Source organism: Roseomonas mucosa ATCC BAA-692 (assembly GCF_000622225.1).
Taxonomy (GTDB): Bacteria; Pseudomonadota; Alphaproteobacteria; order Acetobacterales; family Acetobacteraceae; genus Roseomonas; species Roseomonas mucosa.
Genome location: NZ_JHWD01000007.1, coordinates 168250 through 225920 on the forward strand (window position 1 = coordinate 168250; position 57671 = coordinate 225920).

The following is a 57671-nucleotide window of genomic DNA, read 5'->3' on the forward strand; positions in this document are numbered from 1 at the left end:
AGGGCACGGCCACCGGCTCCATCGCCCATCTGTCGCTGCACGGCATGCGGCTCGGGCTGAAGCTGCCCGTCCCCGGCCGCCACATGGCGCTGAACGCCCTGGCCGCCCTGGGCGCGGCCGAGGCGCTGGGGGCCGATCCGGTGCGCTTCCTGGCCGCGCTGGAGGGCTTCTCCCCCACCGCCGGGCGGGGCCAGCGCCAGGCGATCCCGCTGGAGGAGGGCGGCGAGTTCCTCCTCCTGGACGAAAGCTACAACGCCAACACCGCTTCGGTCGCCGCCGCCCTGGCCGTGCTGGCCGCCCAGCCCACCCCGCCCCCGGGGCGCCGCATCGCCGTGCTCGGCGACATGCTGGAACTCGGAGAACACGGGCCAGACCTGCACAGATCCCTTGCCCCGGCGGCGGCGGCGGCGGCCGACCTCGTGTATTGCTGCGGCCCGCTGATGCGCGGGCTTTTCGAGGCCCTCCCCCCGGGGAAGCGCGGCGCGCATGCCCCGGATTCCGCGAGCCTTGCTCCGGTCCTGGCCAGTGCGGTGCGCGGCGGCGACGCGGTGATGGTGAAAGGTTCGCTCGGCAGCCGCATGGCGACAGTGGTCGCGGCGCTGAAGGGCAGACGGAAGGAAGTTCCTGCGTGATCTACAACCTCGTCACACCCTTCGGCGAGCAGTTCCTCCTGTTCAATCTCATCCGCTACACGACCTTCCGTGCCGGCGCCGCCTGCCTGACGGCGCTGCTGGTCTCCATGGTCTTCGGGCCGGCGGTGATCCGCTGGCTGCGCACCTTCCAGCGTGGCGGCCAGCCGATCCGCACGGACGGCCCGGAGCGCCACCTGGTCGAGAAGAAAGGTACGCCCACCATGGGCGGCGTGCTGATCCTGATGAGCCTGGGCATCGCCACCCTGCTCTGGGCCGACCTGCGCTCGGGCATCGTCTGGGCGGTGCTGCTGATCACCATGGGCTATGGGGCGCTGGGCTTCTGGGACGACTGGCTGAAGGTCACCAAGCGCAACACCAAGGGCGTTTCCGGCCGCATGAAGCTGCTGGTCCAGGGTGGGCTCGGCCTCCTCGCCGCCCTCTGGATCACCTGGCTGATGCCCTACAATCTCCAGGGCGCGCTGGCCGTCCCCTTCCTGAAGGACGTCCTGCTCCAGCTCGGCCTGTTCTTCCCCATCGTCGGGATGCTGGTGATGATGGGCGCCTCCAACGCGGTGAACCTCACCGACGGGCTGGACGGGTTGGCCATCGTGCCGGTGATGATCGCGGCCGGCGTCTTCGCCCTGATCACCTACCTCGTCGGCAACCACATCTTCGCCGACTACCTGCAGCTCAACTTCGTGCCCGGCACCGGGGAGCTCGCGATCTTCCTGGCCGGACTGATCGGCGCCGGGCTTGGCTTCCTCTGGTTCAACGCACCGCCCGCCGCGGTCTTCATGGGCGATACCGGCTCGCTCGCCCTGGGCGGCGCGCTGGGGGGCGTGGCGGTGGCCACCAAGCACGAGATCGTGCTGGCCATCGTCGGCGGCGTCTTCGTGGTGGAGACGGTGAGCGTGATCATCCAGGTCTTCTGGTACAAGCGCACCGGCCGCCGCGTCTTCCTCATGGCGCCCCTGCACCATCATTTCGAGAAGAAGGGCTGGGCCGAGCCTACGATCGTCATCCGCTTCTGGATCGCCGCCATGGTCCTCGCCCTGGTCGGCCTCTCCACCCTGAAGATCCGGTGACAGCCATGGCCCGCGACCTCACCTCGCCCGACATCTCCCGCGGCCGGGAGCCGCCGCGGCGCGCCTCCGACACGCTGCCGGAGGGCTATGACTTCAAGCCCTTCGCCAACCGCCACATCGCGGTGGTCGGGCTGGGCAAGGCCGGCCTGCCCGCCGCCTACCGGCTGCGGGACTGGGGCGCGGAAATCGTGGTCTGGGACGACAGCCAAGCGCAGCGCGAGGCCGCCGAGGCCGCCGGCTTCACCGTGGCGGACGTGACCGCCGCGCCCTTCGCCCAGGACACGCTGCTGCTCTCCCCCGGCATCCCGCACCGGCTGCCGCGCACCCACCCGGCCGCGGCCCGGGCACTGGCGGCGGGGGCGCCGATCCTCTGCGACGCGGAGTTCCTCTTCCTCGCCGCCCGCGCCGCCGGCTCCAAGGCGCAGTTCGTCGGCATCACCGGCACCAACGGCAAGTCCACCACCACCGCCCTGCTGCGCCACATCCTGAAGGGCGCCGGGATGCCGGTGGCCGCCGGCGCCAATCTCGGCCCCGCCGCCACCGCCCTGCCCCTGCTGGCCCGCGGCGCCTATGTGCTGGAAATGTCGTCCTACATGCTGGAGCGGCTGGACGCGCTCCACTTCGACCTGGGGGCGATGCTCAACCTGAGCCCCGACCACCTGGACCGCCATGGCGGCATGCCGGGCTACACCGACGCCAAGGCCCACATCCTCGCCGGCAACCGGGTCTCGGTCCTGGGGATGGACGACGCGGCCTCCCGCGCCCTGGCCCCGCGCATCCGCAACCGGCTGATGCCCATCTCCGGCACCACGCCGCAGCCCGGCGGCGTCTGGGCCGAGGGGCGCCTGCTGCGCGACGATGCTGGCCCGATCCTCGATCTCGGCGAGGCCGCCGCCCTGCCGGGCACGCACAACGCCCAGAACGCCGCCGCCGCCGCCGCCCTGGCGCTCGCCCTCGGCATCACCCGGGCGCAGCTGGCGGAGGGGCTGCGGAGCTATCCCGGCCTGCCGCACCGGCAGGAGCGCGTGGCGGAGCGGGGCGGCGTCCTCTACGTCAACGACAGCAAGGCCACCAATGCCGACAGCACCGCCTGGGCGCTCGGCACCTACCCTCGCGTGGTCTGGATCGCCGGCGGCGTGCCCAAGGAAGGCGGGATCGAACCCCTGGCCTCCCTCTTCCCGCATGTTGCCCATGCCGTGCTGATCGGCCGCTGCGCCGGGGAATTCGCCGCCACCCTCGCCGCCCATGGCGTGCCGCACGAGACCGCCGGCACGCTGGAGGCCGCCCTGCCCGCCGCCCGCGCCGCCGCGCAACGCCTGGGCGCGCCGGTGGTCCTGCTGAGCCCCGCCGCCGCCTCCTTCGACCAGTACAGCGGCTTCGAGGCGCGTGGCGAGCACTTCCGCACCCTGGTGCAATCCCTGGAAAAGGCGGCCTGACGCATGTCCTTCTCGCGCGCGGATTCCTCGGTCCTGGGACGCTGGTGGTGGACGGTGGACCGCTGGACGCTGGCCGCCATCTTCATCCTGGTGGGCTTCGGCTACGTGATGATGCTGGCCGCCTCCCCGGCGGTGGCGGAGCGCATCGGCGCCTCCTCGCGCGACTTCTTCATCTGGCGGCAGGTGGGCTACCTCGCCCTCTCCATCGCTCTGATGATCATGGTTTCCCTGCTCTCGCCCCGGCAGGTGCGGCGACTGGCCATCCTGGGCTTCGGCATCGGCCTCGCGCTCACCGCCGCGACCCTCGTGGTGGGCGTGGAGATCAAGGGTGGCCGCCGCTGGCTGCCGATCCCCGGCCTGTCGCTGCAGCCCTCGGAATTCCTCAAGCCCTGCTTCGCCATCGTCGCCGCCTGGCTGCTGGCGGAGGTGCGCGGCCCCGGCCCCGTTTCCCGCTGGGCCGGCTGGCTGATCGCCGGCGGCTGCTGGGTGATGATCGCCTTCCTGCTCAAGAGCCAGCCGGATATCGGCATGCTGCTGGTGGTGACCTCGGTCTTCTTCACGCAGCTCTTCATCGCCGGCCTGCCGGTGCTGCTGGTCGGCGCGCTGGGCGGGCTCGGCGTGCTGGGCGGCGTCGGCGCCTACCTGACCCTGCCGCATGTGCGCTCCCGCGTGGAACGCTTCCTCGACCCCTCCACCGGCGACAACTACCAGGTGAACGTGGCGCTGGAGGCCTTCGGCAACGGCGGGCTGATGGGCACCGGCCCCGGCGAGGGCCGCATCAAGAACGTGCTGCCCGATGCCCATGCCGACTTCGTCTTCGCCGTGATGGGCGAGGAGTTCGGCATGATCGTCTGTGCCCTGCTGATCGCGGTCTTCATGTTCATCGTGGTGCGCGGGATGCTGCGCCTGCTGGCGGAAACCGACCTCTTCGTCATCCTGGCCGCGACCGGGCTGCTGACCCAGTTCGGGCTGCAGGCCTTCATCAACATGGGCTCCACCCTGCACCTGATCCCGACCAAGGGCATGACCCTGCCCTTCGTCTCCTATGGCGGCTCATCCTCGCTCGCCATCGCGCTGGGGCTGGGCTTCCTGCTGGCGCTCACCCGCCGCCGCAGCGGCCGGGCGATGGAGGAGGCCCTGTGAGGGGTCCGGCCGTCCGCAGCTTCGTCGTCGCCGCCGGGGGCACCGGCGGCCACGTCTTCCCGGCCGAAGCCCTGGCTGCCGAACTGGCCGCGCGCGGCGAGCGCGTGGTGCTGATGACCGATGCCCGCTCCGGCGCGCTGATGGAGAAGGGCGGCACCCGCTTCGAGGGGATGGACCGCTTCATCCTGCCCGGCGCCGGGCTGGCCGGGCGCGGGGCGCGGCGCGCCGCCGCCGGGGCGCTGGCCCTGGCGCGCGGCACGATCCAGGCCCGGCAACTGCTGGCCACGCTGAACCCGGCGGCGGTGGTCGGCTTCGGCGGCTATCCCTCCGTGCCGCCCATCCTGGCCGCCCGGCTGCTGCCCGCCGCCCGCCGCCCCGTGGTGGTGCTGCACGAGCAGAACGCCGTGCTGGGCCGGGCCAACCGTTTCCTGTCGCGCGGCGCGGACCTGCTGGCCCTGGTCTTCGAGGACACCGCCCGCATCCCGGAGGGCGTGGCCACCGAGGTGGTCGGCAACCCTGTCCGCCCGGCCCTGCGCGCCCTGGCCGGGCAGGGCTTCCTGTCCCCCGCCGCCGGCGCGCCTTTCCACCTGCTGGTCCTGGGCGGCAGCCTGGGCGCCCGGGTCTTCGCCGATGTGGTGCCCGAGGCCATCGCCCGCCTCGCACCCGGGCAACGCGCCCGGCTGCGCGTCACGCAGCAATGCCGGGCCGAGGATCTGGAGCGCACCCGCGATGCCTATGCCGCGGCCGGGGTGGCGGCGGAACTCGCGCCCTTCTTCCCCGATGTCGCGGCCCTGTACCGGAACGCGCATCTGGTGATCTCCCGCGCCGGCGCCTCCTCAGTGGCGGAACTGGCCTGTGCCGGCCGCCCCGCCATCCTGGTCCCGCTCCCCGGCGCCATCGACGACCACCAGAGCGCCAATGCCCGCGCCATGGCGGCCTCCGGCGCTGCCGAGGTGATGTTGCAGGCGGGAAACCAGTCCGGGAATCCGGACGGTTTCACGCCCGCGGCGCTCGCTTCGGCGTTGACCGCCCGGCTGGAAGACCCTACCCGCCTCATTCCGGCCGCCGCCGCCGCGGCCGGGCTCGCCCGCCCCGATGCCGCCGCCCTGCTCGCCGACCGCGTGCAGGCCCTGGCGCATTCGCACACGACCCGCTGAGAGGGAGCCCGCCCTATGCGCGCCCTGCCGCTCAATATCGGCCCCATTCATTTCGTCGGCATCGGCGGCATCGGCATGTCGGGCATCGCCCAGGTGCTGCACAACCTCGGATACCACGTCCAGGGCTCCGACGTGGCGGAAGGCTACAACATCGCCCGGCTGCGCGAGGCCGGGATGCAGGTCCATATCGGCCATGACGCCGCCAATCTGGGCGAGGCCGCCGTGGTCGTCGTCTCCTCCGCCATCAAGCGCGACAACCCGGAGCTCCAGGCGGCGCGAGAGCGCATGATCCCGGTCGTCCGCCGGGCCGAGATGCTGGCCGAGCTGATGCGCCTGAAATGGTCCATCGCCATCGGCGGCACGCACGGCAAGACCACCACCACCTCGCTGGTCGCCACGGTGCTGGAGGCCGCGCGCCTCGACCCGACCGTGATCAACGGCGGCATCATCAACGCCTATGGCAACAACACCCGCCTGGGCGAGGGCGACTGGATGGTGGTGGAGGCCGACGAGAGCGACGGCTCCTTCCTCAAGCTGCCCGCCGTGGTCGCCGTGGTCACCAACATGGACCCGGAGCACCTGGACCACTGGGGCACCGCCGAGGCGATGAAGGAAGGCTATGCCCAATTCGTGGGCAACATCCCCTTCTACGGCTTCGCGGTCCTCTGCGCCGACCATCCGGGGGTGCAGGCGATGATCCCGCGTCTGTCCGACCGCCGCATCGTCACCTACGGCTTCTCGCCCCAGGCCGATGTGCGGGCCGAGCGCGTGATCACCGACCGCATGGGCGCCACCTTCGAGGTCGTGGTGCAGGACCGGCTGAACAAGCGGACCCGCCACCTCAAGCCCTTCCGCCTGCCGATGCTGGGCCAGCACAATGTCCAGAACGCGCTCGCCGCCATCGCCGTCGGCGTGGAGATGGAGGTGCCGGAGGAGACGATCCGCACCGCGCTGGTGGGCTTCAAGGGCGTCAAGCGCCGCTTCACCCGCGTCGGCGACGCCGGCGGCATCACCGTCATCGACGACTACGGCCACCACCCGGTGGAGATCGCGGCGGTGCTGAAGGCCGCCCGCCAGGCCGGCGCCCGCGACGTGGTCGCGGTGGTCCAGCCGCACCGCTATTCCCGCCTGCAGATGCTCTTCGAGGAATTCTGCAAGTGCATGAACGACGCCGGCACGGTGATCGTGGCCGACGTCTACGCGGCCGGCGAGGCACCGATCGAGGGCGTGGACAAGGACGCGCTGGTGGAGGGGCTGCGCGCCCATGGCCATCGCAGCGTCGTCCCCCTGCCCGGCCCGGACTCCCTGGCCGAGATGGTGCATGCCATCGCCCGCCCCGGCGACTACGTGGTCTGCCTCGGCGCCGGCAACATCACCGGCTGGGCCCATGCCCTGCCGGAGCAGCTCGCCGAGCTACAGGCCCGCTCCGGCCCGCGCGACGCCTTTGGCGCGCCTTCCCGCCGCGCCATCGCCAGCGCGCCCTGAACCGGCACCCGGACCCGCGATGAGCGCCGCCGCCCCCGCCCCGCCGGAACACGCCGCCCCCCTGCCGGACTGGCTGGCGGGGCTGCGCGGCCGCGTGCAGGCGGGGGCGGTGCTGGGCCCGCAGAGCTGGTTCCGCGTCGGCGGCCCGGCGGAGTTCCTGGTTCGCCCGGCGGATGCGGAGGACCTTCTCGCCCTGCTGCGCGCCAAGCCCGCCGGGGTGCCGCTGGCCGCGATCGGCGCCGCCTCCAACCTGATCCTGCGCGACGGCGGGCTGCGCGGCGTGGTGCTGCGCCTCGCCCGCGGGTTTTCCGAGGTGGTGGTGCAGGCGGACGGGATCGTGGCCGGCGCCGCGGTGCTGGACGTGACCCTGGCGGAACACGCCGCCGCCGCCGGGCTCGCGGGCCTCGAATTCCTTTGCGGCATCCCGGGCAGTGTCGGCGGCGCCGTGGCGATGAATGCCGGCGCCTATGGGGCCGAGGTGAAGGACGTGCTGGACTGGGCAGAGATCGCGACGCCGGAAGGGCTGCGGCGCCTGCCCGCGACGGAACTCGGCTTTCGCTATCGCCGCGCCGCCCTGCCGCCCGGCGCGGTCGTCACGCGCGCACGATTCCACGCCACGCCCGGCGACCGGTCTGCTATTGCCACCCGCATGGGGGAGATCCGCGAGAGCCGCGAGGCCAGCCAGCCCGTGCGCGCCCGCACCGGGGGCAGCACCTTCAAGAACCCGCCGGGGCACAAAGCCTGGGCGCTGATCGATGCGGCCGGCTGCCGCGGCCTGCGCCATGGGGCGGCGCAGGTCAGCGAGAAGCACTGCAATTTCCTGCTGAACCTCGGCGGCGCCACCGCCGCCGAGATCGAGGAACTGGGCGAGATGGTGCGTGCCCGGGTCCTGGCCCATTCCGGCGTGGGGCTGGAATGGGAGATCAAGCGAATGGGGGAGTTCGCTCAATGACACGCGTCGCCGTCCTTCTGGGGGGAATTTCGGCGGAGCGGGAGGTCTCTTTGTCCTCCGGCACGCAATGCGCCGCCGCGCTGGAAAAGGCGGGGCACGAGGTCACCCGCATCGAGGTGGGCCAGGACCCCGCCGCGCTGATCCAGGCGCTGCGGGACGCGAAGCCCGATGTGGTGTTCAACGCCCTGCACGGGCGCTTCGGCGAGGATGGCTGCGTCCAGGGCATCCTGGACTGGCTCGGCATCCCCTACACGCATTCGGGGGTACGCGCCTCGGCGATGGCGATGAACAAGGCCACCGCCAAGGCCGCCTTCACCGCCGCCGGCCTGCCCGTGGCGCCGCACCGGCTGATCGAGGCGGCGGAGCTGGAGGAGGCCGATCCCCTCCCCACGCCCTATGTCATCAAGCCGGTGGAGGAAGGCTCCTCGGTCGGCGTGCACATCATCAAGGGCGGCGACAACCGCCGCGCCGAGATCGCCCGGACCTGGCGCTACGGCACCATCATGGCCGAGCCCTATATCCCCGGCCGCGAGCTGACCGTCGCGGTGATGGGCGACCGCGCGCTGGAAGTCACCGAGATCAACGCCGAGGCCGGCGAGTTTTACGACTACGACTCCAAGTACGCCGATGGCGGCTCCCGCCACACGCTGCCCGCCCCGGTGCCGCCGGCGATCCGCGCCCGGGCGCTGGAGGTGGCGCTGGACGCCCACCGGGCGCTCGGCTGCCGCGGCGTCTCGCGCTCCGACTTCCGCTACGACGACACCGGAGAGGGCGAGGGCCGCCTCGTTCTGCTGGAGGTCAACACTCAGCCCGGCATGACGCCCACCTCGCTAGTGCCGGAACAGGCGGCGCATCTCGGCATCGCCTTCCCCGAGCTCTGCGACTGGATCGTCTCCCAGGCCCGCCACGACGGGATGCCTCCGAGTAGGGTTCCCCCTGGCGGGCTGCGCCATGCCGCGTGAGCCGCAGCGCCCCTCCGGCCTGCGCCTCTGGCTGCGGCGCCGGCGCGGGCTGGTCCGCCCGGCGCTGCGCGCCGGCATCGCCGTGGCGCTGCTCGGCGTGGTGGTGATGGGCGTCTCCGCCTTCGCGCCCGCCGGCGGGCTGCTGCAGTTCGGCAGCGGCTTCACCTCCGCCGCGCGCGACGCGGGGCTGAAGATTACCGAGATCCGGATCGAGGGCGCGGAGAACATGCCCGAGCCGCGCATCCGCGCCGCGCTCGGGGTGAAGACCGGCGACCCGACGCTCGCCTTTTCCCCCGATGCCGCGCGCCAGGCGCTGGAGGCCCTGCCCTGGATCGCACAGGCCGAGGTGGAGCGCCGCCTGCCCGGCACGGTGGTGGTGCGCGTGAGCGAGCGCCGCCCCTTCGCCATCTGGCAGAACCAGGGCCGCTTCTCGGTGGTGGACCGTTCCGGCAAGGTGGTGGCGACGGACCGGCTGGACGCCTTCGGCCCGCTGCCGCTGATCGTCGGCGCCGGCGCGGAGAAATACGCCGCCGCCCTCTATGACCAGCTTCGCGAGGCCCCCGACGTGCTGGCCCGCACCCAGGCGCTGGTGCGCGTCGGCGAGCGGCGCTGGAACCTGCATCTTTCCAACGGCATGGACGTGTTGCTGCCGGAGGGCGAGGAAAAGGCCGCGATCCGCCGCCTCGCGGAACTGCAGAAGCGCAACGCCCTGCTCGACCGCCCGCTCGTCTCGGTGGATATGCGCCTGCCCGACCGGCTGGTGGTGCGCCAAGCGAACGCCCCGGCCCCGCCCGCCGAGGCCAGGCGCGGGAGCGGCAAAGGGTGAACGAACTGACGCGCATCCCGCCCCAGCTCGAACCCGTCGCCCGGCCGCGCCGCCGGCCACGCGCGCGCTCGGGCATCTATGGCGTGCTCGACATCGGCAGCACCAAGACCGCCTGCATGATCGCGCGCGTCGATGCCGACGGCCTGCCGCGCGTGCTGGGCCATGGCTGGAAGCGCGCCGGCGGCATGAAGGGCGGCAACGTCGTCGATCTCGCCGAGGCCGAGCGTGCGGTGCGCGACGCGGTGGCGGCGGCGGAGGAGATGGCCGACCACAAGCTCTCGGGCGTCATCTGCAACCTGTCCTGCGGCCAGCCGGAAAGCCGGGTGCAGAACCTGCACTGGACGATCGGCGGCCGCGCCGTCACCGAGGCCGACCTGCGCGCCCTGCTCTATGACGGCCGCCGCCGCGCCGCGGAGGAAGGGCGCGAGAGCGTGCACGCCATCCCGCTCGGCTTCACCATCGACGCGACGCCCGGCGTGGACGATCCACGCAAGATGACCTGCGACGTGCTGGGTGCGAAGCTGCATCTCGTCAGCGCCTCATCCGCCTCGCTGCGCAACCTCGGCGCCACCCTCGCCGCGCTGGACCTGGAGATCGAGGAGCTGGTTTCCGCCCCCTTCGCCGCCGCGCTGGCCGTGCTGGTGGAGGACGAGAAGGAACTCGGCGCCACGGTGGTGGACATGGGGGGCGGCTGCACCAGCCTCTCGGTGATCCAGGATCACCACCTGCTCTACACCGCGCACGTCCCGGTCGGCGGCTGGCAGGTGACCAACGACCTGGCGCGCGGCCTCGCCACGCCGATCGCTCAGGCGGAACGCATCAAGACCCTGTATGGCGGCGTCACCGCCACCGCCGAGGACGAGAAGGAGATGCTGGTCATCCCGCAGGTGGGCGAGGACGACGACCACATCGCCCGCGTGCCGCGTGCCATGGTGATGAACATCGTGCGCCCGCGCCTGGAGGAGACACTGGAGCTGGTGCGCGACCGCATCGAGGCGGCGGGCCTCGGGCCGGAGACCGGCTCGCGCGTCGTGCTCACCGGCGGCGCCAGCCAGATCGTCGGCGTGCGCGAGCTCGCGGCGCGAATCCTCGACCGGCAGGTGCGTCTCGCGAAGCCGCATCCGGTGCGCGGGCTGCCAGAAAATATGCAAACTCCCGATTTCGCGACAACGCTCGGGCTTCTCTCATGGGGTGCGGGCGAAGGCCGCCCGACGCTCGACCTCGACATGGGCGGAATCGTGCCACGCAGCAAATTTGCGCGCTTCGTGAACTGGCTAAGGGATCGTGTCTGAGGCAAACTGCCGGCGGGGACAGTTCTTTTCCGGATTCACGTCCGGATTCATGCGTTGCCAAGGGGGGCTACGCCGATGACTCTCAACCTGACGATGCCTCGTCAGCAACACACCGATTTCTCGCCGCGGATCACCGTGGTCGGCGTCGGCGGTGCGGGCTGCAATGCCGTCAACAACATGATCGCCATGGGACTCGATGGGGTCGAGTTCCTGGTGACCAACACCGACGCGCAGGCGCTGCTGAACAGCCGTGCGGAGCGGCGCGTGCAGCTGGGTCCGCACCTGACACAGGGCCTGGGCGCAGGCGCCAAGCCCGAGATCGGCCGTGCCGCGGCGGAGGAAGCAACCGAGGATCTCGCGCGCCACCTCGAAGGCGTGCACATGGTCTTCATCACCGCCGGTATGGGCGGTGGCACCGGCACGGGCGCGGCACCGGTGATCGCACGCATGGCGCGTGAGCGCGGCGTGCTGACCGTCGGCGTGGTGACCAAGCCCTTCGACTTCGAGGGGCCCAAGCGCAAGCGCGCCGCGGATATGGGCCTCGACGAGCTGCAGCAGTATGTCGACACGCTGATCGTCATCCCGAACCAGAACCTGTTCAGGAAGGCGAACGAGCGCACCACCTTCGCCGAAGCCTTCAAGATGGCCGACGACGTCCTCTACATGGGCGTGCGCGGCGTGACCGACCTCATGGTCAACCCCGGCCTGGTGAACCTGGACTTCGCCGATATCCGCACCGTGATGGCGGAGATGGGCAAGGCCATGATGGGCACCGGCGAGGCCGAGGGCGACGACCGGGCGGTGAAGGCGGCCGAAGCCGCGATCAGCAACCCGCTGCTGGAGGACACCTCCATGCGCGGCGCCCGCGGCGTGCTGATCAACATCACCGGCGGCTGGGACATGACCCTGTTCGAGGTGGACGAGGCCGCGAACCGCATCCGCAAGGAAGTGGACGAGGAAGCCAACATCATCTTCGGCTCCTCGGTGGACGAGGAGATGAACGGCCGCCTGCGTGTTTCCGTGGTGGCGACGGGCATCGATGCCGAGGTCGAGGAAGCCCTGGCCGAGGCGCCGAAGCTGGTCGCCATCGGCGGCGGTGCGGTGCATGCGGTGGGCGGCGCGAGCCTGCATGGCTCGAACCCGCACGGCGCGCATCCGGCTCCGGGCGCGCCGATGGCGCGGGCCGGCGGCCCCGCCGCGCCCGCCCGCCCCGCGACCACTGCGGGCGCGCCCTCGGGCCACACCGTCGCCCCGGCGCCGGTGTCGATGACGCCGCCCTCGCTGCGCACTGCCGTATCGCCCAGCATGACGCCGGGCCCGCGCCTCGCCGTGAACCGGCAGGCGGAGCCGCAGGCGCCGGTCGCCGAGGCCGCAGCCCATCACGAGGCCGAGCCGGGCCCGCAGCCGACCGCCGAGCCCGTGCTGCGCGGCCCGATGGCCGCCCCGCTGGCTCCGCCGCGCTCGCCAGCCTCCGCCGCCCCGGCCCCCGGTGCCGCGCCGGGCGGGCTGAACCGGCTGTTCCGCCAGGCGACCGGGCTGATGAAGCGCAGCCTGCCGGACGAGGCTCCTGTCCCCGCGCCGCAGCCGCAGCGGACGGAGGAAGCCCACCGGGCCCCGCCGCAGGCCGAGACCGGGCTGGACATCCCCGCCTTCCTGCGCCGTCAGAAGAACAACTGACGGCCGGACCACCCGGCGCCCGGGAACACCCGATTGGCCGCTCCTGCAGGACGGCCGGCGAATCCAGGAAACCCGCCCGAAGATTTCGGGCGGGTTTTTTCATGCGCAATAACTCAAGAAATTCAGCCACTTAACGCGAAATATTGAGAAACAAGGCTTGAATGGCGCTTCCCCGCGCCCGGTGCCAGTTTCCAGATGTGGCGGCAGCAAGGCCGTCGGCAGAAAACAGGTTCCAACACTTCTATGGACGGTTCCCTCCTTTCCGTGACCGGTGCCCGCAAGACCCTCAAGGCCGCTATCGGCTGCGTCGGGACTGGCCTGCACTCCGGTGACCGCGTCAGCCTCACGCTGCGCCCGGCCGAGGCGGGGACGGGGATCCTGTTCCGCCGCACCGACCTGGGCGTGGACATCCCGGCCCGCTACGACCTCGTCACCGACACCCGCCTCTGCACCGCGCTGACCTGCCTCACCCCTGCTGGCGAGGCACGGATCGGCACGGTGGAGCACGTGCTGGCCGCCCTGGCCGGCTGCGGCGTGGATGACTGCGTCATCGAGGTCGATGCCCCCGAGATCCCGATCCTGGACGGCTCGGCCGCGCCCTTCGTCTTCCTGATCGACTGCGCCGGCATCACGGCCTCCGCGCCCTATGCGCCGCGCGACACGATCGAGGTCCTGAAGCCCATCCGTGTCGAGGAAGGCTCCGCCTGGGCCGAGCTGCACCCGAACAGCCGGCGCGGCCTGGAGATCTCCCTCGCCATCGCCTTCGAGGGCACGGCTGTCGGCCGGCAGGACCTCTCGCTGCCCCTGACGCCGGACTCCTTCCGCGAGGTCCTGGCCGATGCCCGCACCTTCACCATGGCGGAGGACGTGGCCCGGCTGCGTGCCGTCGGCCTTGCCCGTGGCGGCTCGCTCGCCAATGCCGTGGTGGTGGACGGCCCGCTGGTGCTGAACCCGGGCGGGCTGCGCCATCCGCAGGAATTCGTGCGGCACAAGATGATGGATGTGGTGGGCGACCTCTTCCTGGCCGGCGCCCCGCTACGGGCCAGCTTCCGCGGCCACAAGTCGGGCCACAGCCTGAACAACCGCCTGCTGCGTGCCCTCTTCGCCGATCCGACCGCCTGGCGCATCGAGTCCCAGGTGTCCGAGAACGCCAGCGCCGCGGCCAATACCCGCCTCCCCATGGCCGCCGCCCCCGCCTGACGCCCGGCCGCCTTTCCGGTCTTTCCCGGTGAGGCGCGCCCGGGCGAGAAGTGGGCGCCCGTTCCTCTCCCCAGCCCGTCGAGTACGGTCCCGAACACCTCTCAGCCCCCCCTTGTCACCGTCTCCGGAACCTCCCCGAGCCCCGGCCTCCGGCAGAAGGAGGCGTTGAAAGGCAGGTGTCGGCACGTCGTCAGGCTTGCTTCCTCGAAGCCGCTCCCCTTGGCCCCATCGAGGAAGCAGCGCAGAGGGGCCGCCCGATCCCCCGGCGGGCGATCCCTCTGCGCACCGGCAGCGTCCGCGGATGCGTTTCCCAGGCCGCCCCGGCCCGCACCACCTTCCCGGACAGTCCCCTTCCTGTGCCGGGAAAGGATCGGCAAACGAGCCACTGCATCCTTCGTCATCCACGGTGCTTTCGGCCCCTGCCGGCGCCCCGCAGCCGTGTTATAGGGCGCCCACCATGCGCATGATCGCCACGCTCCGCCGCTCCCTTCCGCGCCGCGCCAGCCGCGCGCCGCACGGAGCTCCCCGCCGGGCTCCCCGCCGGGCCCCCTACTGGGCGCTGCTGCTGCTGCCTCTGCTCCTGCCGGGATGTGGCCTGCTCGGCCAGTGGGACGGCAAATCCGCCAGCCTGACCACCAAGCCGGACGGCTCCACCATGGGCACGCCCGAGGAACTCTACGCCGCGGGCATGGACGCGCTGAAGCAGGAGAAGCCCGCCCAGGCGGTGGAACTCTTCGAGACGGTGGAGCGCGAGCACCCCTATTCCACCTGGGCCACCAATGCCCGGCTGATGACCGGCTACGCGGAATACTCCCGCAACCGCTATACCGAGGCGCTGACGGCGCTGGACCGTTTCATCCAGCTCCACCCCGCGCATCGCGACATCGCCTATGCCTACTATCTGCGCGGCCTCTGCTACTACGAACAGATCAACGACGCGCAGCGCGACCAGACCTCCAGCAACACGGCCATCACCGCGCTGCAGGACGTGGTGAACCGCTTCCCCAACACGCCCTATGCCCGCGACGCGCGCCTCAAGATCGACCTCGCCCGCGACCATCTCGCCGGGCACGAGATGTCGATCGGCCGCTTCTACCAGCAGCGCGGCCTCTATGCCGCCGCGATCGGCCGCTTCCGCAACGTGGTGGACAACTACCAGACCACGAACCATGTGCCGGAGGCGCTGCACCGCCTGACCGAGATCTATCTGGCGATGGGACTCACGGAGGAGGCCCGCAAGACCGCCTCCGTGCTCGGCCACAATTACCCGGGCAATCCCTGGTACCAGGACAGCTACGCCATGCTGGTGGAGGGTGCGCCCCCCGCGCCGGGCGACGAGCGCCCGGGCTTCTTCCGGCGGGCCCTCAACACCATCTTCTGACCTCCCACGAACCTTCCGGGCCGGGCGCCTCGCGTGCCCGGCCCGCTCCTCCCGCGGAGCCCGCTTGCTCGCCTCCCTCTCGATCCGCGACGTGGTGCTCATCGAGCGCCTGGACCTGCGATTCGGCTCCGGCCTGACGGTGCTGACCGGCGAGACCGGCGCCGGCAAGTCGATCCTGCTGGACAGCCTGGGCCTCGCCCTTGGCCAGCGGGCCGAATCCGGCATGGTCCGCGCCGGACAGGCCCAGGCCAGCGTCACCGCCGTCTTCGCCCCCGCCCCCGACCACCCCGCCTTCGCAATGCTCGCGGAGCAGGGCATGGAGGGCGAGGAGGAGATCGTGGTCCGCCGCGTGGTGAACACCGACGGCCGCTCCCGCGCCTTCGTCAACGGGGAGCCGGTGGGCGTCGGCCTCCTGCGCCGCCTGGGTAGCCTGCTCGTCGAGGTCCAGGGGCAGCACGACCAGGTGGGCCTCGCCGACCCTGGCAGCCATGGCGGATTGCTGGATGCCTTCGGCGGGCTGGAGCCGCGCCGCCGCAAGGCGGGGGACGCCTTCCGCGCCTGGCGATCCGCCAGCCGCGCCCTGCGCGAGGCGCAGGAGGCCATCGCCGCCGCCCAGCGGGACGAGGAATGGCTGCGCCACGCCGTGGGGGAGCTGTCCGACCTCGCCCCGGAAGAGGGCGAGGAGGAGGCCCTGGCCAGCGAGCGCCAGCACATGCAGCAGGGTGAGCGCCGTGCCGAGGCCATCGCCTCCGCCCTAGCCGAGTTGCAGCCGCGCGACCGGCGTGGCGGCAGCGGCCCCGCCGCCGCACTGCGCAACGCTGCCCGCGCCCTGGAACGCCTGCCCGCGCCGAACGAGGAGGCCGCCCCGGCCCTCGCCGCCCTGGCTGCCGCGCAGGACGCGCTGACCGAGGCAGAATCCCTGCTGGAACGCCTGAGCGCCGATTTCGGCCCCGACCCGCGCCGGCTGGAACAGCTGGAGGAACGCCTCTTCGCCCTGCGCGCCGCCGCCCGCAAGCATGCCGTGCCGGTGGTGGAGCTGCCCGGCCTGCTGCTGCGCCTCAAGGAGCGCCTGGGCGCCCTGGATGCCGGGACCGGCCGCGTGGCGAAGCTGGAGGCCGAGGCGGAAGCCGCCCGCAACGCCTTCATCGCCGCCGCCGCCGACCTCACCGCCGCCCGCACCAAGGCGGCGCGCGAGCTGGAGAAGGCCGTGGCGCGCGAGCTCGCCCCCCTCAAGCTCGACCGCGCTCGGCTGCATATCGAGCTCGTCCCGCGCGAGGAACCCGCCTGGGCCGCCGATGGCGTGGACCGGATCACCTTCCTCGTTTCCACCAATCCCGGCCAGACCCCCGGCCAGCTCGCGAAGATCGCCTCGGGCGGCGAGCTGTCGCGGCTGATGCTGGCGCTGAAGGTCGTCCTCGCCCGTGGCTCGCCCGTGCCCACCCTGGTCTTCGACGAGGTGGACAGCGGCATCGGCGGCGCCACCGCCGCCGCGGTGGGGGAGCGCCTGTCCCGGGTTGCGGACCGGCTCCAGGTCCTGGTGGTGACCCATTCGCCGCAGGTCGCCGCCCGTGGCACCGCCCATCTCCGCGTCGCCAAGGGCGTGCGCGGCGACCGGGCCGAAACCCGCGTGGAACCTCTCGACCTCGGCGCCCGGCGCGAGGAGATCGCCCGCATGCTGGCGGGCGAGACCATCACCGAGGCCGCCCGCGCGGCCGCCGACGACCTCCTGGCAGGGGCCGCCTGACACGGATCTCCGCCTGACCACCCGGTCCCGGCCTCTTTCCCCGCCGTGGGGATAGGACCGGGGCCGATCTTCCCTGGGGCATGGCGCCGGCTCCTCCGGTGCCTGTGGGCCCTTGCCGCCACCTCGCCGGGCCGGTCCAAGCCGTGTCCCCACCCATCCCGAGGCCGCGCGGCGCCCGTCCCGCCCCCTTTCCGATCGAGGACGCGATGAACCGACGCAGCCTGCTCGCCGCCGGCATGACCCTTCCCTTTCTGGCCGCCTGCGCCATGCCCATCCAGAACGGGCTGACCCCGGTGCTGGAATCCGACACGCCGATCCAGGGCGTCACCACCAGCCGGGACGGGCGCGTCTTCGTGGTCTTCGCCCGGTTGGACGGTGCCGAGGGGCCGCGCGTGGCCGAATGGGTGAACGGCCAGTACCGCCCCTATCCCGACGCCGCCTGGAACGCCTGGCGCCCCGGCGCGGCGCCGAACAATGCCTTCGTCCGCGCCAACGCGCTGCGCATCGGGCCGGAGGGCGACCTCTGGGTGGTCGATACCGGCAGTCCGGGCATCGGCAAGCCCGCCCTGGCCGGCGGCCCCAAGCTGGTGCAGATCGACCTCGCCACCAACAAGGCGAAGCGCATCTACCGGCTGGACGAGCTGACCGGCGAGCGCAGCTTCATCGACGACGTGCGCTTCAACGCGCGCCTCGCCTATGTCACCGATGCCGGCCAGCCCGCGATCATCGTGATGGACCTGGACCGCGGTGCCGGATGGCGCGTGCTGGAGGGCGATCCCTCCCTCACCGCCCGCCGCCCCCTGACGGCCGAGGGGCAGGAGCTGCGCGGCCCCGACGGGCGCCCGGTACTCATCCATGCCGACCAGGTCGAAGTGTCGCAGGACGGGCAGTGGCTCTACTACCAGTCCTGCTCCGGCCCGATGTCGCGCATCGCCACCCGCTACCTGGATGACCGCAACATCGCCGACAGCGAGCGTGCCCGCCATGTGGAGCCCTGGGCCCAGACCGGCTCCACCGGCGGCACGGCCATCGACGCCGCCGGCAACATCTACGCCAGCGACACGGACAAGCTCGCCATCCTCCGCATCGCGCCGGACCGCACCGTCACCACCCTGGTGCAGGACCCGCGCCTGCTCTGGGTGGATGCGATGTGGATCGATGAGGCCGGCGACCTCTGGCTGCCGGCGGCCCAGCTCAACCGCCTCCCTGCCTTCCAGGGCGGCACGTCGCGCGTGGTGCAGCCGGTCCGGGTCTTCAAGTTCACCCTCGGCGCGCAGCCGGTCCGGCGATAGCCCCGGCTTGCGGCGTCTCGCCCGTGGCTGGCCCCGGGGGAGGCGCTGCCTCCCCCGGTCCCCCACCACCGGGGACATCGCATGTCCCCGGGCCTCGCCTTGCGTTGGCGCGGGTGGCAAGGCCAGTCCCCTGGCCCCGATCCTGGCGGACAGATGGGCCAGCGGGGCTCCCAGAAGGAAGAGGACACCGTCTCACGTGCTGGTGGCGCCCACAGTCGCCGGAGAGCCATGCTCCCCGGCGCGATCCGGCCGCAGCGGGAGCCAACACCCCAGGTCCAGGGCCTACAGGGTCCTGGCGGATGGGGTTTACGGGAGGAAGGCGGAGCCCTCCCGCCCGGGCCACGCCCCCCCCCCGCCCGAACACGTTCTGCCGCGTTACCCCGCTATCACCCGCCGTTTCCGCTCCTTCCCGATCTGCCCTAGGCCTGCCGCCATGTCCGACCGAACCGAATCGCGTCCCGTCGAGTCGCTCAACGAGGAGGAGGCGCGCGCCGAGCTTGCCCGCCTGGCCGGGCAGATCGCCGAGGCCGACCTCGCCTACCACCAGCAGGACGCACCGATCATGTCGGACGCGGCCTATGACGCGCTGCGCCGCCGGAACACCGCGATCGAGGAGCGTTTCCCTGCCCTGAAGCGGGAAGACAGCCCGAACGAGGCGCCGCCCGGCGCGCCCCCGGCGGCAGGCTTCAGCAAGAGCCGGCACGGCACGCCGATGCTCAGCCTGGACAATGTCTTCGGCCCGGAGGAATTCGCCGAGTTCGCCGCCCGCATCCGCCGCTTCCTGGGCCTTTCGGCCGAGGAGGTGCTGCGCTTCGTGGGCGAGCCCAAGATCGACGGGCTTTCGGTGAACCTGCTCTACGAGGACGGGCGCTTCGTGCGGGGCGCCACGCGCGGCGACGGCATGGTGGGCGAGGACATCACCCGCAACCTGGAAACGCTGGACGAGCTGCCCCGCCAGCTTCCGGCGCCTCATCCCGCCCGCATCGAGATCCGGGGCGAGGTCTTCATGACCAAGCCCGACTTCCTCGCCTTCCATGCCGAGCAGACCCGGCTGCACGAGGAGCGCGAGGCCCGCCGCGCCGCGGGCGAGCCGGTGGGTCCGGCGATCCGCATTCCCGTCAACCCGCGCAACGCCGCCGCCGGCTCGCTGCGCCAGCTCGACCCGGCGGTGACGGCCAGCCGCCCCCTGCGCCTCTTCGCCTATGCCCAGGGCGAGTCCAGCGAGCCGGTGGCGGAAACTCATTCCGAGTACCTGAAGCGGTTGGAAGGCTGGGGTTTCCGGGTGAACCCGCTCTCCCGGCTCCTGCCCGACGAACATGCCGCCGGGGCCTTCCAGGCGGAGCTGGCGGAAAAGCGCGCCGGCCTCGCCTATGACATCGACGGCGTGGTGTACAAGCTGGACCGGCTGGACTGGCAGAGCCGCCTGGGCTTCGTCGGCCGCGCCCCGCGCTGGGCCATCGCCTGGAAGTTCCCGGCGGAACAGGCGACCACCACCCTGCTGGACATCCAGATCCAGGTCGGCCGCACCGGGGCGCTGACGCCGCGCGCGGTGATGCAGCCGGTCAATGTCGGCGGCGTCATGGTGCAGCACGCCACCCTGCACAACGAGGACGAGATCGCCCGCAAGGATGTCCGCATCGGCGACACGGTGATCCTGCAGCGCGCCGGCGACGTGATCCCGCAGATCACCGGCATCGTGCCGGAGAAGCGCCCGGCGGACAGTCGGCCCTTCGTCTTTCCCGACACCTGCCCCGCCTGCGGCTCCCATGCCGTGCGGCCGCCGGGCGAGGTGATCAAGCGCTGCACGGGTGGCCTGATCTGCCCGGCGCAACAGGTGGAGCGGCTGATCCACTTCGCCTCGCGCAACGCGATGGACATCGAGGGGCTGGGCATCGAGAACATCGAGCTGCTGCACCGCGAGGGGCTGGTGAACACCCCCGCCGGGATCTTCCGCCTCAAGGGCCACACAGAGCGGATGCGTGGCTGGGAAGGCTGGGGCGGCCGCTCCGGCAAGGATTCCAGGAAGATCACCAACCTCCTCGCCGCCATCGAGGCGCGGCGGGAACCGTCCCTGGAACGCTTCCTCTTCGGCCTGGGCATCCGGCGCATCGGCGCGCAGAACGCCCGCCTCCTCGCCCGCCACTACGGCACGGTGGAACACTGGCGCCAGGCCATGCTCGATGCCCGCATCCTGGGCTCCGAGGCACGGGAGGATCTGGGCGGCATCCAGGGCATCGGCCCGGCCATCGCGCAGGAGCTGGTGGAGTTCTTCTCCGAGCCCCGCAACCTGGAGGCCCTGGACGACCTGCTGCGGGAGGTCCACCCGCAACCGGCCGAGACGGTGGCCGAGGGCGCGCTTTCCGGCAAGAGCATCGTCTTCACCGGCTCCCTGGAAACCATGACGCGGCAGGAGGCCGAGGCCCGCGCGGAATCGCTGGGTGCCAAGGTGGTGAAGAGCGTTTCCAAGAAGACCGACCTCGTGGTGATCGGCGCCGATGCCGGCTCCAAGGCCAAGAAGGCCGCGGAGCTCGGCCTTCGCACCCTCACCGAGGCGGAGTGGCGCGAGCTGGCCGGGATGGGTTGAGGAACGGCCCGGAGGCGGACCGCCCGAAGACGATGCGGCGCCCCCTACCGGGCGCCCAGCTCGTAGAACTCGTCGGTCAGCTCCCCGGTGCCGTTGCGCAGCAGCAGGCGCGGCGGGATGCCCTCCGGGCGCTTCTTGCCTTCCGGCAGCGGCGAGACATAGGGCCCGCCGCCCCGGCGCTTGCGGAAATCGGCCTTCACCTGGTCCCGCAGCCCGGCATCGGTCATCAGGTCAAAGCCGACCCCGGCCATGACGATGGCCGAGTTGATCGCCCCCTTGTCGCCGATCGAGGTGCCGCCGCAGGCCGTGACCGGCCAGGTGTGCAGCCCCACGCCCACCGGCATGGTCGCCCAGGCGAAGAGGCCGGTCGGGGCGTTGTAGCTGACATCGCCGACATCCGTGGAACCGCCCGTCTGCATCTCCGGCAGGAGGGGCAGGAGATTGGTCGCGAGCCCGGCTTCCGGCAGCCTCGACTCGCGCTGGCAGGCGCGGGCGAAATCCTGCTCCGCCGGGGTCCATTCAATGGGCACGGCCGAGAGGTGCTGGTGGATGCGGCGGACCAGCACCTCGTTCGGCAACAGATCGTGCAGGCCGAAGGGCTGCTCGATCTCCACCTCGGTCTGCGTCGCCCTGGCCGCGCCCTCGGCCACCTCGCGGACCCAGCCGGTCACCTCCCCGACCTGCTTCCGGTTTGTGTCGCGGATCACGATGGCGACCGCGGCCCGGTCCGGCACGACGTTCGCCGCCTCGCCCCCATCGGTATAGACGTAATGCAGCCGGGTGGTGGGGCGCAGGTGCTCCCGCATGAACTGGACGCCGATCCCGAACATCTCGGCCCCCTTCAGCGCGCTGCGCCCTTCCCAGGGATCGACCCCGGCATGGGCGCTGCGGCCCCGGAAGCGAACGCGCAGCAGGTTCATCGCGGCGGTCCGCAGCAGGCCCGTGCCGGTCATCGGCGCCGGATGCCAGGCGAGGCAGGCATCCAGGTCGTCGAACAGCCCGTCGCGCGCCATGTAGACCTTGGCGCCTTCGGTCTCCTCCGCCGCGCAGCCATAGACGCGGATCGTCCCCGGATGGCCGCCCTCCATCATCATCCTGCGCAGCGCCATGGCCGCGCCGGTGCAGCCCGCGCCGAGCATGTTGTGCCCGCAGCCATGCCCGACCTCGGCGCCCTTCGGCCCGGGCACCGGGCGGGGCTCGGCCGCGTTGCCCAGCCCCGGCAGCGCGTCGTATTCCGGCAGGAAGCCGAGCTTCGGGCCACCCTGGCCCTGGCTCCATTCCGCGACGAAGGCCGTCGGAATCCCCGAGGTACCCTGGCTGGCGATGGTGAAGCCGGCGGCACGCAACTCCCGCAGGTGGATCCCCGAGGAGACCTCCTCGTGCAGCGACAGTTCGGGATTCGCCCAGACCTCGCGCGAAATGCGGAGGATGGCGTCGCGGCAGGCCTCCACCGCCCCGCGCGCCGCCGGCGCCGAGGCCGGAGGGGCCGCCTTCACCGCCTCCTGCGCGAAGGCCGATCGCATGTCGGCCAGTGGCCAGGAGACAGCCGTCGCGAGTGATCCGAGGATGATGGAGCGGCGGGGCACGGGGCCGGGGCCCGGATGCTGTCGCATATCGGTCTCCTTCCAGGAAGGCGGTGACGAAACTGCTAGATGGACCCCGCTCCGGGTGCAACAACCGGGCTGCCGGGAGGCTTCGCGCATGAGCCGTTCCGGCGAACCGGGTCTCCGCCTCCTTCCCGCCACCCTGCCGGACAGCTATCCGCCCAGTGCATGGACCGACACAAACCTGCTGTGCGTCCAGTCGGTTTCCTGTAAATGAGCGGCATTCTCATTTAAAAGGCGTTGCCCCTTGTCCGGCCTCACCACGCCGAGCCGCTGGCCAATGGCGCGCTCCCCGAATTCCCGCACGGCACATGAGCTGGTGCCGGCCCCCGGCAGGGAGCCGCTGCCGCGCGACCGGAAAGCCCCCCATCCCCCCGGCACAGGAACCGGCACCCGCTTCCTGACGCCGTCCCTGGCACGCCACCTGCCGGACCTCGTCCTCCTCGCTTTCGTCGCGATCCAGCTCCTGCCCTTCCTGTCCGCCTTCCATCAGACCGCCGACGACAATTTCTGGCAGTACGTCACCCTGACCGAGCTCGACTCGCCCTGGGAGCTGACCACGCGGCTCACTCGCATCGCGGAGGACCAGGGGCGCGTCGGCATGTATCCCGCCATGCCGCTGGTGCTGCTGGGAACCATGCTGCCGGAATTCGCCTGGGGCCGGTTGCTGGTCGTCCTCTGTTTCGGCCTGACGTTGCTTTGCTTCTGCCACCTCTTCGCCCGGCGCTTCCGGCTGCCGCTGACGCGCGCCGCGCTGCTGCTGACGGTTTGCACCCTGCCGATGGCGGCGCATCACCTGCCGCCCAATGCCTATCCGCTGATGCTCACCCTGCCGCTTCTGGCGCTGCTGGCGATCCATCTCCGGCTGGCCCGCGTCGCGCAGCTCTCCGCACCGGCCGCCCTGGCCGCCGGGCTGGGCCTCTTCGCCGCGACCATGCTGCTGGAATACGCACTGTTGGAAGGGCTGGGGCTGGCCCTGCTGGCGCTGATCGCGTCCCGGGCGCGCCGGAGCCGGGAGATGTGGATACAGGGGGCAGCGCTGCTGGCCTCGGCGGCCGTCCATTTCGGCTACCGCATGGTCTTCCCGAGCCACTATCCGGGCACGATCGCGGAGGCCCTGCCACTGGCTGACATCCTCCGCCTGCAATTCCTGCATACCGTCAACGGCACCGTCTTTCCGCACCTCACCATACCCTTCCCGGCGCCGGAGGATATCGCCCCCGCCATCCTGCTGCTTGCCATGGAGGCCTGGCTGGCGGCGCGGCTGCTGCCGGCCCTGACCGCGCGGCTGGACACCGGGCTGGCCGTACGGGTCCTGCTCGCCTGCCTCGCCTGGGCCTGGCTCAACACGCTGGCCCATGCCTTCACCCAGAAGTACCAGTCATGGTGCCGGAACGGCGACTGCACCTATGTCGACTCCCGCCTTTCCGCGCTGAGCCTGGGCATCGCCGCGGCCATCGGCCTCGCCCTGCTGCTCCGCGGCGCGGCGCGGCACGGCTCCGTCCGGGCCCGGCGGGCGGTGCTGACCTGCGCGCTGGGGCTGGGCCTGCTCGGCAGTGCCACCTTCCTGCACAACCGCGCCTCCGCCCGGCTCATGGCGGAAAAGGAGGGCGCCTTCGACCTCCTCCGCGAGAGCGCCTGCCAGGTGCCGGACCGGATGGGGCACGATCCGCTGGTGCTGCAGGCGCTGTCGCGCACCGTCCTCTGGCCGACCGATCCCGGTGGCGCCAGCAGCAGCACCTATCTCACGACCTACCGGGACGCGCTGCCCCGGCTGGGTCTCGCCTGCCAGCCCCTGTCCTTCCGGCCCACGCCGCGGCGGGCCGAGTTCCTCGGCTGGTCCCCCCGCGAGCGCGGAGGGCGCTGGTCCCTGGCCGGGTCTGCGGTGCTGCGCCTGCCGGTCAGGCCGGACACGCGCGGCGCGATCCTGACGCTCTCTGCCTATGTCCCGCCCGGCGGTGCGCCGCAGCGCGTGACCATCCGCGATGCCGGGGGCCGGGCCTGCCGGATGTCCCTGGAGTTCACCAGGGCGCAGCGTGTCTTCCTGCCCTGGCGCGATGCGGCCCCCGGCTCGATGGTGACGCTGCTGCTGGAAACCCCGGATGCCACCAGCCCCCGGCAGGCCGGGGCAAGCGAGGACAGCCGTGTGCTGGGGGTCTTCCTGTCCGGCGTGAAGCCTGTCCCCGCCGCGCCGGAAGGTGGCAAGGGCGGGAATGGCACGGACGCGGCCCTCGACCTGGGCCGCTGCATGGACGGAGGCTGACCGGCTTCGCGGCGGCAAGGCGGGCCGGTGCCACATGGCCCCGGCCCCATGCTCCGGATGATAAGGCGGCCGGTTCAGCCCGCCGCCTTCAGCCCTTCGCGCAGCTTGTTCTCCTGCTCCGCCGTCAGGTTGGTGCGCAGCACCGTCCCGCCGAACTCGGACATGGCAGGCAGGACCTTGTCCGCCGTCACCTTGCGTACCAGCACGCAAAGCGCCGCGCCCCCGGGCGGCAGCGCCTGGGTGGCGTCCTTCAGGAAGTTGTCTTCGATGCCGACATCGGTGAAGTAGCCGCTCAGCGCCCCCGCCCCGGCGCCGACGGCGGTGCCCAGCAGCGGGTTCAGGAAGAGCAGGCCGATCAGCGTGCCCCAGAGCGCGCCGGAGGCCGTGCCTGCCAGGGTGGTGTTCACCAGCTGGTTCAGCTTCACGTTCCCGTCCGGCTGGCGGACGGCGACCACGGCGTCCCCGATCTCGACCAGGTACTCCTTCTGCAGGCTCAGCAGCTTCTGACGCGCGGCCTCGGCCGTCTGCTCGTCCGGATAGGCGATGATCACCAGATCCGCCATGTCCTTGCTCCTCCATCTCCGATGGGCGATCCCGCGCCGGAGGCTCCGGCAGGGCTCCGGCCATAGAAGGCGACAGGAGCCCGGGCGTTGCAATCCCGGTCGCGCCGGCACCCCGATCACGATGGGAGGGCGGACAGGCCAAGGGCGGAACCCATGGGTCCCGCCCCTTCCCTTATCCGCCATGCCGCAGGGGCCGCCCGTGGCGGCCGGGGATCACTCCGCCGCGACGGGCGGGGCATAGACGGCGGCGCGGCGCATGCCGTTGGCCACCACGGCGATCAGGCCGATCACCACGACCAGGGCGACGTAATGCGCCGGCCCCATCGCGTTGAAACCCGCCAGCGTGCCCACCGCCATCGGCGTCAGCCCACCGAAGACCGCATAGGCCACGTTGTAGGAGAAGGACACGCCGGTGAAGCGCACCTCCCCGGGAAAGGCCCGCACCATCACATAGGGCACCACGTTGATGATCCCCACCGTGGCCCCGGCCACCGCGTAGAGCGGCACCAGGTTGTCCGGGTTCGCCGCCGTGCCGACATAGAGGGCATAGGTCGCGGCGATCAGCAGCACCGTGCCCACCAGCGTCACCATGACGGTGTTGAAACGGTCCAGCAGCACGCCCACCAGCACGGCGCAGATCGTCAGGGTCAGCGTCGCGAGGCTGCTGCCGATCAGCGTCGTGGTCGCGGGGATGCCGTGCAGGCGCTGCATCAGCGAGGGCGTCAGAAGGATCACCACCACGATGGCCGCGGTCAGCATCCAGGTCACCGCCATGGAGACCGCCACCGAGGCGCCATGGCCGCGCAGCACCTGCTTCAGCGGCATCTCCCGCACCACCGCCTTGCGGGCGCGCATCGCCTCGAAGACCGGCGTCTCGTGCAGCCAGCGGCGCAGGTACATGGCGATCAGGCCGAAGATCCCGCCCACCACGAAGGGCAGGCGCCAGGCCCAGTCCAGGATCTCGGCCTGGGTGTAGGCAAGGTTGATCGCCGTGGCCATCAGCGAGCCCAGCAGGATGCCGCCGGTCAGCCCCCCGGTCAGCAGCCCGCAGGCCAGGCCCACGCGGTTGGCCGGGACGTGTTCCGCCACGAAGACCCAGGCGCCCGGCGCCTCGCCCCCGATCGCGGCGCCCTGGAAGACGCGCATCACCAGCAGCAGCACGGGCGCGGCATAGCCGATCGAGGCATAGGTCGGCATCAGGCCGATCAGCAGCGTCGGCACCGCCATCATCAGGATGGACAGCGTGAACATGCGCTTGCGGCCGGTCTTGTCGCCGAAATGGGCCATGATGATCCCGCCCAGCGGGCGCGCCAGATAGCCGGCGGCGAAGATGCCGTAGGTCTGCAGGTCCCCCAGCCATTTCGGCATGTCGGCCGGAAAGAACAGGTTGCTGATCGTGACCGCGAAGAAGACGTAGATGATGAAGTCGTAGAACTCGAGAGCGCCGCCGAGCGAGGCAAGGGCGAGGGTCTTGGCGTCCTGGCGTGTCAGGCTTCGGTCTATTGCGTTCTCGGTCATCACACGGGTCCATGGATCGGGCGCCCGCACCCGGCGACGGAAGACGTTTCCTTTCGCGGGCGCGGCAAGCCACGCAATATTGCATCGCGGCAGACATGCCACCAATGCCGCTCCCTCCACTCGGCCCTGTCCCCAGGGCGGGGCTCGCCTTGAGGCGGGGCAGCAGCGGCGCTGATGCCGGGGATCAGGATTATGCGCTGGACCGGCGTTGCCGCCCGGCGCAGAAGGCGGTCGCCATGCCACTCGATCCCGCCCTGCTCGCCGCCTACCTGCTGGCCTGTCTGGTCCTGGTGCTGACCCCGGGGCCGGACATGATGTTCGTGCTGGGCCAGACACTGTCCGGCGGGCCGCAGCGCGGCTGGGCGGCGGTGCTGGGCATCGTCTGCGGCGCCTTCTGCCATATCGTCGCCGCCGCGCTGGGTGTGGCGGCCATCCTGGCGGCGGAGCCCATGCTCTTCGCCCTGCTGCGCCTCGCCGGCGCTGCCTATCTGGTCTGGCTCGGCCTCGGGGCGCTGCGGGCCGCCTGGCGCGGCGAGGCCGGCATCGCTCCCGCCACCCCCTCCACCGGAACCCCGCCCCACCTCCAGGGCACACGCCTCCAGGGGCAGGGCCGCATCGTGCTCCAGGGCATGCTGACCAACCTGCTCAACCCCAAGGTCGCGCTGTTCTTTCTGGCCTTCCTGCCGCAGTTCGTGGCACCCGGCCTCGCCCCGGCCTGGCTCCAGATGCTGCTGCTCGGCCCGCTCCTGCCCCTTCTGGCAGTGCCGCTCTTCGCCGTGCTGATCGCCGGTGCCGGCCGGGCCGTCAGCCGCCTGAACCGCTCCGCCCGCGCCACGCGCTGGCTGAACGGCCTCGCCGGCACGATCTTCCTGGGCCTGGGCCTGCGCCTGCTGCTCGATCGGCGGTAGGGCGGCGCGCGGCTCCTCAGCCAGGCACCGGGGAGGCGGAACGCCGCCTGCCCCTGTCGGACCCTACATCTCCGCCGGACTGAACCGCCCGTGCCGTTCCACCATCCCGGCACTGGCCTCGTTCAGCCCGACCACCTCCACGCGCAGCCCGTGGCGGCGCATCTTGTTCACCACGCCCTCCAGCGCGCCGACGGCGGTGATGTCCCACAGGTGCGCCCCGGTCAGGTCGATCACCACCTGCCGCGCCACCGCGTCGCGCAGGTCGAAGGCATCGGCGAACATCTCGGCGGAGGCGAAGAAGACCTGTCCCTTCACCCGGTAGGTCCGGGTCCGGCCGGCCTCGTCATAGGCTTTCTCCACCTGCATCAGCCGCATGACTTTGAAGGCGAAGAAGACGCCGCTCAGCAGCACGCCGACGAAGACGCCCATCGCCAGGTTGTGCGTCACCACCACCACCGCGACGGTGGCCAGCATCACCAGGCTGGACAGGCGCGGATGCGCCGCGAGGTCGCGCAGCGAGGACCAGGAGAAGGTGCTGACCGAGACCATGATCATGATGGCCACCAGCGCCGCCACCGGCACCTGCGCCACCCAGGGCCGCAGCAGCACCATCAGCACCAGAAGGAAGGCCCCCGCCACGAAGGTGGAAAGCCGCCCCCGCCCGCCATAGCGCAGGTTGCCCACGGTCTGCCCGATCATGCCGCAGCCGGCGATGCCGCCAAAGGCCCCGACGGCGATGTTGGCGATGCCGAGCCCGGTGCATTCGGCGCGCTTGGAGCTGTTGGTTTCGGTCCAGTCGTCCACCACCCCGGCGGTCATCATGGATTCCAGCAGCCCGACCATCGCCATGGCCAGCGCATAGGGGAAGACGATCCGCAGCGTTTCCAGGTTCAGCGGCACCTGCGGCCAGACCAGGGACGGCAGGGAATCCGGCAGCCGCCCCAGATCCGCCACGGTGCGCAACGGCATGTCCATGCCCATGGAGACGACCGTCAGCACCAGGATGCAGATCAGCGGCGAGGGGATCGCCTCGGTGACGCGCGGCACGAGGTAGATGATGGCCAGCCCCAGCGCGATCATCGCATAGGTATGCCAGGTCACATCCATCATCTGCGGCAGTTGCGCCGAGAAGATCAGGATGGCCAGCGCGTTCACGAAGCCCGTCCGCACCGAGCGCGAGACGAAGCGCATCAGCACGTCGAGCTTCAGCAGGCCGAAGACCACCTGGATCGCCCCGCAAAGCAGCGTGGCGGCCAGCAGGTATTGCAGCCCGTGCGAGGAGACCAGCGCGGCGGCCACCAGCGCCACGGACCCGGCGGCGCCGGAGATCATCGCCGGCCGGCCGCCGGCAAAGGCGATCACGATGCCGATCACGAAGGAGGCGAAGAGCCCCACTTCCGGATCGACCCCCGCGACGAAGGAGAAGGCGATCACCTCCGGGATCAGGGCGAAGGTCCCGACCATGCCGGCCAGGATTTCGCGGTGGAGGCTGCCGCCGGTCCATTCGGCCCGGTAGCGCGCGAGGTCGAAGCTCATCGAGGAAAACTCATCAGGGGAAACGGTCCCGGTTTTCTGGGCCGTGCCGCGAAGCGGGATGCGGAGGACGGCCGCGAACCATCCGCGCCCGGGAATCCATGCCCCGGAAGCCTAGGTTCCGGGAGCCGGATGGCCCGCCACCCTCCAACCGTCGCTCGCAACAGGCGAACATGGGCCGCCGCATCTGCTGCGGCGGTTCGAGACATGCCGGCGTTGCGGGCGCGGACTACATGGGGCTGGTGATCCCTGTGGCATACCGACTGGCACGAGCATGAAGCGTGCCGGGGCCGGAGGCCCGATTTTGCGGCGCGGCAGGGGTAGACCCTGCCGCCCGCCGGCGCAACCTGCCCCCACCCTTTCCCCCGTCCCCCGAGGCTTCGCCGGAGGCGGCCTCCGGCGGAACCGCGACGGCCCTCAGAGGGGCGCGCAGGCGGCACGTAGCCAGGCGGCCGCCTCGGGCGCCACCTCCGCCAGCGCGGGAGCGACCTCCGACGCGACGCGGGCCTGATAGACATCCACCCATTCCCGCTCCGCCGGCGTCAGCAGCCCGGGCTGGATCAGCCGCCGCTCGTAGGGAGCCAGGGTCAACGTCTCGAAACCCAGCCAGGGCCGCCCCGAGAGCCCCTGCCCCGCCGAGCGCACCAGCAGCAGGTTCTCGATGCGGATGCCATAGGCCCCGGGCAGGTAGAAGCCCGGCTCGTCGGACAGGATCATCCCCTCCTCGATCGGCACCGGCTTCGCCGCCCGCGAGAAGGCGACCGGCCCCTCATGCACCGAAAGGAAGGAGCCCACGCCATGGCCCGTGCCATGGTCGTAGTCCATCCCGGCATCCCAGAGCGGCCGGCGCGCGATGGCGTCGAGATGCGGCCCCGCCACCCCCTTGGGGAAGCTCAGCGTGGCCAGGGCGATATGGCCGCGCAGCACCCGCGTGTAGCGTTCCCGCAGCTCCGCCGGCGCCTCCCCCGGCCCAGTCCAGAGCGTGCGCGTCACATCCGTGGTGCCGTCCAGGAACTGCGCGCCGCTGTCGATCAGGTAGCACTCGTCCCGCCCGATCGCCCGGTCCGTCTCCGCCGTGACCCGGTAATGCACGATCGCCCCGTTGGGCCCGGCGCCCGAGATGGCGGGAAAGGATTCCGCCCGGAACAGCGGCAGCGCCCGGCGGAACTCCAGCAGCTTCTCCGCCGCCGTGATCTCGCTCTGCCCGCCTTGCGGCGCCGCCCCGGCGAACCAGTGGAGGAAACGCGCCAGCGCCACCGCGTCCCGCGCATGCGCCGTCCGCGCGCCTGCCTGCTCCACCGCGTTCTTGCGCGCCCGGGGCAAGCGTACCGGATCCTCGCCCGCCACCACGGTCGCTCCGGCCTCGCGCAGCCGCATGGCGAACCAGGCCGGCGTCAGGTCGGGATCGACCCGCACCCGCCGTCCCGCCAGTGCGCGCAGCGCCTCCGGCCATTCCTCCGGCGCGCGCAGCGCCACGGCATTGCCCAGATGCGCGCGCAGCGCCTCGTCCACCTTCGCCGGGGCGATGAACAGGTCCACCGTCCCATCGGCCCGCAGCAGGCCCTGCGACAGCGCCAGCGGCGTGTTCTCCAGGTCGCCGCCCCGGATGTTCAGCAGCCAGGCGGTGCTGTGCGCATCGGCCAGCACCGCCGCGTCCTCGCCCGCCGTGCGCAGCGCCGCGGCGGCTGCCTCGCGCTTTTCCTCCGCACCCTGCCCGGCCTGTTCCGCCGCCTGCGGCACGGCGCGGGCCAGTGGCGGCGCGGGGCGGTCGGCCCAGGCGGCATCCAGCGGGTTGCCGTCCAGCGGCACCAGCTCGGCGCCGGAGGCCGCCAGCTTCTCCACCGCCGATTCCGGCATCAGCCGCGGGTCGTAGCCGATGCGCCGTCCCTTCGCATGTTCGCGCAGCCAGTCCGCCGCCGGTTCCTCGGTGATATGCCGCCGCTCCCAGAGCGCCGGATCGGTCTGCGCCGCCGCCTGGGTGGTGTAGCGGCCGTCGGTGAAGACCGCCGCCCGTTCCGGCAGCACGATGGCCAGCCCGGCACTGCCCGTGAAGCCGGTCAGCCAGGCCAGCCGCTCCGCCGAACCCGGCACGTATTCGCCCAGATACTCGTCCGAGCGCGGCACCACGAAGCCCTCGACCCCGGCAGCCGCCAGGTTCCGGCGCAGCGCCTCAAGCCGCTCCCCGGGTGACGACGCGGGCGGCACGACGGCGCTCACGGTTGCGCGACCTTCGTAAACGACATGTTTTACTCCTATTTCATGCTTCCGGCGCATATCTAAACAGCCAGATCGGCACGAGCAAAAGCGGCGGGCAGACCTATTTTGCACTGCATAACGCGCGGCGCGGCAAAGCGAGTCGAAGACAGAACGACCGGAAGCCACGAACCGCGCCGCGAAAGGAACGCTAGTCATGAATACCCGGATCAACCAGACCGAAGCCGCCCTGATGATGCCGATGCCCGCCAACGCCCAGGCCGAGCGCATCCAGGCCCTGCGTCAGCAGGCCCTGCAGCAGAGCGACAGCGGGATCGGCCGCTGGTTCCGCAGCCTGACGCTCCGCCTCTCCGAGGGCCTGCAGCGCCGCCGCGCCATGGCCGAGCTGCAGGAGCTGACGGATCGCGAGCTGGCCGATATCGGCCTTGTCCGCTCCGACATCCCGCACCTGTTCGACCGCATGGCGCAGCAGGAGCAGAAGGTGGCGACCCAGGCCCCCGTGTCGCGCCCGGCCAACGACTTCAACCGCAAGCGCGCCGCGGCCTGAAGCGGCGCCGCAGGGCCAGCCCTGCGGTAAAGACATAGAACTTTACCAGTCACGGCAAAAGGGACGGTTCTCCGTCCCTTTTTTCGTGCCCGCAGCCCGGTGGCGGAAAAATTTCGCCTTCCATGCTGCGGTGCAAAAATACCGGCTGGAAAGGCCCCGAGGCCCAGCCGCAGGGGGGATGTGCCGCCTTCCCGCCCTGCCCTTCAGCGCCTGCGCAGGACCAGGGTGGACCAGGCCCCGAGGTCGATCCGCCGCTCCAGCACCAGCCCGCAGCGGCGATGCGCCGCCAGCACCATCCGCACCTGGGTGCCGAGCAGCCCGGCCAGGATCGCCGTGCCCCCTGGCGCCAGATGCGTGGCGAGGTCGCGCGCCATGGCGCAGAGCGGCCGCGCCAGGATGTTGGCGAAGACGAGGTCATAGTGCCCGTTGCGCACCACCGGGTCGCGCCAGCCATCCGCCAGCTCCGCCCGGAACAGCCCGCGCAGCCCGTTCATCACCCCGTTCTCGGCTGCCACCCGCACCGACCAGGGCTCGATATCCGTGGCAAGGACCTTCCGGTGCAGCAGCTTCGCCGCCGCCATGCCCAGGATGCCCGAGCCCGTGCCCAGGTCCAGGATTCGGCGCGGGCGGCGGTGGGCCACGGCCTCGAAGGCCAGCAGGCAGCCGCGCGTGGATTCGTGCTCGCCCGAGCCGAAGGCTAGGCCGGCATCGAGCCGCAACACCAGCCGGTCCCATTGCCGCGGGTTGGGCAGGTGCGTTGGTCGGATGGTGAAGCGCCGCCCCAGCGCCTGCTCCGGAAAGGCTTCCACGGTGCGGGCCAGCCAGCCCTCCGCCTCGGTCGGGTGCCGCTCCGGCGCCCCGGCATCGAAGCCCGAGACCGCCACCGCCAGGGCCAGCGCCGCGCTCAGCGCCGCCTCGTCGCCGTTCTGCTCCCAGACGCCTTCCAGCCGCCAGGTCTCCTCCAGCGGCGGCTCGCGGAAATAGCCGACGGTGCGGCAGAGGCTTTCCAGCGCCGCCTCGTAATAGGGCACCGCCTCGTCCGGGATGCCGGTCAGCACCAGCGTCTCCAGCGGGATGGCCCAGCGCGTGTTGCCCTGGGTCGGCCAATGCCCCGGCTTCTGCTGGATGGCGGTCTCGCTGCTCATCAGGCGCGCTCCACGAAACGGTCCAGCACACGCTTGCTGCCGGTCTTCTCGAAATCCACGTCCAGGCGGTCATCCTCCACCCGGGTCACGCGTCCGTAGCCGAATTTCTGGTGGAAGACGCGGGTTCCGACGGTCATGGCATCCTTGCGCGCCGGACGCGCCTGCACCTCCCAGGCCCCCTTCTCGGAGAGTTTGGCCTCCATGATCCGCGGCCGCCCGGCGCTGATCGGGCCGTGCGCGAAAACGCTCGGCGCCGTCGCCATGCGCTGCCGCTGCATAGCCGAGGAGCCCTCGACCTCCACCGCCTCGCGCGGCAGCTCGTCCAGGAAGCGCGACGGGATGGCGGCCGACCAGTTGGCATAGATCCGCCGGTTCGCCGCGTGGCTGATCACCGCGAGCTTCCGCGCCCGGGTGATGCCGACATAGGCGAGGCGCCGCTCCTCCTCCAGACCCTTGGTGCCGCCCTCGTCCAGCGCGCGCTGGTGCGGGAAGAGCCCCTCCTCCCAGCCCGGCAGGAAGACGAGGTCGAACTCCAGCCCCTTGGCCGCGTGCAGCGTCATCAGCGAGACCTTGGCCTCCGAGGCGTTCTCGTCGTTCTCGGTCACCAGCGCCACATGGTCGAGAAAGCCTGCGAGGCTCTCGAACTCGCCGATCGCGCGCAGCAGCTCCTTCAGGTTCTCCAGCCGGCCCGGCGCCTCGGCCGACTTGTCCTGCTTCCACATCTCCGTATAGCCGCTCTCGTCGAGCATGGTGGCCACCGTCACCACATGCCCCTCGCGCGCCAGCATTTCGCGCCATCGCGCGAAGCCGTCGAACAGCTCGCGCAGCGCCGCGCGCGGCTTGGGGCGGAAGGCATCGGTGCGCGCCAGCTGCTCCGCCGCCACGGCGAGCGGGATGCCCTGCTCGCGCGCCGCCACATGCATGTGTTGCAGCCCGCTGTCGCCCACGCCCCGGCGCGGCGTGTTGACGATGCGCTCGAAGGCCAGGTCGTCGCTCGGCTGGTGCAGGATGCGCATATAGGCCATGGCGTCGCGCACCTCGGCCCGCTCGTAGAACTTCAGCCCGCCCACGACGCGATAGGGCACGCCGAGCACGATCAGCCGCTCCTCGAAGGCCCGCGTCTGGAAGCCGGCGCGCACGAGGATCGCCATCTCGCCCGCGCTGATCCCGTCGCGCTGTGCCTGCTCGATGCGCTCGCCGACCATGCGGGCCTCCTCCTCGGAATCCCAGAGCGAGACGATGCGGACCTTCTCGCCCTCCGCATCATTGCGCCCCGGCCGCAGCGTCTTGCCCAGCCGTCCCTCGTTCTTCGCGATCAGCCCGGCGGCGGCGGCCAGGATCGGCCGCGTGGAGCGGTAGTTGCTCTCCAGCCGCACGATCCTCGCGCCGGGGAAGTCCTTCTCGAAGCGCAGGATGTTCTCCACCTCCGCGCCTCTCCACGAGTAGATCGACTGGTCGTCGTCGCCCACGCAGCAGATGTTCCGGTGCCCCTGCGCCAGCAGCCGCAGCCAGAGGTACTGCACCGTGTTGGTGTCCTGGTACTCGTCCACCAGGATGTAGCGGAAGCTGCGGTGGTACTGCGCCAGCACCTCGGGCTGGGTTCGCAGGATCTCCGTCATGTGCAGCAGCAGGTCGCCGAAATCGACCGTGTTCAGGTCCCGCAGCCGCGACTGGTAGGCCTCGTAGAGCTGCCGCGCGCGGCCATTGGCGAAGTCGCTGTCCTCCGCCGGCGTCACCCGCTCCGGCGTCAGGCCGCGGTCCTTCCAGCGCTGGATCACCGCCATCAGCCCCTGGGCCGGCCAGCGCTTCTGGTCGATGCCGCCCGCCGCCTCCATCACCTGTTTCAGCAGGCGGAGCTGGTCGTCCGTGTCCAGGATGGTGAAGGAGGAGGTCAGGCGGACATATTCCGCGTGCCGCCGCAGCATCCGGGCGCAGAGCGCATGGAAGGTGCCGAGCCAGAGCCCCTCCGCCGGTCGGCCCAGGATATGGGAGACACGCTCCCGCATCTCCCGCGCCGCCTTGTTGGTGAAGGTCACGGCCAGGACCTGGTTCGGGAAGGCCTTTCGCGTCATCAGGATATGGGCGAAGCGCGTGGTCAGCACCCGCGTCTTGCCCGTCCCCGCCCCGGCCAGCACCAGCAGCGGCCCGTCCACCGTCTCCACCGCCGCCCGCTGCTCCGGGTTCAGCTTGCCGAGGTAGTTGGGCTCCGGCAGGTCCCGCAGCCCGCCCCCCGTGGCCGGCATCGCGTCGCGGCTGTCGCTCATTGGCAGCGTCCCCTCGATCCGGCGCCGCAGATTCGCTCGCCATCGGTCCAGCGTGCCCCGTCCAGGACGGCGGAAGACAGGTCCGCCCCGTCCAGCACCGCGCCCGTCAGGTCCGCGCCGCTCAGATCGGCCCGGAAGAGCCGCGCGCCCCGCAGGTCTGCCCCGGCCAGCTTCGCCCCGTCCAGCATCGCCCGCGTGAAGTCGGCCCGGCGCAGGTTGGACCCGCTCAGGTCCGCCTGGCTCAGCAGGGCGGAGACGAAGCGGGCCTGCTGTCCGTCGATCCCCCGCAGCACCGCCCCGACCATGTTGGCGCGGGAGAAGCTGGCATCGCGCAGCACCGCCCCCGCCAGATCGGCATCCGGCAGGTCCCGCCCGTCCAGCAGGCAGCGCCGCCAGTCTACCCCGGGGGCGGGCAGGTCGTTGCAGGCGGCGCGGGCGGGTGCCGCGACGGCCAGGAGGAACAGGGCGAGGAGGATCGGAAGGGCGGGGCGCACGCCACAGGATATAGAACGCCAGGGGAACGCGGTCGAGGAAGCCCCGCGCCGCCGCCTCCTGGTCCGCCCTATTTCGGGAAATACCCCGCCAGGTTCCGCCGCACCCGCGCCAGCACGTCCTCCCCCACGGGCGGGAGCTGGAAGCGCTGGCCGGTGATCATCTCGAAGGCCCGGACATAGACGGCGGCGGTCTCCAGGATCACCTCCTGCGGGATCTCCGGGATCGCGTCCTTGTAGGGGTCGCAGCGCGCCACCACCCAGTTGCGCACGAAATCCTTGTCGAAGCTCTCCGGCTTCCCGCCCCGGCCGAACAGCGTCCGGTAGGAGCCGAGCAGCCAGTAGCGGCTGCTGTCCGGCGTATGGATCTCGTCGGCCAGCACGATGTTGCCGTCCGTGTCTGTGCCGAACTCGTATTTCGTGTCCGCCAGGATCAGCCCGCGTTCCCGCGCCAGCTCCTGCCCGCGGGCGAAGAGCTTCAGCGCATACTCGCTCAGCGTCTCCCACTGGCTCTTCGACAGCAGCCCGCGCTCCAGGATCTCCTCCGCCGTCAGCGGCTCGTCATGCCCGCCGTCGAAGGCCTTGCTGGTGGGCGTGATGATCGGCTCGGGCAGCTTCTGGTTGTCGCGCAGTCCGTCGGGCAGCACATGCCCGTACATCCGCCGCTGGCCCTTCTTGTAGAGCGTCAGGATCGAGGTGCCCGTCGTGCCGGCGAGATAGCCGCGCACCACCACCTCCACCGGCAGGATGGACAGCTTACGCCCCACCACCACGTTCGGATCGGGGTATTCGACGACATGGTTCGGGCAGATGTCGCGCGTCGCCTCGAACCAGTACCGCGCCGTCTGCGTCAGCACCTGCCCCTTCAGGGGAATGGCCGCCAGGATACGGTCGAAGGCACTGATCCGGTCGGTCGCGATGATGATGCGCTTCCCGTCCGGCAGGTCGTAATTGTCCCGCACCTTGCCGCGATAGTGGTTCGGCAGTTCCGGAATGGTCGCGTCGCGAAGGGTCTGCTGCGCGTGCGCGGCGAGTTCTGAGAGATCCATGCCTGGTCTCGTCCCCGGAGAGAGGGCCCCCAGCCGGTGCCGTCCCGCCAGGATGGCGCCGGCGGCGGGGGAAGTGATGTGCGGCTATGCCCCGGCGCCGGGCAGGAGGGCAATGCCCGTCATCACCGGCACCATCCGCCTTGCCTCGTGCCCCGCCCGGCCCATGGGTCAGCCCAGGGGAAGGCCGCCCCCGCGATCATGGCAGGATCGCCCCCGCCCGGCCCGCCGGACAGGACGGATTTCGCCGCATGTGGCGCCCAGGAGGATGGTTCGCCCCGCGGAGCAGGCCAGGCGCGCCCGGCTCAGGAGGCCGCTTCGGGCACCCTGTCCAGGGCCGCCCCGTTTTCAGGCACCCGCCTGGCCCGCCTGCCGGCTGGCCGCCTCGGCCTTGCCTTCCTCCTCCACGCCGGATTCGCTCGCCGGATCGGCGGGGCGGGACGGGCGCACACCCAGGATATGGGCGATGGCATAGGTCAGGTCGGGCCGGTTCAGCGTGTAGAAATGGAACTCGTCCACGCCATTGGCCTGCAACAGCCGCACCTGCTCCGCCGCCACCACGGCGGCCACCATGCGGCGGGTCTCGGCGTCGTCGTCCAACCCCTCGAACAGCGCCGCCATCCAGTCCGGCACCGAGGCGCCGATCCGGGCGGAGAAGTTCCGCATCTGGTTGAAGTTCGAGACGGGCATGATGCCCGGCACGATCGGCACGGAGATGCCCGCCGCCAGCGCCCTGTCGATGAAGCGCAGGAAGGTCTCGGTGTCGAAGAAGTACTGGGTGATCGCCCGGGTCGCCCCCGCGTCGATCTTGCGCTTCAGGTTGTCGAGGTCGGCCTCGGCGGAACGTGCCGAGGGATGCGTTTCCGGATAGGCCGCCACCGAGATCTCGAAGGGCGCGACCCGCCGCAGCCCCTCCACCAGATCCGCCGCATAGGCATAGCCCTGCGGATGCGGCACGTAGTCCGGGGCCCCGGCCGGCGGGTCGCCGCGCAGGGCCACGATGTGCCGCACTCCGGCATCCCAGTATTGCCGTGCCACGTCGTCCACCTCGCCGCAGGAGGCCCCGACGCAGGTCAGGTGCGCCGCGGGCGTCAGCGCGGTCTCGCGCACGAGTCGCGACACGGTGGCGTGGGTGCGCGCCTGGGTGGTGCCGCCCGCGCCATAGGTGACGGAGACGAAGCGGGGCGCCAGTGGCTCCAGCCGCCGGATGCAGGACCAGAGCTGGTTCTCCAGCGCCTCCGTGCGCGGCGGAAAGAACTCGAAGGACAAGGCCGGAGCCGGCAGGGCGGCCGGGGCCGGCAACGCGCCGAAGCGTGGCCCGGTCAGCCAGCGGCCCAACGGGTTGGCGCCCGGATGGATGCCGGGATCATGGCCTGGGCTGGCACCGGAAGCGCCGGCACCGGGGGTCGCGACATGGTTCATGCGCCTCCTCATAGCCTGTCCGTTCCCGGGTGGCACCGTCTCCTTTTTGGTTCCACCCGTTTTTCGGCGGGACATCGCCGGCCGGACCCGCCATCCTGTCGCGATATCTTGTCCGGGCCGCAGTTCGTCCTTTCGCCGTCCCGGTGGTAAGGCGAATCATCAATGATGTCTCATCGGAGCCTGTCCGAAACAATGCGTTCCTTCCGCCTTCTGGCCATTACGCTGGTGCTGGGCATGAGCGCCTGCGCCACGCGCCCCGATCCGTCCGACCCGGAGGCGGTCGCCGAATTCCAGCAAACCAACGACCCGATCGAGCCGTTCAACCGCGCCATGTTCGACGTGCACCAGGGCATCGACAAATACGCCCTGCGCCCCGCCGCCCTGGGCTACCGCGCCGTGCTGCCGCAGCCGGTGCGCGACGGCGTCCACAACGCCATCGGCAACCTGAAGGCGCCGGTCATCTTCATCAACGACGTGATCCAGGGCGAGGTCGGCCGCGCCCGCGACACGCTGACCCGCTTCATGCTGAACAGCACGGTCGGGCTGGGCGGCCTCTTCGATGTCGCCGCCAGCATGGGCCTGCCCGCGCATGACGCCGATTTCGGCATCACTGCCGGCAAGGCCGGGGTCGGCGAGGGCCCCTACCTCTTCATTCCGCTGCTCGGTCCCTCCAATCCGCGCGACCTGACCGGCTATGGCGCCGGCATCGCCGCCAACCCCTTCACCTATCTCACCTTCGGCAGCGACGGCCTGAACTACGCCTATGACTACGGCGTGCCGGTGCTGGGCGGGCTCGACACCCGTGAAAGGCTGATCGACACCATCGACGCGATCAACCGGACCAGCCTCGACCCCTACGCCACCTACCGCTCCGGCTACCGCCAGCAGCGCAACGCGCAGATCGCCAGCACCGGCGCCGCCCCTGCCCCGGGCCCCGCCAACCCGACCGCCGCCAGCACGGGCATCGGCGTCGGCACCCGCATCCCCGGCGCCGCGCCGAGCCTGGACAGGCGGCAGCCGGCGCCGCCTTCCCGCCTGCCCACGAACTGAGGCCGGAACTCCCGGCGAAGCACCAGGGGCCGGAGCTCATCGGGCCACCTCTTCCCTCTCCGGGGCCTCCCCCGGAGGCCCCCTCTGGAAGAACGCGCCGAGGGATGGCAAACCCGTGACCCGATAGCCGCTTTACCCAGGAATCCGGGCAGGCGGCCCGGACCGCGTCAACCTGAGGGTTGGCCGGCCCGGACCGCACGGCCGTCCGGGACACCGGCGCCGGCAACCCCGGGGACCAGCCCCTGGCCTGGACCCCCCCTCCGGCCGACAGAGAATTGCGGAAGACGATATGACAAGCCCCATGACCCGACGCCCGCTGCTCCTGGCCGCCCTGGCCCTGCCCGCCGCGCTGGCCCTCCGCCACCCGGCCCTGGCCCAGACCGTGGACCCGGGCCGCGCCACCGCCTTCATCCAGAGCACCGGGCAGGAGCTGGTGGCGGCGATCAACGCCAACACCCCAGTGGCACAGCGCCGCCAGCAGGTAGCTGGCGTCCTGCGTCGCTCCGTGGACATCCAGGGCGTCGGCCGCTTCATCCTGGGCCGCTGGTGGCGCCAGGCCAGCCCGGCCGAGCAACAGGAATACATGCGCCTCTTCGAGGAGACGCTGATCCGCAACCTGTCCGCCCGTTTCGGCGAGTATCAGGGCGTCCGCTTCTCGCTGGGCCGCGCGCAGCAGCGCACCGAGGACGACGTGCTGGTGAACACCATTATCGAACGCCCCAGCACCGCGCCCTTCACCCTCGACTGGCGGGTCAGCGATGTCGGCGGGCAGCCGAAGATCGTGGACGTCATCGCGGAAGGGGCCTCCCTGCGCCTGACGCAGCGGTCCGAGTACTCCTCGGTCATCAGCCGCAACGGCGGTCGCGTCGCCGCCCTGCTGGATGCCATGAAGCAGCAGATCGCCCAGCTCCAGGCCCAGGAAGGGCGCTGAGGCAGGCCGACTTCCGGCCGGGGAAGGCCATGGCCCTCCCCGGCCGCGTCAGATTTTGTCGGAAAGGCTCAATCTTCCGGCTTCCGGGTGGAAGTCCGGTTCAGCGGATCGTGCCTGTCCCTGGCCCGCCGCGCGCCTGGGAGCCGCTGCTGCTGTCGTCACGCGGCGTGGCGCCCGGCATTGCCTGCGTCGTCGGGTTGAAGTTGTTGTTCAGGCTGTCCCGCGGGGATCGGTCGGCCTGCGGCATCGGGCGGTCGGGGCCGCTACAGGCGGCGAGCGAAATCAGGCAACCCGCGATCACCAAAGGCTTGTACATCCTCGTCTCCTAGGGGAGCAGGGGAATGCCGGCCCCGGCGGCCGGCCCGTCGCTCCGTTCGCTAAGCGATCCGAACGGCGTCTTCGCCATGTCACAAGCGCGTGTTCACGCGGCAACGGGCACGGCCTGGGGCGTCGGGGGCTCAGACCGGCTTCTGCTCGCCCCTCCGGCGGCTCTCATAGACCATCATCCGGTGGCCCTTGTTCATGAAGCTGTCCGCCGGGACCATGCCGATATCCGCCAGTACGGCGCGCGAGCCCTGGTTGGTTTCCCGCGCCACGGCGATGATCCGCTCCAGTCCCGCCCGATGCCCGAAGGCCAGGGCGGCGGCGGCGGCCTCCCGCGCATAGCCGTGGCCGCGGCATTCCGGCCAGAGCGCGAAGCGCAGCGCCACGCCACGCCCGTCCGGCCTCTCCATCAGCCCGGCGATGCCGAGGAAGGCCTCGTCCTCCTGCCGGTGGACGCACCAGGTGCCGTAGCCGCGCACGGTCCAGAAGTCGATGTCGTCCTCCATCTCCTCCCGCGCGCGCTCCGGGCTTCGTACGCCGTGCAGCATGATGGCGAAGACCCGCTCATCCGCCTTGAGCGCGGTCAGCTCGGGCAGGTTCTCCCAGCCAACGGGCAGGAGCAGGAGGCGCGGCGTCCGGACCAGCCGGGACAGCCGCAGGGAATCGGAGGAATGGAACATTGTGGACGTGACACCAGGGGCCGGCTCCGCCATCCCACCCCTGACCGGGGACAAGGCGGCGGGCTCACCGGAAGGAGGACGGGAACCCGTCCCCCACGCGCTCAGCGCGTGAGGGGCCGGTACTTGATCCGGTGCGGCTCGTCGGCCGCGGCGCCCATACGTCGCTTCTTGTCGGCCTCATAGGCCTGGTAGTTGCCCTCGAACCACTCCACGTGGCTGTCGCCCTCGAAGGCCAGGATGTGGGTGGCCAGCCGGTCCAGGAACCAGCGGTCGTGCGAGATGATCACCGCGCAGCCCGCGAAGTCCTGCAGCGCCTCTTCCAGGGCGCGGAGCGTGTCCACGTCCAGGTCGTTGGTCGGCTCATCCAGCAGCAGCACGTTGTGCGGGTTCTTCAGCATCTTCGCCAGATGCACCCGGTTCCGCTCGCCGCCCGACAGCACGCCCACCGGCTTCTGCTGGTCGCCGCCCTTGAAGTTGAAGGCGGCGCAATAGGCGCGCGAGGGCACGGACCGCTTGCCCATGGTGATCATGTCCTGTCCGTCGGAGATTTCCTGCCAGACGGTGCGCTTGTCATCCAGGCTGTCGCGGCTCTGGTCCACATAGCCGAGCTGCACGGACTCGCCGACGATCATCCTGCCGGCATCCGGCTGGTCCACGCCGGTGATCATCTTGAACAGCGTGGTCTTGCCGGCGCCGTTCGGGCCGATCACACCGACGATGCCGCCGGGCGGCAGCTTGAAGCTCAGGTCGTCGATCAGCAGCCGGTTGCCGAAGCCCTTGCGGATTTCCTCGGCCACGATGACCGTGTTGCCCAGGCGGGGCGCGGGCGGGATCTGGATCTCGGTCGGGTCGGGCGCCTTGTCCTGGCTCTTGAGCAGCAGCTCCTCATAGGCCTGGATGCGCGCCTTGCTCTTGGCCTGGCGGGCGGAGGGGCTGCGCCCGATCCATTCCTGCTCCTCGGCCAGTTGCCGCTGACGCGTGCTCTCCTCCTTCTCCTCCTGCTTCAGCCGCTTGCGCTTGGCCTCCAGATAGGAGGAGTAGTTGCCCTGGTACGGGATGCCGCGGCCGCGATCGACCTCCAGGATCCAGTTGGTCACGTTGTCCAGGAAGTAGCGGTCGTGGGTCACCACCAGCACCGCGCCCGGATACTCGCGCAACGTCTTTTCCAGCCAGCTCACGCTCTCGGCGTCCAGGTGGTTGGTTGGCTCGTCGAGCAGCAGCAGCTCCGGCTTCTCCAGCAGCAGCTTGCACAGCGCCACGCGCCGCCGCTCGCCGCCCGAGAGATTGGTCACCGGGCTGTCGAAGGGCGGGCAGCGCAGCGCGTCGAGCGCGATCTCGACGGTGCGGTCGATCTCCCAGCCATTGGCGGCGTCGATGCGCTCCTGCAGCTCGGCCTGCTCGGCCAGCAGGGTGTTCATCTCGTCTTCCGTCATCTCCTCGGCGAACTTCATCGAGATCTCGTTGAAGCGTGCGAGGTCGGCCTGCACCGCGGCGAAGGCGCCCATGACGTTCTCGCCCACGGTCTTGTCGGGGTCGAGATGAGGCTCCTGGCTCAGATAGCCTACACGGACGCCCTCGGCCGCCCAGGCCTCGCCGCCATATTCCTTGTCCTGCCCCGACATGATGCGCATCAGCGTGGACTTGCCGGCACCGTTCGGGCCCAGCACGCCGATCTTGGCATCGGGCAGGAAGCTCAGCGTGATGCCCTTGAAGACCTCGCGCCCGCCCGGATAGGACTTGGTGAGATCCTTCATCACATAGACATACTGGTAGGCGGCCATGGCGCGGTCTTTCAGGCAGAACGTGGAAGGATTTACGGCCGGTTCTACCGGCTCGGCCCCGCAGCGTCGAGCATCGGCATCGTTGCCGCGGGTCCGGAATGGGGCTGCTTCAGCGCCGCCGCCCGCTGCGGCAGGGATCGCCACCTCGGCCGGCTCCCCGCGGAATGCGGGTGGGCGCGTGGAAATCCGGCGGCCGTCCCGCGATCCAGCGCAGGAAATCCGCCAGCCGCGCCTCACCCCGCAGCGCCTCCGGATCGGAGAAGTGCCGCGCCAGCTCCGCCTCGCTGAAGCGGGCATGGATGGCGCTGTGGCAAATCTGGTGCAGCCGTACCGTCCCCTTGTGCGTGCCGCCCTTGAGGCGGGGGATCAGGTGATGGCGGCTGGAGCGCGCATGGACCGGGATCGGCCGCAGGCACAGGGCACAAACCATCTCCTCCCCCAAGGCCGGGCCGAGTGGCGGGTGCTGTCGTTCCGGGGGGTCAGGGCGTCGCGTGCGTCGTGACACCGGCGTCATATGGGGCGTTTGCCGCGCGCCGGAAGACGGCGTGCCATGCCCGGGCCGCGTGGCACGGTCCCGGCGCGTAGGCCGGTTGCCCGGAAGCCCTGCTTCCCGGCGCGGTCCGGCGGCAGCGGGCGGCAGCGAAAGCGGCTCCAGGGCGCACGGCGCCCGGGCGGGGTGGGGCATGGGGGCGAGGCGGAACCTTGCCCCCAAGTCCCGGAAGGGTAACGCCGCCTCCGACAAGCGGAGGTCGGAGGTAGGGTTGCCCCTTCGGGATCAGCCGTTGCTCGCGGCGGGCTTGGCCGCATGGTGCCGCGTGGTGCGGCTGCGCTGGGTGCGATGGGCGGCGGACTTGTGCTTCGCTCCCGTCGCGGGGCTGGCAGCGGGCGCTGTCACCGTGGCGGGTGCATTGCTGTCGCTGGACTGCGCGAAGGCCGGCACGGAGGCCGTGACGAGACCAGCGGCCGCCAGAGCCAGGAACATGTGACGTAGAGACATGAGAGGTCTTCCCTGAGATTCTCCGGCTCCCCCGGCCGGATGGCGGAACGGAACCACGAAAACCCGGCGCCCTGCGTGAAGCCTTGGAAAGCCCGTCTCCATGCCGCATGCGCGAGGAAGCGGAAGGGATTGACACCATCCCCTCCGCTTCCGTTCGCGAGAGTGCCTCAGCGGCTGTTGGTGGTGCCCAGTGCGCGGCTCGCCGCCGTCCCCGAGGGATTGCCCGGCGTGCCGTCGGACTGTGAAGGATAGGCGCCCGAGGTATTGGTCCCGGCGGCCCGGTCCACCGCCCGGCTGGCGGCGGTGCCCGGCGGGTTGCTGGAATGCTGCCTGGCGCTGCTGCCGGTGGCGTGGTGGCGGCTTCGCTGCGTCGTCGTGCCGTCCGTGGCGCGCTTGGCGGCCCGGCTGGCCGCCGTCCCCGAGGGATTGCCGGGCTTGCCGTCGGACTGGGACGGATAGGCGCCCGAGGTATTGGTGCCGGCGGCCCGGTCCACTGCCCGGCTGGCGGCGGTGCCCGGCGGATTGCCAGGGGTGCCGTCCGCTGTCTGTGCGAAGGCTGGCGCGGCAGCCGAGACCAGCCCGGCCGCGGCCAGACCCAGGATTGCGTTGCGCAGGAACATGGCTGAACTCCCTCATCTCGCCGGCTGGTCGCGGCCGGTATCAAGACAGGAAGCTCTCACGCCGTGAGACAGTTTCGTGACGGCTTGGAAAGATCGCCGCCTGCAAGGGGCAGGAGGCTGGTCCCCTCCTGCCCCGCCCGGAAAAGACACCGGGCGGGGCCGGAAAGGTTCAGCCCAGCCCAGCCAGCACCTTGGCCGTGGCGCCACTGATCTCGCCCAGCTTCTCGCCCGCCGCGACCCGCGCCTGGGTCTTCATGCCACGCTCCTGCCGGGTGATCGCCTCACGCGCCTCGGCCTCCGCCTCGGCGGGCGGCAGCACCAGCACGCCGGACTCGTCGCAGAGCACCGCATCCCCCGGCATCACCACCACGCCGCCCATCGAGACCGGCACGTTCAGCCGGCCGCCCAGGTCGTAGATCCGCGTGGTGATCGGCGCCTGCCCCCGGCACCACATCGGGAAATCGGAGGCCTCCACCTCCTCCAGGTCGGTGCAGGGCCCGTCCACCACGCCGGCCTTCGCACCCGCCGCCTTGGCCGCCACGGTCACGCCGCCGCCCCAGCAGGCGTGGCGCACATCGCCCAGCCGGTCCACCACCAGGATGTCGCCCGGGCGCAGCAGGCCCAGCGCATGGTGCAGCAGGGTGGAATCCGGCCCCGGGATCTGTACCGTCACCGCCGTACCGGCCACCCGCCTGTGGCGCAGCAGCGGCTGCACGCCCCGGTCCACGAAGCCCCAGTGGCGCCAGTGGCCCACCGTGGCGGTCTCCGTCTGCTCCAGCAGCGCGATCACCTCGGCGCTAATCTGCGGCGCGCTCTTCTCCACGACGTATTTCGGCATTCTCACCTCACTCCTTCGCAAGCGCGCGCTGGAAACCCACCAGCCGCTCCACCAACAGGACTACCGCGAGCGCCACAACGATCAGCGCCATGGCCAGGGCCGCCACAAGGGGGTCGGACCGGCTTTCGGTGTACTGGAACATCGCCACCGGCAGGGTCGTCAGGCGCGGCCCCGCCAGGAACAGGCTGATCACCGTCTCGTCGAAGGAGACCAGGAAGGCCAGCGCCCCCGCCGCCACGGCCCCGGGCGCCGCGATCGGCAGGGTGATGCGCAGCGCCGCGCGCAGCGGCGTGGCGCCCAGCGTCCAGGCGGCCTCCTCCACGTCGCGCGGCACGGCGGCAAAGGCCTGCACCATGATCCTCACGGCGAAGGGGATGGCCACGAGACTGTGCCCCAGCGCCAGCCCCGGCCAGGTCGCGATCAGCCGCATCGGCTGAAGGGCCACCATCAACCCCAGCCCCAGCACCAGCGTCGGCAGCAGCAGCGGCGCCGCCAGCAGGCCGGCCACCACCCCCTTCCCGGGGAAGTCCAGCCGCGTCAGCGCATAGGCCGCCGGCCCGCCCACCACCAGCGCCAGCGCCGCGACGATCAGCCCCAGGATCAGGCTGGTGCCGAGCGCGCCCATCAGCGCCCCGTTGGCCAGCAGCGCCTCGTACCAGCGCAGGGAGAAGCCCGGCGGCGGAAAGGTCAGGTAGTTGCCGGCGCTGAAGGACACCACCAGCACCACCACGGCCGGGCTGAGCAGCAGCAGGTAGCCGCACAGCGCGAAGAACCGTAGCAGCGGCCCCGCCTCCGTCACCGGTCTCATGCCGCGTTCTCCCCCTGTTGCCCCCGGGGCCGCGCCACGCCGGTCAGCACTCCGCGCAGCAGCATCACCACCAGCAGAGCCAGCAGCAGCAGCATCGCCAGCACCGCCGCCACCGGCCAATCCACCGTGGTCAGGGCTTGGTCGTAGATCTCGGTCGCCACGGTGAAGACCCGCCCGCCGCCCATCAGCCGCGGCGTGATGAAGGCGGAGATGCCCAGCACCAGCCCGAGCAGGAAGGCCCCGCCCAGTGCCGGCGCCGCCAGCGGCAGCGTCACCCGCAGGAAGGTGCGGGTCCGCCCAGCTCCCAGCGTCGCGGCGGCTTCCTCCAGCCGGGGATCGAGCCGCCCCAGCCCGGCGATCAGCACCAGCACCGCATAGGGCATCAGGCTTTCCACCAGCCCGATCCAGACACCGGTCCAGTTGTTGATCAGCGGCACCGGGCCGCCGGTCAGGCCGAGCCAGCCCAGCACCACGTTGATCAGCCCGAGATCGCCCAGGATCGCCCGCCAGCCCACCACCCGCGCGGTGCCCGAGATCAGCAGCGGCGAGACCGCCATCAGCGCCAGCGGCGCCCGCCAGCGGGGCGAGGCACGGCGGATCAGCAGCACCACCGGCAGGGCCAGCGCCGCGGCGATGGCCGAGGCCCCGGCGGACAGCACCAGCGTGTCCCAGGCGAGCCCCCAGTAGTACGGGTCCCCCGCGACCTTGGCATAGGTCTCCGTGGTGAGCGCCGTCTCCATCGCCCCGGTCTCGGCGGTGCGGTTCAGGCTGATGCGGAAGAGGCCCAGCATCGGCCAGAGGAAGGCCAGCGCCAGCACCAGCAGGGCCGGTGCGCTCAGCAGCCAGCCGATCACACCGGGAACACCCGCAGGTCCTCCGGCCGCAGCGCGAGGCGCACCGCATCCCCCACCCGCAGCGCGGCGCCGGGATCATAGGCGGGCAGTTCCGCCTGCACTGGCCCGGCCGGGGTCTCCGCCTCCAGCCAGACGATCTCGCCGCTATAGGTCCGGCGCAGCACGTGCCCTTCGAGCAGCACCGCGCCCTCCGGCGTGGGGCCGGCCGGCATCACCCGCACCCGGTGCGGCCGCAGGAAGGCCTCCGCCGCCCCGACCGGGTGCCCCGCCGCCACCGGCAGCGCCGTGCCGCCGGCCCGGAACACCCCGCCCGGTTCCACCGCGCCGGACAGCCGCGAGGCCCGCCCGACGAAACCCGCCACGAAGCGCGTCGCCGGGTTCTCGAAGACCTCCTCCGGCGGGGCCATCTGCTCGATCCGCCCGTCCTTCATCACCGCCACGAGGTCGGCCATGGCCAGCGCCTCGCTCTGGTCGTGGGTGACGAAGATGGCGGTGGTGCCGAGACGCTGTTGCAGGGCGCGGATCTCGTCGCGCACCTCCTCCCTCCGCTTGGCGTCCAGCGCCGAGAGCGGCTCGTCCAGCAGCAGCAGGTCGGGGCGGATCGCCAGCGCCCGGGCCAGGGCCACGCGCTGCTGCTGCCCGCCCGACATGGCGCGCGGCTTGCGGTCGGCCAGCGCGCCGAGGCCCACCATCTCCAGCGCGCCCCGTGCCTGCGCCAGCCGCTCCGCGCGCCCGACGCCGCGCATCTCCAGGCCGAAACCGGCATTGGCCAGCGCGCTCATGTGCGGGAAAAGGGCATAGGACTGGAACACCACCCCCATGTTGCGCCGGTGCGGCGGCAGGGCGGTGACATCCTGCCCCGCCACCACGACACGGCCGGAATCCGGCTGCTCCAGCCCCGCGATCATGCGCAGGGTCGTGGTCTTGCCGCATCCCGAGGGGCCGAGCAGGGCCAGCAGCGCGCCCTTGGGCAGTTCCAGCGACACGTGGTCCACCGCCAGCGGTCCGCCCGCGCCGAAGCGGCGGGTCAGCCGCTCCAGCACCAGATAGCCCGCCATCAGCGCGTGGCCGCCGTCATCACCTCGCGCCGCCAGCGCTGGTTCCAGTTGTCGCGCAGCTTCACCGCCTCCAGCCAGTCGATCGGCACGATGCGGCTGCGGTATTCCGGCGCCAGGGCGGTGCGGCCGATCGCCTTGGCGTCCTTCTGCGCCTGGAGGTTGGTCGGGCCGTAGAACATGCGGTCGGTGAAGGCGGCCTGTGGCCCGGCGGAAAGGGCATGGCCCAGGAAGGCCATGGCCTGCTCCCGGTGTTTGGCCCCCTTCACGATGTTGATCGTGTTGATCTGGAAGGCCGTGCCCTCCTCGGGGATCAACACGCCCAACTTGCCCTTGCTCTGGTCGTGATAGAGCTGCGAGCGCGCGTTCCAGCCGGTGCCGAAGGCGATCTGCCCGCTCAGCACCATGGAATAGGCATCCGGGCTCGGCTGGAAGGTCTGCACGTTCGGCACGATCTGCTTCAGCAGCGGAATGGCGGCGCCGATGTTCTTCCAGTCGCCCGAGGCGCCGTGCGCCAGGATCGCGGTCAGCGCCATGCCCTGGATGTCGGGCGGCGCGCTCAGCGAGGACCGGCCCTTGTATTCCGGCTTGGCGAGATCCATCCAGCGCGCCGGCGCCACCTTGATCGCCTCGGCATCGTAGATCAGTGTCAGGTGGTCGTAGGTCACCGCCGGGCCGCAGCCATTGCCCACCTTGCCCGCCTGCTCGTCCAGTTCCTTCAGCACCGGCAGGGCCTGGGGCGTCAGCGGCTCCACCAGCCCTTCCGCGCAGGCCGCGGCGGCGGTGCTGGCATCCATGATCACCACGTCCACCTGCGGATCTGCTTTCTGCGCCCGCAGGGTGCCCAGCATCTGGGCGGAACCGCCCAGGCCAGGATCGGTATACTGAACCGTGACCCCGCTGGCCTGGGAGAAGGGCTGCACCACCACCTGCGAATAATTGTCCTTGAACACCCCAGCATAGGCGAGGAGCACCATCTCGCCCCCCGGCTTCACGGGGCCCTGCGCCCGGGCTGCGGGCATGGCCGCCAGGGCCGCCAGGCAGAGCGCGAGGGTCAGTCTGGAACTCGAACCGGGCAGGCGCATGGGCTTCTCCAGGGAATCCGCGTCGTGGTCTGCGAGCGTGCCTGCAAGCATCGGACCACGGGCGGGATGCGCAACCCCGTCGTCTCGCAACTGCGTCGGTGCCGGTATACAGGGCAGTGGCAGCGCCCTACCCCCAGAGCGGCAACCCGATCGCCGCCGCCAGGGCGATCAACCCGAAGCAGATCCGCCGGAACAGGGTCTCGCTCGCCCGGCCGAACATGCGGCTGCCGCACCACAGGCCCAGCGCGTAGCCCGGCGCCATCAGCGCCGCCAGCACCAGCACCTCCCCGGTCAGCAGCCCGGCGAGGAGATAGACGGCCATGCTGATGACCCCGCTTGTGGCGAAGAACAGCACGATGTTCGCCCGCACCCTCGCGGCCGGGATCGCGCCGCCGAGCCAGTAGGCCACCACCGGCGGCCCGCCCATCTGCGCCAGGCCGGAGAAGAGCCCCGACCCGGCCCCGACGGCCAGCGAGAGCGGCAGGGCCGGGCGGCCGTGATAGCGCCACCCGGAGGCCAGCAGAGCCAGCATCGCCACCGCCAGGGCGCACATGCCCCAGCGCAGCGCCACCGGGTCCATCCGCAGCAGCAGCCAGGCCCCCAGGGGTGCGCCGAGCAGCGCCCCGGCGGTCAGGCAGGCGACCTCCCGCCGTGCCGCCGTGCGCCAGGCGGCCGGAACCAGGGGAAAGGCCGTGGCATTGTCCACCAGGACCAGCAGCGGCGCGGCCAACCTCGGCTCCAGCACCGCGCTGGCCAGGGGGATGAAGATCAGGGCCGAGCCGAAGCCGGAGAAGCCGCGCGCCAGCCCGGCCAGCACGGCGGTGAGCAGCGTGGCCAGCAGCGGCAGGGTGTGCGGCAGTTGGAGCGCGATCACGAAGCCATCCCGTCCCGGCCGGCGGCGCCGTCGCGGCGCGAGCAAAGGCGGATGGGCCGGGCAGGAATCGAACCCGCAACCAAGCCGTTATGAGCGGCCAGCTCTAACCGTTGAGCTACCGGCCCTCCGCGAGGCCGGTTTAAGGGGCTCGCGGCGCCTCGGCAAGAAAGGCCCGGATCGCCTCCTCCGCCCCGGCGATGCCGGTCAGCCACTCGCCATGTCCCTGCGGCCCGTCGAGCGCCTCCAGCCGCACCGGCCGGCCCAGCCCCTTCAGCACGCCCTCCAGTTCCCGCGCATACTCGATCGGGAAGAGCCGGTCCCGCTCCCCCGGCACCAGCAGCCAGGAGGCCTTGCCCTGCGACAGCGCCGCACGCGTGTCGGGGTATTCGTTGAGAAAGAGCTGCATCGCCCGGGTCAGGTAGAGGAAGGAGTTGGCATCGGCGAGCTTTGCCCGCCCCGTGGCGATCTCGGTCAGGTAGGGATCGACCGCCACCGTGTCCGTCATCCTGCGCGCCGGGTCCTGCCCCTCCGCCGCCCGCCCGTCGAAGCGCGACAGCGCCGCCCGGTCCTGGGTCTGCAGCGCGATGATCCGCAGCGCGTCGGTCAGCCCGCGCAACGGCGGCTCGCGCCCCTGGACGTAGTAGTCACCGTTGCGCCAGTTGGGATCAGCCCGGATCGGCGCCTCCCAGATCTCCATCCAGGCCTGCAGCCAGGCATCCATCCGGCCGATCGGCATCACGGGCATCACCCGGTCCACAAGGGCGGGATAGGCCGCCGCCCATTCGATGGCCTGCATCGCCCCCATCGAGGGTCCGGCCACCAGCGCCAGCCGCTTCACCCCCAGGCTGTCCAGCAGCCCCTTCTGCACCTCCACGAAGTCGCGGATCGACAGCACCGGGAAGCTCATCCCGTAGGGCCGCCCGGTGGAGGGATCGACGCTGGCGGGCCCGGTGCTGGTGGTGCGGCTTTCCCGCACATAGAGATTGGCCGGCGTGTCGCTCGCCACCACGAAGAAGCGGTTGGTGTCGATCGGCTTGCCCGGCCCGATGATCGCGTCCCACCAGCCCAGCGGCCCGTTCGCATCGTTGCGGCCGAAGGCCTGGCCATTGGCGACGAAGGGGTGGGTGATCAGCACGGCATTGCCGCCCGCCGCGTTCAGCGTGCCCGCGGTCTGGTAGCCGATGCGCATCCGCCCGACCGTGGCGCCACCGCGCGTGGTGAAGCCCGCGATCTCGAAGTTCTTCCTTTCCACCAGCGCGAGTTCGCCCGCCGGGTCGGAGGAAGCCGGGGCCTGGCCCGGGGCAGCATTCTGGGCAGCACTCTGGGCCTGGGCCGGCAGGATGCCGCGCAGCGCGGCGGCGAGGCCGAGGAGAAGGGGGGGCAACATGCGGCGCGGCGTCATGACGATTCCTGGATCGCGCGTTCTGGGCGGCGATGCTGCCGCCGCCCCCTTCCCCGCGCAAGCCGCCCGCCGCCGCAATGCGGGCGCCTCGCCAGCCTGTGCGGTGGCGAAGACGGCCCATTGCTGCTAGGGGGGCGGAGACGGTGGACCGGGACCAGCCCCGGCCGCCTCTTGGCTCCATTCCTCGGCAGGACCCGCATGAACGCCAGCAAGATCCCGACCGGCAAGGCACCGCCGCACGACATCAACGTGGTGGTGGAGATTCCCCCGGGCTCGCAGGTGAAGTACGAGCTGGACAAGGACAGCGGCGCCATCGTGGTGGACCGCTTCCTGTTCACGCCCATGGCCTATCCGGCCGCCTATGGCTTCATCCCCGGCACCGTGGCCGATGACGGCGACCCGACCGACGTGCTGGTGCTGACCCCCGCCCCGGTGGTGCCCGGCGCCACCATCCGCGTGCGCCCGATCGGCGTGCTGCTGATGGAGGACGAGGCCGGCCAGGACGAGAAGCTGGTCGCCGTGCCGCACGACAAGATCACCACGCTCTTCACCGAGGTCCAGACGGTGGACGACCTGCCCGTCCTGCTGCGTCAGCAGATCGAGCACTTCTTCACCCGCTACAAGGACCTGGAGCCCGGCAAGTGGGTGAAGGTCACCGGCTGGGGCACCAAGGAACAGGCCCTGGCCCTGGTCGAGCGCGGCATCGCCGCCGCCGGCGAGAGCAAGTAAGGCCCGTTTTCCCGCGACGCTGCCGGACGGGCCGTGCGGACACGCATGGCCCGGACGGTGGCGGAGGGCATGGACACGCCCTCCCGCTCCCGGACCGGCGGGGTCTCTCACGGGCCCGACCCGGTGCGGCCACGCCGAGGATCGCAACATGGCCGCCCCTCGTTGACAGGTGTCCGGACGAGCCCATACCGTAGGCCCCATGGGTGAGTTCCGTCTCCGCACCGCGAGCCGACGCCGTCGCTGCTTTCCAGCGGCGGCTCTCGTGGCTGCGTGCAGACAGGCCCCTCCCCCGGCGAAACTCGCTCCCTAGCGGTCCTCCCCCCGAGGCGGCATCCGCCCGCATCTCCGAACCCCCGCAGCCTCCGGCTCCGGGGGTTTTTCTTTGCCCTCCCTCCAGCAGCAGGACATCAGCATGAGCATTCGCGTCGGTATTGTCGGGATCAGCGGCTTCGGCGGCGGCGAGGCGATGCGCCTGATCGCGGGCCACCCGTCCTTCGAGCTTGTCCATGCCGCGGGCGAGGGCAGCGCGGGCAGCCGGCTGGGAGACCGCTTTCCCGGCGCGCCGGCGAAGCTCGCCGGGATGGTGATCGAGCGCTGGGACCCCGCGGCCCTGCCGGATCTGGACCTGCTCTTCGCCTCGCTGCCCACCGGCAGCTCGGCCGAGGCGCTGGCGCGCGTCCGCCCGGAGGTGAAGATCGTCGATATCGGCGGCGACCACCGCTATGCCGAGGGCTGGGCCTACGGCCTCGCCGATATCTGGCCGGAACGGATCGAGGGACAGCGCCGCGTCGCCAATCCCGGCTGCTTCCCGTCGGCGGTGCTGACCCCGTTGGCACCGCTTCTGGCCGAAGGGCTGGTCGAGCCCGGGCGCATCGTGATCGATGCCAAGACGGGCATCTCCGGCGCGGGGCGGGGCGGCGCCGACAGCCGGTTCGGCTATGCTGAGAGCAACGAGAATCTCGTGCCCTACGGCCTGCTTCGGCACGTCCACATGCCCGAGATGGAGCGGACGATCGAGCGGCTGAGCGGCGGCAGCGCGGCCGGGCTGGTGTTCACGCCGCACCTGGTGCCGATGACCCGCGGCCTGCTCGCCACCCTCTACTGCCGCGGCCGCGTCACCACGGAGCGGTGCCTGGACGCGGCGCGGCGCTTCTATGCCGGACGGGCCTTCGTCCGCGTGACCGACCGGCCGCCGCAGACCAAGTGGGCGACCGGCTCGAACCTCGCCTTCGTCAGCTACGCGGCCGATCCGGAGCGCGAGCTGGTGATCGCGATGGGCGTGGTCGACAATCTCGGCAAGGGCGCGGCCGGACAGGCGGTGCAGAACGCGAACCTGATCTGCGGCCTGCCGGAAACCGCGGGGCTGGAGGGCGCGCCCGTCTGGCCCTGATTCTGTCCGGCCCTGATTCTGTCCGGCCCTGATTTCGCCTGACCCTGGTCCATCTGGCCCCGTTCCCGTCCGGCCTCGACGTGACAGTTCCGCCGGCCACCGGGCCCTGCCGGGGCACATGGCTCCAGCAGGGCCCGGGACATGGCGGGCTCGACGCCCGCCCCGGACTCGCCGGACGCCCCGTGACAGGGTGCCCGGTCCCGCCGCGCGGCGGTTGCCTCAGAACCAGCCGGGCACCACCAGCATCAGCCAGGCCAGGGCAGGCCCGGCGATGATCACTAGGATGCTGTAGGCCAGGAAGCGCTTGTAGACGCTGTCGCGCTCCTCCGGCGGGGCATTCGCCACCACCAGCGCGCCGTTGGTCGAGAAGGGGCTGACATCCACCACGGTGGAGGAGATCGCCAGGGCCGCGATCATGCCTACCGGGCCGATCTCGCCCTGTTGCAGGAACGGCACCGCCAGCGGGATGGTGGCGCCCAGCACCGCGACCGAGGAGGCGAAGGCGGAAACGATGCCGCCCACATAGCAGAGCAGCAGGGCCGCCAGCAGCGGCGCGCCGATGCCGGACACGCCCTGGCCCAGCGAGTCGATGGCGCCAGAGCGCTGCAGCACCGCGATATAGGTGATTACCCCGCCCACCAGCAACACGGCGGACCAGCTGATCTTGTCCACGGCGTTCTTCTGCTCGTTGGGCGAGATCAGGGCGAGCACCACCGCCACCGAGATCGCCACCAGCCCGACATTGAGGTTGAAGGCCAGCGCCCCCACCGCCAGGGCAAGGAGGCCCGCCAGCGTCAGCATCTGCTCCGTCGTCACACGTTGGCCGCCGGGCACGAGGCGCGAGGGGGCGGTGATCTGCGCAGCCGGGCTGGTGCCGTAGCCCTCGATCTGGAGTTCCGCCGCCGGCCCGTCGCGGCCCAGCGCCGGCTCGGGGCCGGGCTCGGCCCCCGCCCCGGCCTTTTGGCGCAGCAGCCTCAGCCCACCGAAGGCGAAGAAGACGGCGATGGCCACCAGCAGGTTGAAGACAAGGCTGGCCAGGAAGACCACCATCTCGTCGCCGGGAATGCCCGAGCGCGCGACGATCTGGTTGGTGATGCCGCCGTAGATGCTGATCGGCGAGAAGCCGCCGCCCTGGGCGCCGTGGATCACCAGCAGGCCCATCATCAGCGGGTTGATCCCGTACTGCCGCGCGAACTGCAGCGCCACGGGCGCCAGGATCGCCACCGCCGCCGGGCTCACCGCCCCCACCGCCGTCAGGCAGGCCGCCACGGTGAACATGATCCAGGGAATCGCCGCGATGCGGCCGCGCACCATGCGCACGGCGGAATGGACCAGGAAGTCGATGGTCCCGTTCTTCTGCGCGATCGCGAAGAGATAGGTGATGCCGACCAGCGTCACGAAGAGATCGCCGGGAAAGCCCGCGATGATCTGGTCGGCCCGCAGGCCCATGAAGACGGTGCCAACCAGGAAGGCCAGGGCAAAGGCCAGCGCCCCCATGTTGATCGGCAGGACGGTGGCGACGATGAACATCACCACGAGCCCGGCGATGGCGGCGGTCTGCGCGCCCATCGGTCAGGCGCGCCCGTGGGGGGCGGGGTACGCGGACGGCATGACGCCGCCCGCCCGGGATGCGGGTCGGTTGCTCATGGAACACTCCTCCGGCGAGGCCCGGTTCGCCCGGGGCCTTCGTTCATCCTTGCCGTGGTTTCAGGAATGCCCGTCCACGGCGATCCGGAATACTAGATCACGTCCTTGAGCCGTTTCGATATACAAAACTACATTCACCTGTTCATAACGTATAAATTTCCACTCAATAGGCCATCCACTGCATACCGGGCGCGAGCCACCACGGCAGCCTTGCGCAACGAGAAAGCCCCGCGGGATCGCTCCCGCGGGGCCACACCGCCGGGCCTTCCGGCCCTCTACGGTGCCGGGGAGAGGCCCCCGGCGCTCGCCTTACACCTCGCCACGCGACATCCGGCTCGTCAGATGCTCCGCCTGGCGGATCGCCAGCGCCACGATGGTCAGCGACGGGTTGCAGGCCGCGCCGCTGGTGAACTGGCTGCCATCCGAGACATACAGGTTCGGCAGGTCGTGCGCCTTGCCGTTGCGGTCCACCACGCCGTCGCGCGGCCTCTCGCTCATCCGGTTGGTGCCCATGTTGTGGGTGGAGGGATAGGCGGTGGTGTGGAACACCCGCGTCGCCCCCACCGCGTCGTAGATCGCGCTGCCCTGACGGTAGCCGTGCTCACGCATCGCGATGTCGTTGGCATGGTCGTCGAAGTTCACCCGCGCCACCGGCAACCCGTGCTTGTCCTTCGCCTTGGGGTCCAGCGTGATGCGGTTGGTTTCCTGCGGCATGTCCTCGCCCACGATCCACATCCCCGCCATCCGGTCATAGCCGTCCAGCGCCGAGGTGAAGCCCCGCCCCCAGCCGCCGGGGTCCAGGAAGGCTGCCATGAAGGGCACGCCGAGCGAGAGCGTCTCCATCTCGTAGCCGCCGACGAAGCCGCGCTCCGGCTTGTGGTGCGCCTCGTCGCGCACGATGCCGGCCATGGTGGTGCCGCGGTACATGTGCACCGGCTTCTCGAACATGCCATAGACGCTGGCGGTCAGGTGCCGCATGTAGTTGCGCCCGACCTGGCCCGAGGAATTGGCCATCCCGTCCGGGAACAGCGAGGACGCGCTGTTGAGCAGCAGGCGCGGGCTCTCGATCGAATTCCCCGCGACGCAGACCACGCGCGCCTTCTGCCGGTGGTGGCTGCCCTGGGCATCGGCATAGATCACGCCGGTCGCCTTGCCCTTCGCATCGTGCTCGATCGTCAGCACCATGCAGTCGGGTCGGACTTCGAGGTTGCCGGTGGCCTCGCCCGCCGGGATCTCGGTGTACAGGGTGGACCACTTGGCGCCCGACTTGCAGCCCTGGAAGCAGAAGCCGATCTGCTGGCAGCCCCCCCGCCCGGCGCGCGGCTGGCTGTTGATCGCCATGTTGCCGGTGTGCACTTCCTGGTAGCCGAGCTTCTTCGCGCCCGCCGCCATCACCTTGAAGTTGTTGTTGCCCGGCAGGCGCGGGATGCCGTTGGTGCCGGTCACGCCCATCTTGTCCTCGGCCCGGGCGTAGTAGGGCGCCATCTCCGCCAGCGTGATCGGCCAGTCGAGCAGGTTGGCACCGTCCACCTTGCCGTAGGTCGTGCGCGCCTTGAACTCGTAGTCCTGGAAGCGCAGCGAGGCGCCCGCCCAGTGCGTGGTGGTGCCGCCCACCGCCTTCACGATCCAGGCTGGCAGGTTCGGGAAGTCCCGCGCCACGCGCCAGGAGCCGGTGGTGGTGCGCATGTCCGTCCAGGCGAGCTGGGCGAAGCTTTCCCACTCGTCGTTGACGAAGTCCTGGATCTCGTAGCGGCTGCCCGCCTCCAGGATCACCACCTTCACGCCCTTCTGCGCCAGCTCGTTGCCGAGCGTGCCACCGCCGGCGCCGGAGCCCACGATCACGACGAGGCTGTCGTCGTTCAGGTCGAAATTCGCCATCTCGAATCCTCCCCGCCGCTCAGGCCGACGGCAGCCAGTCGATGTCGTTGAAGCCGCGGTTGATGTAGCCGCCGTATTCCGCGCTGGAGCCCTCGTAGCCGAGCTTGGTCCAGACATCCTGCTGGTTGTAGAAGGCGACCACGAGATCGGCGCGCACCTTCTGGAAGAAGGGCGTCCGCTCGATCCCGTAGAGCAGCGGCAGGCGGTCGCGCTCCCAGTTCAGGCTCAGATAGTCGTTGCCGCCGTAGCGGATCCTGGAATCCGCATCGAGCCGGTCCACGCCTTCCTCCAGCAGCGTCCGCAGCGCCGCGTCCTTGCCCGCCTTGTCGTCATAGGAGAGCACGGCGCTGGCATAGAGCCGG

General features: G+C 71.1%; 49 protein-coding genes and 1 tRNA gene (2 of these 50 only partly in view). 23 read left to right on the plus strand and 27 right to left on the minus strand.

What is annotated here, in order from left to right:
* The 16 genes from murF to ligA form a co-directional block, all read left to right on the plus strand.
* Nucleotides 1-632 carry the final stretch of a UDP-N-acetylmuramoyl-tripeptide--D-alanyl-D-alanine ligase gene (murF, locus tag BT98_RS0109390; RefSeq protein ID WP_019459409.1) on the plus strand. It extends 775 nt beyond the left edge of the window, so the window shows 632 of its 1407 coding nt (coding positions 776-1407); the start codon falls outside the window, past its left edge; it ends in the stop codon at nt 630-632.
* Complete coding sequence (gene mraY / locus BT98_RS0109395) at nt 629-1717, plus strand: phospho-N-acetylmuramoyl-pentapeptide-transferase (protein WP_019459410.1); 1089 nt, start codon at nt 629-631, stop codon at nt 1715-1717. The genes murF and mraY overlap by 4 nt, the downstream gene beginning before the upstream one ends.
* A gap of 5 nt (nt 1718-1722) precedes the next feature.
* Nucleotides 1723-3153, plus strand: coding sequence for a UDP-N-acetylmuramoyl-L-alanine--D-glutamate ligase (gene murD / locus BT98_RS0109400; RefSeq protein WP_019459411.1), 1431 nt, complete (start codon nt 1723-1725; stop codon nt 3151-3153).
* A 3-nt stretch (nt 3154-3156) separates the two neighbouring features.
* Nucleotides 3157-4296 (plus strand): FtsW/RodA/SpoVE family cell cycle protein, encoded by a 1140-nt coding sequence (locus BT98_RS0109405; protein WP_019459412.1) that lies wholly within the window; start codon nt 3157-3159, stop codon nt 4294-4296.
* Nucleotides 4293-5453: a UDP-N-acetylglucosamine--N-acetylmuramyl-(pentapeptide) pyrophosphoryl-undecaprenol N-acetylglucosamine transferase gene (locus tag BT98_RS0109410; RefSeq protein WP_019459413.1), complete on the plus strand. Its 1161-nt coding sequence runs from the start codon at nt 4293-4295 to the stop codon at nt 5451-5453. The genes BT98_RS0109405 and BT98_RS0109410 overlap by 4 nt, the downstream gene beginning before the upstream one ends.
* Nucleotides 5454-5468: 15 nt before the next feature.
* Complete coding sequence (gene murC / locus BT98_RS0109415; RefSeq protein ID WP_019459414.1) at nt 5469-6938, plus strand: UDP-N-acetylmuramate--L-alanine ligase; 1470 nt, start codon at nt 5469-5471, stop codon at nt 6936-6938.
* Between the two features lie 19 nt (nt 6939-6957).
* Nucleotides 6958-7890, plus strand: a complete 933-nt coding sequence (murB, locus tag BT98_RS0109420) for a UDP-N-acetylmuramate dehydrogenase (protein ID WP_019459415.1) — start codon at nt 6958-6960, stop codon at nt 7888-7890.
* The gene (locus BT98_RS23880) at nt 7887-8852 is read left to right on the plus strand and encodes a D-alanine--D-alanine ligase (protein WP_051004718.1); all 966 of its coding nucleotides are present in this window, start codon (nt 7887-7889) and stop codon (nt 8850-8852) included. Before murB ends, BT98_RS23880 begins: the two co-directional genes overlap by 4 nt.
* Nucleotides 8842-9678: a cell division protein FtsQ/DivIB gene (locus tag BT98_RS23885; protein ID WP_019459417.1), complete on the plus strand. Its 837-nt coding sequence runs from the start codon at nt 8842-8844 to the stop codon at nt 9676-9678. Before BT98_RS23880 ends, BT98_RS23885 begins: the two co-directional genes overlap by 11 nt.
* Nucleotides 9675-10970 (plus strand): cell division protein FtsA, encoded by a 1296-nt coding sequence (gene ftsA, locus BT98_RS0109435; protein ID WP_027297200.1) that lies wholly within the window; start codon nt 9675-9677, stop codon nt 10968-10970. The genes BT98_RS23885 and ftsA overlap by 4 nt, the downstream gene beginning before the upstream one ends.
* Before the next feature lie 75 nt (nt 10971-11045).
* Complete coding sequence (gene ftsZ, locus BT98_RS0109440; RefSeq protein ID WP_019459419.1) at nt 11046-12647, plus strand: cell division protein FtsZ; 1602 nt, start codon at nt 11046-11048, stop codon at nt 12645-12647.
* Between the two features lie 243 nt (nt 12648-12890).
* Nucleotides 12891-13847 carry a UDP-3-O-acyl-N-acetylglucosamine deacetylase gene (lpxC, locus tag BT98_RS0109445; protein WP_019459420.1) on the plus strand — a complete coding sequence of 319 codons (957 nt, stop codon included), beginning with the start codon at nt 12891-12893 and terminating at the stop codon, nt 13845-13847.
* A 457-nt stretch (nt 13848-14304) separates the two neighbouring features.
* The gene (locus BT98_RS0109450) at nt 14305-15228 is read left to right on the plus strand and encodes an outer membrane protein assembly factor BamD (RefSeq protein WP_019459421.1); all 924 of its coding nucleotides are present in this window, start codon (nt 14305-14307) and stop codon (nt 15226-15228) included.
* A gap of 64 nt (nt 15229-15292) precedes the next feature.
* Nucleotides 15293-16972, plus strand: coding sequence for a DNA repair protein RecN (gene recN / locus BT98_RS0109455; protein ID WP_019459422.1), 1680 nt, complete (start codon nt 15293-15295; stop codon nt 16970-16972).
* A 206-nt stretch (nt 16973-17178) separates the two neighbouring features.
* Entirely contained in the window at nt 17179-18264 is a 1086-nt protein-coding gene (locus tag BT98_RS0109460; protein WP_019459423.1) for an L-dopachrome tautomerase-related protein, read from the plus strand.
* A gap of 433 nt (nt 18265-18697) precedes the next feature.
* The gene (ligA, locus tag BT98_RS0109465; protein WP_019459424.1) at nt 18698-20848 is read left to right on the plus strand and encodes an NAD-dependent DNA ligase LigA; all 2151 of its coding nucleotides are present in this window, start codon (nt 18698-18700) and stop codon (nt 20846-20848) included.
* 44 nt (nt 20849-20892) lie between these two features.
* On the opposite strand, the gene BT98_RS23890 is transcribed toward ligA, so the two are convergent.
* Nucleotides 20893-22461, minus strand: a complete 1569-nt coding sequence (locus BT98_RS23890; RefSeq protein WP_019459425.1) for an amidohydrolase — start codon at nt 22459-22461, stop codon at nt 20893-20895.
* Between the two features lie 238 nt (nt 22462-22699).
* On the opposite strand from BT98_RS23890, the gene BT98_RS0109475 reads away from it, so the two are divergent.
* The gene (locus tag BT98_RS0109475) at nt 22700-24715 is read left to right on the plus strand and encodes a hypothetical protein (protein ID WP_147292442.1); all 2016 of its coding nucleotides are present in this window, start codon (nt 22700-22702) and stop codon (nt 24713-24715) included.
* A gap of 74 nt (nt 24716-24789) precedes the next feature.
* Here BT98_RS0109475 and BT98_RS0109480 read toward each other — a convergent pair whose 3' ends face one another.
* Both BT98_RS0109480 and BT98_RS0109485 read right to left on the minus strand, forming a co-directional pair.
* Nucleotides 24790-25278, minus strand: coding sequence for a DUF1269 domain-containing protein (locus BT98_RS0109480; protein WP_019459427.1), 489 nt, complete (start codon nt 25276-25278; stop codon nt 24790-24792).
* 213 nt (nt 25279-25491) lie between these two features.
* Nucleotides 25492-26796 (minus strand): MFS transporter, encoded by a 1305-nt coding sequence (locus tag BT98_RS0109485; protein ID WP_019459428.1) that lies wholly within the window; start codon nt 26794-26796, stop codon nt 25492-25494.
* Nucleotides 26797-27032: 236 nt separating this feature from the next.
* Between BT98_RS0109485 and BT98_RS0109490 the strand changes: the two genes are divergently transcribed.
* A complete protein-coding gene (locus BT98_RS0109490; protein WP_099782053.1) occupies nt 27033-27704 on the plus strand; it encodes a LysE family translocator in 672 nt (223 codons plus the stop codon).
* 63 nt (nt 27705-27767) lie between these two features.
* Here the strand turns inward: BT98_RS0109490 and BT98_RS0109495 are convergent, their stop codons facing one another.
* Nucleotides 27768-29240, minus strand: a complete 1473-nt coding sequence (locus BT98_RS0109495) for a SulP family inorganic anion transporter (protein WP_019459430.1) — start codon at nt 29238-29240, stop codon at nt 27768-27770.
* A gap of 414 nt (nt 29241-29654) precedes the next feature.
* Nucleotides 29655-31454 carry an aminopeptidase P family protein gene (locus BT98_RS0109500; protein ID WP_019459431.1) on the minus strand — a complete coding sequence of 600 codons (1800 nt, stop codon included), beginning with the start codon at nt 31452-31454 and terminating at the stop codon, nt 29655-29657.
* Nucleotides 31455-31647: 193 nt separating this feature from the next.
* Here BT98_RS0109500 and BT98_RS23895 point away from each other — a divergent pair, with 193 nt between their 5' ends.
* Nucleotides 31648-31998 (plus strand): DUF1127 domain-containing protein, encoded by a 351-nt coding sequence (locus tag BT98_RS23895; RefSeq protein ID WP_019459432.1) that lies wholly within the window; start codon nt 31648-31650, stop codon nt 31996-31998.
* 203 nt (nt 31999-32201) lie between these two features.
* Here BT98_RS23895 and BT98_RS0109510 read toward each other — a convergent pair whose 3' ends face one another.
* From BT98_RS0109510 to metF, 5 genes are all read right to left on the minus strand, one after another.
* Nucleotides 32202-33143 (minus strand): 50S ribosomal protein L11 methyltransferase, encoded by a 942-nt coding sequence (locus BT98_RS0109510; RefSeq protein ID WP_019459433.1) that lies wholly within the window; start codon nt 33141-33143, stop codon nt 32202-32204.
* Nucleotides 33143-35407: an ATP-dependent helicase gene (locus tag BT98_RS0109515; protein ID WP_019459434.1), complete on the minus strand. Its 2265-nt coding sequence runs from the start codon at nt 35405-35407 to the stop codon at nt 33143-33145. The genes BT98_RS0109510 and BT98_RS0109515 overlap by 1 nt, the downstream gene beginning before the upstream one ends.
* Nucleotides 35404-35901, minus strand: a complete 498-nt coding sequence (locus BT98_RS0109520) for a pentapeptide repeat-containing protein (RefSeq protein WP_019459435.1) — start codon at nt 35899-35901, stop codon at nt 35404-35406. Before BT98_RS0109520 ends, BT98_RS0109515 begins: the two co-directional genes overlap by 4 nt.
* A gap of 68 nt (nt 35902-35969) precedes the next feature.
* Nucleotides 35970-36947 carry a phosphoribosylaminoimidazolesuccinocarboxamide synthase gene (locus BT98_RS0109525; protein WP_019459436.1) on the minus strand — a complete coding sequence of 326 codons (978 nt, stop codon included), beginning with the start codon at nt 36945-36947 and terminating at the stop codon, nt 35970-35972.
* Between the two features lie 345 nt (nt 36948-37292).
* A complete protein-coding gene (gene metF, locus BT98_RS0109530) occupies nt 37293-38366 on the minus strand; it encodes a methylenetetrahydrofolate reductase [NAD(P)H] (RefSeq protein WP_019459437.1) in 1074 nt (357 codons plus the stop codon).
* Between the two features lie 192 nt (nt 38367-38558).
* Here metF and BT98_RS23900 point away from each other — a divergent pair, with 192 nt between their 5' ends.
* Both BT98_RS23900 and BT98_RS0109540 read left to right on the plus strand, forming a co-directional pair.
* Nucleotides 38559-39416 carry an MlaA family lipoprotein gene (locus BT98_RS23900; protein WP_019459438.1) on the plus strand — a complete coding sequence of 286 codons (858 nt, stop codon included), beginning with the start codon at nt 38559-38561 and terminating at the stop codon, nt 39414-39416.
* Nucleotides 39417-39717: 301 nt separating this feature from the next.
* Nucleotides 39718-40347: an MlaC/ttg2D family ABC transporter substrate-binding protein gene (locus BT98_RS0109540; protein ID WP_019459439.1), complete on the plus strand. Its 630-nt coding sequence runs from the start codon at nt 39718-39720 to the stop codon at nt 40345-40347.
* Nucleotides 40348-40447: 100 nt separating this feature from the next.
* On the opposite strand, the gene BT98_RS0109545 is transcribed toward BT98_RS0109540, so the two are convergent.
* The 14 genes from BT98_RS0109545 to BT98_RS0109610 form a co-directional block, all read right to left on the minus strand.
* Nucleotides 40448-40663, minus strand: coding sequence for a hypothetical protein (locus tag BT98_RS0109545; RefSeq protein WP_019459440.1), 216 nt, complete (start codon nt 40661-40663; stop codon nt 40448-40450).
* 142 nt (nt 40664-40805) lie between these two features.
* Entirely contained in the window at nt 40806-41351 is a 546-nt protein-coding gene (locus tag BT98_RS0109550; protein ID WP_019459441.1) for a GNAT family N-acetyltransferase, read from the minus strand.
* Between the two features lie 101 nt (nt 41352-41452).
* On the minus strand, nt 41453-43132 hold the full coding sequence (ettA, locus tag BT98_RS0109555) for an energy-dependent translational throttle protein EttA (protein ID WP_019459442.1): 1680 nt from the start codon (nt 43130-43132) through the stop codon (nt 41453-41455).
* Nucleotides 43133-43241: 109 nt separating this feature from the next.
* Entirely contained in the window at nt 43242-43562 is a 321-nt protein-coding gene (locus BT98_RS0109560) for an HNH endonuclease family protein (RefSeq protein WP_202801165.1), read from the minus strand.
* A 345-nt stretch (nt 43563-43907) separates the two neighbouring features.
* Nucleotides 43908-44129 carry a hypothetical protein gene (locus BT98_RS0109565; protein ID WP_139341713.1) on the minus strand — a complete coding sequence of 74 codons (222 nt, stop codon included), beginning with the start codon at nt 44127-44129 and terminating at the stop codon, nt 43908-43910.
* Nucleotides 44130-44296: 167 nt separating this feature from the next.
* A complete protein-coding gene (locus BT98_RS23905) occupies nt 44297-44749 on the minus strand; it encodes a hypothetical protein (RefSeq protein ID WP_019459445.1) in 453 nt (150 codons plus the stop codon).
* A gap of 169 nt (nt 44750-44918) precedes the next feature.
* On the minus strand, nt 44919-45587 hold the full coding sequence (locus BT98_RS0109575) for an RraA family protein (protein ID WP_019459446.1): 669 nt from the start codon (nt 45585-45587) through the stop codon (nt 44919-44921).
* A gap of 7 nt (nt 45588-45594) precedes the next feature.
* Nucleotides 45595-46395: an ABC transporter permease gene (locus tag BT98_RS0109580; protein WP_026032918.1), complete on the minus strand. Its 801-nt coding sequence runs from the start codon at nt 46393-46395 to the stop codon at nt 45595-45597.
* Nucleotides 46392-47249, minus strand: a complete 858-nt coding sequence (locus tag BT98_RS0109585) for an ABC transporter permease (protein WP_019459448.1) — start codon at nt 47247-47249, stop codon at nt 46392-46394. Before BT98_RS0109585 ends, BT98_RS0109580 begins: the two co-directional genes overlap by 4 nt.
* On the minus strand, nt 47246-48307 hold the full coding sequence (locus BT98_RS0109590; RefSeq protein WP_037250275.1) for an ABC transporter ATP-binding protein: 1062 nt from the start codon (nt 48305-48307) through the stop codon (nt 47246-47248). The genes BT98_RS0109585 and BT98_RS0109590 overlap by 4 nt, the downstream gene beginning before the upstream one ends.
* Complete coding sequence (locus tag BT98_RS0109595; protein ID WP_019459450.1) at nt 48307-49389, minus strand: extracellular solute-binding protein; 1083 nt, start codon at nt 49387-49389, stop codon at nt 48307-48309. Before BT98_RS0109595 ends, BT98_RS0109590 begins: the two co-directional genes overlap by 1 nt.
* Nucleotides 49390-49516: 127 nt before the next feature.
* A complete protein-coding gene (locus BT98_RS0109600; RefSeq protein ID WP_026032919.1) occupies nt 49517-50263 on the minus strand; it encodes a sulfite exporter TauE/SafE family protein in 747 nt (248 codons plus the stop codon).
* 52 nt (nt 50264-50315) lie between these two features.
* Nucleotides 50316-50388: transfer RNA gene (locus tag BT98_RS0109605), tRNA-Ile, on the minus strand.
* A gap of 14 nt (nt 50389-50402) precedes the next feature.
* Complete coding sequence (locus tag BT98_RS0109610; protein WP_019459452.1) at nt 50403-51665, minus strand: E22 family MetX-like putative esterase; 1263 nt, start codon at nt 51663-51665, stop codon at nt 50403-50405.
* Nucleotides 51666-51863: 198 nt separating this feature from the next.
* Here BT98_RS0109610 and ppa point away from each other — a divergent pair, with 198 nt between their 5' ends.
* Nucleotides 51864-52394: an inorganic diphosphatase gene (gene ppa / locus BT98_RS0109615; protein WP_019459453.1), complete on the plus strand. Its 531-nt coding sequence runs from the start codon at nt 51864-51866 to the stop codon at nt 52392-52394.
* A gap of 412 nt (nt 52395-52806) precedes the next feature.
* Nucleotides 52807-53784, plus strand: coding sequence for an N-acetyl-gamma-glutamyl-phosphate reductase (gene argC / locus BT98_RS0109620; protein ID WP_019459454.1), 978 nt, complete (start codon nt 52807-52809; stop codon nt 53782-53784).
* A 219-nt stretch (nt 53785-54003) separates the two neighbouring features.
* Here the strand turns inward: argC and BT98_RS0109625 are convergent, their stop codons facing one another.
* The 3 genes from BT98_RS0109625 to BT98_RS0109635 form a co-directional block, all read right to left on the minus strand.
* On the minus strand, nt 54004-55353 hold the full coding sequence (locus BT98_RS0109625; RefSeq protein ID WP_019459455.1) for an SLC13 family permease: 1350 nt from the start codon (nt 55351-55353) through the stop codon (nt 54004-54006).
* 387 nt (nt 55354-55740) lie between these two features.
* Nucleotides 55741-57309: a GMC family oxidoreductase gene (locus BT98_RS0109630; RefSeq protein ID WP_019459456.1), complete on the minus strand. Its 1569-nt coding sequence runs from the start codon at nt 57307-57309 to the stop codon at nt 55741-55743.
* Nucleotides 57310-57328: 19 nt separating this feature from the next.
* Nucleotides 57329-57671: the 3' portion of a hypothetical protein gene (locus BT98_RS0109635; protein WP_019459457.1), read on the minus strand. The gene runs 206 nt beyond the window's last position; only the last 343 of its 549 coding nucleotides appear in the window; the start codon falls outside the window, past its right edge; it ends in the stop codon at nt 57329-57331.

Bases quoted from the DNA above. Each gene is read 5' to 3' on its own strand.
- BT98_RS23880 (WP_051004718.1), top strand. From the start codon at position 7,887: ATGACACGCGTCGCCGTCCTTCTGGGGGGAATTTCGGCGGAGCGGGAG.
- BT98_RS0109550 (WP_019459441.1), bottom strand. From the start codon at position 41,351: ATGTTCCATTCCTCCGATTCCCTGCGGCTGTCCCGGCTGGTCCGGACG.
- BT98_RS0109490 (WP_099782053.1), top strand. From the start codon at position 27,033: ATGCCACTCGATCCCGCCCTGCTCGCCGCCTACCTGCTGGCCTGTCTG.
- BT98_RS0109515 (WP_019459434.1), bottom strand. From the start codon at position 35,407: ATGAGCGACAGCCGCGACGCGATGCCGGCCACGGGGGGCGGGCTGCGG.
- BT98_RS23905 (WP_019459445.1), bottom strand. From the start codon at position 44,749: ATGTTCCTGCGCAACGCAATCCTGGGTCTGGCCGCGGCCGGGCTGGTC.
- BT98_RS0109545 (WP_019459440.1), bottom strand. From the start codon at position 40,663: ATGTACAAGCCTTTGGTGATCGCGGGTTGCCTGATTTCGCTCGCCGCC.
- murB (WP_019459415.1), top strand. From the start codon at position 6,958: ATGAGCGCCGCCGCCCCCGCCCCGCCGGAACACGCCGCCCCCCTGCCG.
- BT98_RS0109565 (WP_139341713.1), bottom strand. From the start codon at position 44,129: ATGTCTCTACGTCACATGTTCCTGGCTCTGGCGGCCGCTGGTCTCGTC.
- argC (WP_019459454.1), top strand. From the start codon at position 52,807: ATGAGCATTCGCGTCGGTATTGTCGGGATCAGCGGCTTCGGCGGCGGC.
- BT98_RS0109560 (WP_202801165.1), bottom strand. From the start codon at position 43,562: ATGGTTTGTGCCCTGTGCCTGCGGCCGATCCCGGTCCATGCGCGCTCC.
- ftsZ (WP_019459419.1), top strand. From the start codon at position 11,046: ATGACTCTCAACCTGACGATGCCTCGTCAGCAACACACCGATTTCTCG.
- murD (WP_019459411.1), top strand. From the start codon at position 1,723: ATGGCCCGCGACCTCACCTCGCCCGACATCTCCCGCGGCCGGGAGCCG.
- BT98_RS0109525 (WP_019459436.1), bottom strand. From the start codon at position 36,947: ATGGATCTCTCAGAACTCGCCGCGCACGCGCAGCAGACCCTTCGCGAC.
- BT98_RS0109460 (WP_019459423.1), top strand. From the start codon at position 17,179: ATGAACCGACGCAGCCTGCTCGCCGCCGGCATGACCCTTCCCTTTCTG.
- BT98_RS23895 (WP_019459432.1), top strand. From the start codon at position 31,648: ATGAATACCCGGATCAACCAGACCGAAGCCGCCCTGATGATGCCGATG.
- BT98_RS0109575 (WP_019459446.1), bottom strand. From the start codon at position 45,587: ATGCCGAAATACGTCGTGGAGAAGAGCGCGCCGCAGATTAGCGCCGAG.
- BT98_RS0109595 (WP_019459450.1), bottom strand. From the start codon at position 49,389: ATGCGCCTGCCCGGTTCGAGTTCCAGACTGACCCTCGCGCTCTGCCTG.
- BT98_RS0109450 (WP_019459421.1), top strand. From the start codon at position 14,305: ATGCGCATGATCGCCACGCTCCGCCGCTCCCTTCCGCGCCGCGCCAGC.
- BT98_RS0109630 (WP_019459456.1), bottom strand. From the start codon at position 57,309: ATGGCGAATTTCGACCTGAACGACGACAGCCTCGTCGTGATCGTGGGC.
- BT98_RS0109580 (WP_026032918.1), bottom strand. From the start codon at position 46,395: ATGAGACCGGTGACGGAGGCGGGGCCGCTGCTACGGTTCTTCGCGCTG.
- ettA (WP_019459442.1), bottom strand. From the start codon at position 43,132: ATGGCCGCCTACCAGTATGTCTATGTGATGAAGGATCTCACCAAGTCC.
- BT98_RS0109405 (WP_019459412.1), top strand. From the start codon at position 3,157: ATGTCCTTCTCGCGCGCGGATTCCTCGGTCCTGGGACGCTGGTGGTGG.
- BT98_RS0109485 (WP_019459428.1), bottom strand. From the start codon at position 26,796: ATGACCGAGAACGCAATAGACCGAAGCCTGACACGCCAGGACGCCAAG.
- BT98_RS23885 (WP_019459417.1), top strand. From the start codon at position 8,842: ATGCCGCGTGAGCCGCAGCGCCCCTCCGGCCTGCGCCTCTGGCTGCGG.
- ppa (WP_019459453.1), top strand. From the start codon at position 51,864: ATGAACGCCAGCAAGATCCCGACCGGCAAGGCACCGCCGCACGACATC.
- BT98_RS0109590 (WP_037250275.1), bottom strand. From the start codon at position 48,307: ATGGCGGGCTATCTGGTGCTGGAGCGGCTGACCCGCCGCTTCGGCGCG.
- murC (WP_019459414.1), top strand. From the start codon at position 5,469: ATGCGCGCCCTGCCGCTCAATATCGGCCCCATTCATTTCGTCGGCATC.
- BT98_RS0109510 (WP_019459433.1), bottom strand. From the start codon at position 33,143: ATGAGCAGCGAGACCGCCATCCAGCAGAAGCCGGGGCATTGGCCGACC.
- metF (WP_019459437.1), bottom strand. From the start codon at position 38,366: ATGAACCATGTCGCGACCCCCGGTGCCGGCGCTTCCGGTGCCAGCCCA.
- BT98_RS0109540 (WP_019459439.1), top strand. From the start codon at position 39,718: ATGACCCGACGCCCGCTGCTCCTGGCCGCCCTGGCCCTGCCCGCCGCG.
- BT98_RS0109610 (WP_019459452.1), bottom strand. From the start codon at position 51,665: ATGACGCCGCGCCGCATGTTGCCCCCCCTTCTCCTCGGCCTCGCCGCC.
- lpxC (WP_019459420.1), top strand. From the start codon at position 12,891: ATGGACGGTTCCCTCCTTTCCGTGACCGGTGCCCGCAAGACCCTCAAG.
- BT98_RS0109480 (WP_019459427.1), bottom strand. From the start codon at position 25,278: ATGGCGGATCTGGTGATCATCGCCTATCCGGACGAGCAGACGGCCGAG.
- BT98_RS23900 (WP_019459438.1), top strand. From the start codon at position 38,559: ATGCGTTCCTTCCGCCTTCTGGCCATTACGCTGGTGCTGGGCATGAGC.
- ligA (WP_019459424.1), top strand. From the start codon at position 18,698: ATGTCCGACCGAACCGAATCGCGTCCCGTCGAGTCGCTCAACGAGGAG.
- BT98_RS0109495 (WP_019459430.1), bottom strand. From the start codon at position 29,240: ATGAGCTTCGACCTCGCGCGCTACCGGGCCGAATGGACCGGCGGCAGC.
- BT98_RS23890 (WP_019459425.1), bottom strand. From the start codon at position 22,461: ATGCGACAGCATCCGGGCCCCGGCCCCGTGCCCCGCCGCTCCATCATC.
- BT98_RS0109625 (WP_019459455.1), bottom strand. From the start codon at position 55,353: ATGGGCGCGCAGACCGCCGCCATCGCCGGGCTCGTGGTGATGTTCATC.